The organism is Pseudomonas sp. A-R-19 (assembly GCF_019956575.1).
In the GTDB taxonomy this organism is placed as follows: Bacteria; Pseudomonadota; Gammaproteobacteria; order Pseudomonadales; family Pseudomonadaceae; genus Aquipseudomonas.
Genome location: NZ_JAHBDR010000054.1, coordinates 1 through 56416, shown reverse-complemented (window position 1 = coordinate 56416; position 56416 = coordinate 1). Strand labels below are relative to the sequence as shown.

The 56416-nt window shown below is 60.2% G+C and carries 56 protein-coding genes; 38 read left to right on the top strand and 18 right to left on the bottom strand.

Annotated features, from left to right (window positions below; translation table 11 throughout):
* Positions 1–5 precede the first annotated feature (5 nt).
* Together KGA88_RS14800 and KGA88_RS14795 are read right to left on the bottom strand one after the other, a co-directional pair.
* Positions 6–599: an NUDIX domain-containing protein gene (locus tag KGA88_RS14800; RefSeq protein WP_223592064.1), complete on the bottom strand. Its 594-nt coding sequence runs from the start codon at positions 597–599 to the stop codon at positions 6–8.
* A gap of 57 nt (positions 600–656) precedes the next feature.
* Positions 657–1094 carry a hemerythrin domain-containing protein gene (locus KGA88_RS14795; protein WP_110658800.1) on the bottom strand — a complete coding sequence of 146 codons (438 nt, stop codon included), beginning with the start codon at positions 1092–1094 and terminating at the stop codon, positions 657–659.
* 149 nt (positions 1095–1243) lie between these two features.
* Between KGA88_RS14795 and KGA88_RS14790 the strand changes: the two genes are divergently transcribed.
* Positions 1244–1669 carry a GNAT family N-acetyltransferase gene (locus tag KGA88_RS14790; protein WP_110658798.1) on the top strand — a complete coding sequence of 142 codons (426 nt, stop codon included), beginning with the start codon at positions 1244–1246 and terminating at the stop codon, positions 1667–1669.
* 129 nt (positions 1670–1798) lie between these two features.
* Here the strand turns inward: KGA88_RS14790 and KGA88_RS14785 are convergent, their stop codons facing one another.
* Positions 1799–2149 carry a hypothetical protein gene (locus KGA88_RS14785; RefSeq protein ID WP_223592062.1) on the bottom strand — a complete coding sequence of 117 codons (351 nt, stop codon included), beginning with the start codon at positions 2147–2149 and terminating at the stop codon, positions 1799–1801.
* A gap of 148 nt (positions 2150–2297) precedes the next feature.
* Here KGA88_RS14785 and KGA88_RS14780 point away from each other — a divergent pair, with 148 nt between their 5' ends.
* From KGA88_RS14780 to KGA88_RS14740, 9 genes are all read left to right on the top strand, one after another.
* Positions 2298–2546, top strand: coding sequence for a hypothetical protein (locus KGA88_RS14780; protein WP_103395504.1), 249 nt, complete (start codon positions 2298–2300; stop codon positions 2544–2546).
* A gap of 20 nt (positions 2547–2566) precedes the next feature.
* Positions 2567–2896: a DUF6388 family protein gene (locus KGA88_RS14775; RefSeq protein WP_110658794.1), complete on the top strand. Its 330-nt coding sequence runs from the start codon at positions 2567–2569 to the stop codon at positions 2894–2896.
* A 25-nt stretch (positions 2897–2921) separates the two neighbouring features.
* Positions 2922–3626 carry a YoaK family protein gene (locus KGA88_RS14770; protein ID WP_223592060.1) on the top strand — a complete coding sequence of 235 codons (705 nt, stop codon included), beginning with the start codon at positions 2922–2924 and terminating at the stop codon, positions 3624–3626.
* 178 nt (positions 3627–3804) lie between these two features.
* The gene (gene tusD / locus KGA88_RS14765) at positions 3805–4197 is read left to right on the top strand and encodes a sulfurtransferase complex subunit TusD (RefSeq protein ID WP_223592091.1); all 393 of its coding nucleotides are present in this window, start codon (positions 3805–3807) and stop codon (positions 4195–4197) included.
* A gap of 1 nt (position 4198) precedes the next feature.
* The gene (gene tusC, locus KGA88_RS14760; RefSeq protein ID WP_223592058.1) at positions 4199–4561 is read left to right on the top strand and encodes a sulfurtransferase complex subunit TusC; all 363 of its coding nucleotides are present in this window, start codon (positions 4199–4201) and stop codon (positions 4559–4561) included.
* Positions 4561–4854: a sulfurtransferase complex subunit TusB gene (gene tusB / locus KGA88_RS14755; protein WP_110658784.1), complete on the top strand. Its 294-nt coding sequence runs from the start codon at positions 4561–4563 to the stop codon at positions 4852–4854. The genes tusC and tusB overlap by 1 nt, the downstream gene beginning before the upstream one ends.
* Positions 4851–5186: a TusE/DsrC/DsvC family sulfur relay protein gene (locus KGA88_RS14750; protein WP_110658782.1), complete on the top strand. Its 336-nt coding sequence runs from the start codon at positions 4851–4853 to the stop codon at positions 5184–5186. The genes tusB and KGA88_RS14750 overlap by 4 nt, the downstream gene beginning before the upstream one ends.
* The gene (locus KGA88_RS14745) at positions 5183–6184 is read left to right on the top strand and encodes a glycosyl transferase family protein (protein ID WP_110658780.1); all 1002 of its coding nucleotides are present in this window, start codon (positions 5183–5185) and stop codon (positions 6182–6184) included. Before KGA88_RS14750 ends, KGA88_RS14745 begins: the two co-directional genes overlap by 4 nt.
* 91 nt (positions 6185–6275) lie before the next feature.
* On the top strand, positions 6276–7277 hold the full coding sequence (locus KGA88_RS14740) for a glutathione S-transferase family protein (RefSeq protein ID WP_223592049.1): 1002 nt from the start codon (positions 6276–6278) through the stop codon (positions 7275–7277).
* A 127-nt stretch (positions 7278–7404) separates the two neighbouring features.
* On the opposite strand, the gene cysG is transcribed toward KGA88_RS14740, so the two are convergent.
* The 6 genes from cysG to KGA88_RS14710 all read right to left on the bottom strand — a co-directional run bounded on the left by cysG (position 7405) and on the right by KGA88_RS14710 (position 15111).
* Positions 7405–8799, bottom strand: coding sequence for a siroheme synthase CysG (gene cysG, locus KGA88_RS14735; protein WP_223592047.1), 1395 nt, complete (start codon positions 8797–8799; stop codon positions 7405–7407).
* The gene (serS, locus tag KGA88_RS14730) at positions 8800–10080 is read right to left on the bottom strand and encodes a serine--tRNA ligase (protein WP_223592045.1); all 1281 of its coding nucleotides are present in this window, start codon (positions 10078–10080) and stop codon (positions 8800–8802) included.
* Positions 10081–10096: 16 nt separating this feature from the next.
* Entirely contained in the window at positions 10097–10471 is a 375-nt protein-coding gene (crcB, locus tag KGA88_RS14725; protein WP_223592043.1) for a fluoride efflux transporter CrcB, read from the bottom strand.
* On the bottom strand, positions 10471–11793 hold the full coding sequence (locus KGA88_RS14720; protein WP_110662615.1) for a replication-associated recombination protein A: 1323 nt from the start codon (positions 11791–11793) through the stop codon (positions 10471–10473). The genes crcB and KGA88_RS14720 overlap by 1 nt, the downstream gene beginning before the upstream one ends.
* 216 nt (positions 11794–12009) lie before the next feature.
* A complete protein-coding gene (lolA, locus tag KGA88_RS14715; RefSeq protein WP_110663261.1) occupies positions 12010–12633 on the bottom strand; it encodes an outer membrane lipoprotein chaperone LolA in 624 nt (207 codons plus the stop codon).
* 66 nt (positions 12634–12699) lie between these two features.
* Entirely contained in the window at positions 12700–15111 is a 2412-nt protein-coding gene (locus tag KGA88_RS14710; protein ID WP_103395492.1) for a DNA translocase FtsK, read from the bottom strand.
* A 305-nt stretch (positions 15112–15416) separates the two neighbouring features.
* Here KGA88_RS14710 and trxB point away from each other — a divergent pair, with 305 nt between their 5' ends.
* From trxB to infA, 4 genes are all read left to right on the top strand, one after another.
* On the top strand, positions 15417–16376 hold the full coding sequence (gene trxB / locus KGA88_RS14705) for a thioredoxin-disulfide reductase (protein WP_110662495.1): 960 nt from the start codon (positions 15417–15419) through the stop codon (positions 16374–16376).
* A 62-nt stretch (positions 16377–16438) separates the two neighbouring features.
* Positions 16439–17119, top strand: a complete 681-nt coding sequence (gene aat / locus KGA88_RS14700; RefSeq protein WP_223592040.1) for a leucyl/phenylalanyl-tRNA--protein transferase — start codon at positions 16439–16441, stop codon at positions 17117–17119.
* A 57-nt stretch (positions 17120–17176) separates the two neighbouring features.
* Complete coding sequence (locus KGA88_RS14695; protein WP_110663072.1) at positions 17177–17884, top strand: arginyltransferase; 708 nt, start codon at positions 17177–17179, stop codon at positions 17882–17884.
* A 111-nt stretch (positions 17885–17995) separates the two neighbouring features.
* Positions 17996–18214, top strand: a complete 219-nt coding sequence (gene infA / locus KGA88_RS14690) for a translation initiation factor IF-1 (RefSeq protein ID WP_002553999.1) — start codon at positions 17996–17998, stop codon at positions 18212–18214.
* Positions 18215–18569: 355 nt separating this feature from the next.
* On the opposite strand, the gene clpA is transcribed toward infA, so the two are convergent.
* A complete protein-coding gene (gene clpA, locus KGA88_RS14685) occupies positions 18570–20840 on the bottom strand; it encodes an ATP-dependent Clp protease ATP-binding subunit ClpA (protein ID WP_110660637.1) in 2271 nt (756 codons plus the stop codon).
* Positions 20841–20870: 30 nt separating this feature from the next.
* Positions 20871–21254 carry an ATP-dependent Clp protease adapter ClpS gene (clpS, locus tag KGA88_RS14680; protein ID WP_020799529.1) on the bottom strand — a complete coding sequence of 128 codons (384 nt, stop codon included), beginning with the start codon at positions 21252–21254 and terminating at the stop codon, positions 20871–20873.
* Positions 21255–21478: 224 nt separating this feature from the next.
* Here clpS and KGA88_RS14675 point away from each other — a divergent pair, with 224 nt between their 5' ends.
* Complete coding sequence (locus tag KGA88_RS14675; protein ID WP_110660638.1) at positions 21479–21760, top strand: cold shock domain-containing protein; 282 nt, start codon at positions 21479–21481, stop codon at positions 21758–21760.
* A gap of 81 nt (positions 21761–21841) precedes the next feature.
* Here the strand turns inward: KGA88_RS14675 and icd are convergent, their stop codons facing one another.
* On the bottom strand, positions 21842–23098 hold the full coding sequence (icd, locus tag KGA88_RS14670; protein WP_057399856.1) for an NADP-dependent isocitrate dehydrogenase: 1257 nt from the start codon (positions 23096–23098) through the stop codon (positions 21842–21844).
* On the opposite strand from icd, the gene KGA88_RS14665 reads away from it, so the two are divergent.
* The 23 genes from KGA88_RS14665 to nuoN all read left to right on the top strand — a co-directional run bounded on the left by KGA88_RS14665 (position 23097) and on the right by nuoN (position 49816).
* Positions 23097–23264, top strand: a complete 168-nt coding sequence (locus tag KGA88_RS14665) for a hypothetical protein (protein ID WP_181432075.1) — start codon at positions 23097–23099, stop codon at positions 23262–23264. The genes icd and KGA88_RS14665 overlap by 2 nt on opposite strands.
* A gap of 339 nt (positions 23265–23603) precedes the next feature.
* The gene (locus tag KGA88_RS14660) at positions 23604–25829 is read left to right on the top strand and encodes an NADP-dependent isocitrate dehydrogenase (RefSeq protein ID WP_223592038.1); all 2226 of its coding nucleotides are present in this window, start codon (positions 23604–23606) and stop codon (positions 25827–25829) included.
* 191 nt (positions 25830–26020) lie between these two features.
* A complete protein-coding gene (locus KGA88_RS14655; protein WP_110660640.1) occupies positions 26021–26467 on the top strand; it encodes an NUDIX hydrolase in 447 nt (148 codons plus the stop codon).
* A gap of 59 nt (positions 26468–26526) precedes the next feature.
* A complete protein-coding gene (gene mnmA / locus KGA88_RS14650; protein ID WP_223592036.1) occupies positions 26527–27672 on the top strand; it encodes a tRNA 2-thiouridine(34) synthase MnmA in 1146 nt (381 codons plus the stop codon).
* Complete coding sequence (gene hflD / locus KGA88_RS14645) at positions 27669–28292, top strand: high frequency lysogenization protein HflD (protein WP_110662577.1); 624 nt, start codon at positions 27669–27671, stop codon at positions 28290–28292. The genes mnmA and hflD overlap by 4 nt, the downstream gene beginning before the upstream one ends.
* A 124-nt stretch (positions 28293–28416) precedes the next feature.
* Positions 28417–29787: an adenylosuccinate lyase gene (gene purB / locus KGA88_RS14640; RefSeq protein ID WP_110662578.1), complete on the top strand. Its 1371-nt coding sequence runs from the start codon at positions 28417–28419 to the stop codon at positions 29785–29787.
* An 86-nt stretch (positions 29788–29873) separates the two neighbouring features.
* Complete coding sequence (locus KGA88_RS14635; RefSeq protein WP_223592034.1) at positions 29874–31043, top strand: cupin domain-containing protein; 1170 nt, start codon at positions 29874–29876, stop codon at positions 31041–31043.
* Complete coding sequence (locus tag KGA88_RS14630; RefSeq protein WP_223592032.1) at positions 31036–31461, top strand: GNAT family N-acetyltransferase; 426 nt, start codon at positions 31036–31038, stop codon at positions 31459–31461. The genes KGA88_RS14635 and KGA88_RS14630 overlap by 8 nt, the downstream gene beginning before the upstream one ends.
* 213 nt (positions 31462–31674) lie before the next feature.
* Positions 31675–32436: a secretin N-terminal domain-containing protein gene (locus tag KGA88_RS14625; RefSeq protein WP_223592030.1), complete on the top strand. Its 762-nt coding sequence runs from the start codon at positions 31675–31677 to the stop codon at positions 32434–32436.
* 475 nt (positions 32437–32911) lie between these two features.
* Complete coding sequence (aceA, locus tag KGA88_RS14620) at positions 32912–34237, top strand: isocitrate lyase (protein ID WP_110662143.1); 1326 nt, start codon at positions 32912–32914, stop codon at positions 34235–34237.
* 640 nt (positions 34238–34877) lie between these two features.
* Positions 34878–35291, top strand: a complete 414-nt coding sequence (locus tag KGA88_RS14610; RefSeq protein ID WP_003223812.1) for an NADH-quinone oxidoreductase subunit A — start codon at positions 34878–34880, stop codon at positions 35289–35291.
* A 10-nt stretch (positions 35292–35301) separates the two neighbouring features.
* Positions 35302–35976: a NuoB/complex I 20 kDa subunit family protein gene (locus KGA88_RS14605; protein WP_046037844.1), complete on the top strand. Its 675-nt coding sequence runs from the start codon at positions 35302–35304 to the stop codon at positions 35974–35976.
* A 72-nt stretch (positions 35977–36048) separates the two neighbouring features.
* Positions 36049–37833, top strand: a complete 1785-nt coding sequence (nuoC, locus tag KGA88_RS14600; protein WP_223592028.1) for an NADH-quinone oxidoreductase subunit C/D — start codon at positions 36049–36051, stop codon at positions 37831–37833.
* 2 nt (positions 37834–37835) lie between these two features.
* A complete protein-coding gene (gene nuoE / locus KGA88_RS14595) occupies positions 37836–38333 on the top strand; it encodes an NADH-quinone oxidoreductase subunit NuoE (RefSeq protein WP_008053447.1) in 498 nt (165 codons plus the stop codon).
* Positions 38330–39685: an NADH-quinone oxidoreductase subunit NuoF gene (nuoF, locus tag KGA88_RS14590; protein WP_046817163.1), complete on the top strand. Its 1356-nt coding sequence runs from the start codon at positions 38330–38332 to the stop codon at positions 39683–39685. The genes nuoE and nuoF overlap by 4 nt, the downstream gene beginning before the upstream one ends.
* 137 nt (positions 39686–39822) lie before the next feature.
* The gene (nuoG, locus tag KGA88_RS14585; protein WP_223592026.1) at positions 39823–42537 is read left to right on the top strand and encodes an NADH-quinone oxidoreductase subunit NuoG; all 2715 of its coding nucleotides are present in this window, start codon (positions 39823–39825) and stop codon (positions 42535–42537) included.
* Positions 42534–43541, top strand: coding sequence for an NADH-quinone oxidoreductase subunit NuoH (nuoH, locus tag KGA88_RS14580; protein WP_223592023.1), 1008 nt, complete (start codon positions 42534–42536; stop codon positions 43539–43541). The genes nuoG and nuoH overlap by 4 nt, the downstream gene beginning before the upstream one ends.
* 12 nt (positions 43542–43553) lie before the next feature.
* Positions 43554–44099, top strand: a complete 546-nt coding sequence (gene nuoI / locus KGA88_RS14575; protein WP_177330210.1) for an NADH-quinone oxidoreductase subunit NuoI — start codon at positions 43554–43556, stop codon at positions 44097–44099.
* 9 nt (positions 44100–44108) lie between these two features.
* Positions 44109–44612 carry an NADH-quinone oxidoreductase subunit J gene (gene nuoJ, locus KGA88_RS14570; RefSeq protein ID WP_103395473.1) on the top strand — a complete coding sequence of 168 codons (504 nt, stop codon included), beginning with the start codon at positions 44109–44111 and terminating at the stop codon, positions 44610–44612.
* A 2-nt stretch (positions 44613–44614) separates the two neighbouring features.
* The gene (gene nuoK, locus KGA88_RS14565; protein ID WP_007946416.1) at positions 44615–44923 is read left to right on the top strand and encodes an NADH-quinone oxidoreductase subunit NuoK; all 309 of its coding nucleotides are present in this window, start codon (positions 44615–44617) and stop codon (positions 44921–44923) included.
* The gene (gene nuoL / locus KGA88_RS14560) at positions 44920–46773 is read left to right on the top strand and encodes an NADH-quinone oxidoreductase subunit L (protein WP_223592021.1); all 1854 of its coding nucleotides are present in this window, start codon (positions 44920–44922) and stop codon (positions 46771–46773) included. The genes nuoK and nuoL overlap by 4 nt, the downstream gene beginning before the upstream one ends.
* Before the next feature lie 39 nt (positions 46774–46812).
* On the top strand, positions 46813–48345 hold the full coding sequence (gene nuoM / locus KGA88_RS14555; protein ID WP_110659242.1) for an NADH-quinone oxidoreductase subunit M: 1533 nt from the start codon (positions 46813–46815) through the stop codon (positions 48343–48345).
* Between the two features lie 7 nt (positions 48346–48352).
* A complete protein-coding gene (gene nuoN, locus KGA88_RS14550) occupies positions 48353–49816 on the top strand; it encodes an NADH-quinone oxidoreductase subunit NuoN (protein ID WP_150701295.1) in 1464 nt (487 codons plus the stop codon).
* A gap of 315 nt (positions 49817–50131) precedes the next feature.
* Here nuoN and KGA88_RS14545 read toward each other — a convergent pair whose 3' ends face one another.
* From KGA88_RS14545 to KGA88_RS14520, 6 genes are read right to left on the bottom strand one after another with little or no spacing between them, the layout of a single operon-like run.
* Positions 50132–51874, bottom strand: a complete 1743-nt coding sequence (locus tag KGA88_RS14545; protein ID WP_110662251.1) for an ABC transporter substrate-binding protein — start codon at positions 51872–51874, stop codon at positions 50132–50134.
* 47 nt (positions 51875–51921) lie between these two features.
* A complete protein-coding gene (locus KGA88_RS14540) occupies positions 51922–52194 on the bottom strand; it encodes a DUF2160 domain-containing protein (protein WP_110662252.1) in 273 nt (90 codons plus the stop codon).
* Positions 52195–52204: 10 nt separating this feature from the next.
* Positions 52205–53005 (bottom strand): carbohydrate ABC transporter permease, encoded by an 801-nt coding sequence (locus KGA88_RS14535; protein WP_007970460.1) that lies wholly within the window; start codon positions 53003–53005, stop codon positions 52205–52207.
* 10 nt (positions 53006–53015) lie between these two features.
* Entirely contained in the window at positions 53016–53882 is an 867-nt protein-coding gene (locus tag KGA88_RS14530; RefSeq protein ID WP_110662254.1) for a carbohydrate ABC transporter permease, read from the bottom strand.
* Positions 53879–54994 (bottom strand): ABC transporter ATP-binding protein, encoded by a 1116-nt coding sequence (locus tag KGA88_RS14525; RefSeq protein WP_223592018.1) that lies wholly within the window; start codon positions 54992–54994, stop codon positions 53879–53881. Before KGA88_RS14525 ends, KGA88_RS14530 begins: the two co-directional genes overlap by 4 nt.
* Positions 54994–56088, bottom strand: a complete 1095-nt coding sequence (locus KGA88_RS14520; RefSeq protein WP_223592016.1) for an ABC transporter ATP-binding protein — start codon at positions 56086–56088, stop codon at positions 54994–54996. Before KGA88_RS14520 ends, KGA88_RS14525 begins: the two co-directional genes overlap by 1 nt.
* Positions 56089–56416 lie beyond the last annotated feature (328 nt).

The window sequence follows — 56416 nt, the reverse complement described above, 5'->3', positions numbered from 1 at the left end:
CAGGGTCAGGTTGGGGCGAAAAGGTTTTTCATCGCCGCATACTGCAACAGCATGATGGTCTTGGCGTCGCAGATCTCGCCACGGTAGAACGCCTGGAGCGCATCCTCGAACGCCCACTCCAGCACTTCAAGCTCCTCGGTTTCCGCCTCCAGCCCACCACCCTCGCCGACTTTCGACCTGGCGTCGTATTCGGCAATGAAGAAGTGCAGCTTTTCCGTCACCGAACCGGGGCTCATGTACGCCTCGAACACCTTTTGCACATGGTGCACGCGATAACCGGTCTCTTCCTCCGCCTCATCGCGGATGCGGTCTTCAGGCGCCGCGCCCTCCAGCAGCCCCGCCGCCACTTCGATCAACAGCCCATCGTGACCGTTGACGAACACCGGCAGGCGAAATTGCCGGGTCAGTACCACGGTTTTCTTTTCGCGGTTGTACAGGAGAATCGCCGCGCCATTGCCACGGTCGTAGACCTCGCGGACCTGGCGTTGCCACTCGCCGTTGTTGCGTTGGTAATCGAAGGTGATTTTCTTGAGCAGGTACCAGTCGTGGGACAACACCTGGGACTCGACGATGTTGACCCGCTCGGCTGTGTTCGACATGACAACGCATCCTGTTTCTTGTCAGAGGGTGCACATGTTAGGCGAATACAGGCCCCCTCAAGCAAGCTGCGCCTTGTACTCCTTCTCATACTGCCCGGCCAGCGTCTCTTTCTGTTTGTCGTCGAGCAGTTTGCCGGCCATCTGGAAGAACTTCTGCTCTTCTTCCTTGAGGTGGTGATGGACCGTCTCCGAGAGTTTTTTCGCGGTTGCCAACCAGGCCGGGCTGGACATCTCGGTGCCGTCCAGTTCCTCCATCATTTCGTCCATTTCGTGGTGCTCGGAGATGGCATGGCGGCAGAGGTCAACCCCGTTGTCGAACTCCATCAGCGGGATGTAGAAATGCCGCTCTTCGGCCGTGGCGTGAGCCTGCAATTCAGACTTGAGTTGCTTGTAGGCCTCGACCCGCTCAGGCGTATCGCCGCTGGTATGGATCAGGGCTTTGGCATAGGTCCGTTGGCGTTCGTGGCTTTCGCGCAAGGCTTCAAAAATATTCACGGGGCGTTGTCCTCATCAGCTGCGTCCTGGAGTGACGCGTCTTAAGCAATGACAACTGCGCGTTGGCGACGGTTCAACTCGTTATGAGGGGATGGATCAATCGTCCCAACCGAGCTAGGCTGCGGCTTCAATGCCATATGGATATAGCCATGAACCTGCGTATCGAACTGTCGCAAAACCCCACGGATGAACAACGCCAGGCCATCCTCAAACCGTTGCGCGCCTACAACGGCTCGAAGGCCGAAGGTAACGTGCCTGAGCACATCGCCTTGCTGGTGCGCGATGACAACGACGAGATCCTCGGCGGCCTGCACGGCCGCTTGTTTTACCAGTGGTTGTACATCGACTTGCTGGTGGTGCCGGAACAGGCACGGGGACAGGGCATGGGTTCGAAACTGATGCAGATGGCCGAGGACCTGGCGCGGGAACGGCGCTGCGTCGGGCTGTGGCTCGACACCTTTGAATTCCAGGCGCCGGAGTTCTACAAGAAATGCGGCTACAGCGAGATCGGGCACATTGCCGACTATCCGCCGGGGCACAAGCACTTCTTCTTCCAGAAGCGCCTGAGCTACTGACCCGCACACTAAACCACTGTGGGAGCGGGCTTGCTCGCGAAAGCGGTCTATCAACCAACATTGATAGCGACTGACACTACGTATTCGCGAGCAAGCCCGCTCCCACAAGGTACTGCGCAAGCCTTCAGGTCACAGGCAAGTCGCCAACGCCGCCAACCGGCGCTTGGCCACGAAATCATCCTTTTGTGCGTAGTAGCTCAACACTGTGCCCGAGGCATCGGTGGTCACGTCCACAAACGACTCTGCCGAACGGGTATAAACGGTCGTGCCGCCCTTCTCGCCAGGCTCCAGATAGGCTGCGGCATCGACGCCGAACACAGCCTCGTCCTGCCAGGAAAACTGCACGCACTGGGCGACATCTTTTGCCGGCTTTTCCGAGTTCAGGGTCTTGTACGGGGCCTTGGTGCGGGCATCTTTCATCGCCGGGCCCGCGCATCCCGCCAGCAAAGTCACGGCCAGCGCCACCATCAGAATTCGCATTGCATTCACTCATCGGGAAAAAGCGGACTTTATCACCCCGGCAGCCCGTATCGTTCTGCTTTACTTCATTTATACCGCGACATGGCGCGACGATTCGCGCACCCTGTCGCGCCAATAGCAGCGCATCGCACCCATAACTGGAAACCTGATGACACCCAACGCCGAGTTCTACAAACCGACCACCGAGTATGCCGACAAGCTGATCAGCCAGATCGGTCAGACGCCGTCCTGGATTGCCAAGCGAATCGGCGTCACCGACAAACGGATCAAGTACATCCTCGACGGCGAAAGAACCGTCAAAGGCGAAACCACGCCGATCCAGATGACCTACACCGAGCAGTTTGCCCTCGAATGCCTGGCAGCAGCGGCCAAGGCCAGCAAGAAGCAGTCTTCGTAATCCCCACTCAAGGAGTGACCATGGCGGCAAGCGAACAGCAACATGAGCAGGCACTGAAGCGTTTTCTCGACGAACGCCCCGAGTTGCGCCACGACCTCGACAATCTCAACCCGTTGCTGGCCCAGGCCAAGGGTGAAACCCAGACGGAGTACCGCGACGAACGTTTGCATGAGGCCTTCGAAGCCGAAGCAGAGCGCCTCGGGCTGTTCGCCTGGGAGCTGACGCTGCAACTGACGGCTGCCACGGCCGAAGACTACGAGGCGCAGCGCCTGGAAGTGCACCGGGAAGTGGCGGAAATGGCTGGCATGGGCTGGCTGGAATATTGCGAGTTGAATGGGATAAAACCCTAGGCACTGCTCAAGGACACCGTCACCGATGCTGCCCAACACCAACAGGACCCACGCCAGCCCCGGTCATTTGCACACGCAGAAATGGCGCGGGCGCATTGGCCTGAGCCTGGTGGCGATGCTCTCGGTACTCGCCGGCATGACCGACGCCATCGGCTTCATGGCCAGCGGCGACTTCGTCTCGTTCATGAGCGGCAATACCACCCGGATGGCTGTCGCCATCAGCACTGGCGACCTTGGCTTGACCCTGCGCCTGGTGATCCTCGTCGCTACCTTCATCGTCGGCAACGCGCTGGGCATTATCGTCAGCCGGCTAGGCAGACGTCGGGCGCTGCCCTTGTTGTTGAGCATCGCCGCCCTGCTGTGTGCCGCCGCGGCCTGGCCTTTTGACGCGCAGCTGCCCGCCCTGCTGGCGGCGATCATTGCAATGGGCATGCTCAACGCCGCGGTGGAAGAAGTGAACGGTCTGCCGGTGGGCCTGACTTACGTCACCGGTGCCCTGTCGCGCTTCGGCCGCGGACTGGGGCGCTGGATGCTCGGCGAGCGCCGCAGCGGCTGGCGCGTGCAACTGATCCCCTGGACCGGCATGTTCGCCGGCGCGGTACTCGGTGCCGTGCTGGAACATCACCTGGGGCTCAAGGCGTTGTTTGCCAGTGGCCTGCTGGCTGCCGCGCTCGGGGTGTTGTCGTTGAAGATCCCGCGGCGCTGGCAGTTGGGGTATATGCCGCGTTGAGACTTACATCGCCTGTTCGGCCGCTATCGCTGGCAAGCCAGCTCCTACAGGTTCTGTGATCGACGTAAACCCTGTAGGAGCTGGCTTGCCAGCGATGAGGCCCGACCAGGCAACATCACTTTAGCCGCCCCGCCGATAAAGCATTATCATGGCCGCAGTTTTGCTGATCGAGTCCGTCATGAAATTCGCCATCGCCGTGTTTTCCGCCGCCCACGCGCCCTCTTCGCGCCGCGCCTTGCTGTTCGCCCAAGCGGCGCTGGCCGGCGGACATGAGATTGTCCGGCTGTTTTTCTATCAGGACGGCGTCTACAACGCTTCCGCCAGTGTGGTCACGCCCCAGGATGAACTGGACTTGCCCAAACAATGGCGCACTTTTGTCAGCGACCAACAACTCGATGGCGTGGTGTGCATCGCCGCCGCCCTGCGTCGTGGTGTTTTGAACGAGGAAGAAGCCAAGCGCTATCAGCGCGAGGCTGTTGCCGTCGGTGCGCCGTGGGAACTGTCCGGCCTTGGCCAATTGCATGACGCGGCGCAGGATGCCGACCGCCTGATCTGTTTCGGAGGCGTGTGACATGGCCAAATCCTTGTTGATCATCAGCCGTCAGTCGCCATGGTCCGGCCCGGGCGCGCGGGAAGCGCTGGATATCGTGCTGGCCGGCGGCGCCTTCGACCTGCCGATTGGCCTGTTGTTTCTCGATGACGGCGTGTTCCAGCTGGCCGCCGGCCAGAACGCCAAGGCCCTGCAACAGAAAGACCTGAGCGCCAACCTGCAAGCCCTGCCGATGTTCGGTGTCGAGGAGCTGTTCGCCTGTGGCGACAGTATTACCCAACGCGGCCTCGACCCGAGCGGCCTGTCGCTGGAAGAAGCCCAGGTGCTGGCCACCGACGAAATCACCGCCCTCATTGACCGTTACGACCAGGTGATCACCCTCTGATGTCGACTTTGCATGTGTTGTCTCATTCCCCATTCGGCGACGAACGCCTGACCAGTTGCCTGCGCGTGATCGGCGCCAACGATGGCTTGCTGCTGTCCGGTGATGCTGCCTATGCGCTACAGCCAGGCACCGCGCCGTTCACCGCGCTCAGCGCGCGCGGCCTGAAACTGTTCGTCCTGGCCGAAGATGCCCAGGCCCGTGCGCTTGCGGTTCCAGACTGGGCCCGCGCCATCGACTACCCGGCCTTCGTCGAACTGTCGATTCACTACGACAAGGTCAACAGCTGGCTATGAATGCATTGACGGTCGGCGCCCGCGTCATCGAGCTGGACAAGGACGGTTTCCTGGTCGAGCTGAGTGACTGGTCTGCCGATGTGGCCAGCGCCCTGGCGGCGGCTGAAGATATCGAGTTGACGCCCGATCATTGGGAAGTCCTCGAACTGCTGCGCAGTTTCTACGCCGAGTTCCAGCTGTCACCGGCCACGCGCCCGCTGATCAAGTACACCGCCCTGAAACTCGGCCCGGAAAAAGGCAACAGCCTGCACCTGAACCGACTGTTCAAAGGCACTCCCGCCAAACTCGCCGCGAAACTGGCGGGCCTGCCCAAACCGACGAATTGCCTATGACCGATTACCCAGCACTGACCCTCGAAACGCCCGCCGAGCACCCGTTCGCCCAATTCGTGCGGATCCTTGGCAAAGGCAAACGCGGCGCCCGCGACCTGACCCGCGATGAGGCCCGCGAAGCCATGGGCATGGTGCTCGATGAAAAGGTCGAGGAAACCCAGCTCGGCGCGTTCCTGATGTTGTTGCGGCACAAGGAAGAAAGCGCCGAGGAGATGGCCGGCTTCACCGAGGCCTTGCGCGAACGCCTGAATCCTCCGGCGCTGGCGGTGGATCTGGACTGGCCGACCTACGCCGGCAAGAAGCGGCACTTACCGTGGTATCTGTTGGCGGCCAAGTGCCTGGCGCAAAACGGCGTGCGGATTTTCATGCACGGCGGCGGCGCCCACACGGCCGGTCGCTTGTACAGCGAGCAACAGCTGGGCGAATTGAACATCCCGCTGTGCCGCAACTGGCAACAGGTCGGCGCGGCGCTGGACAATGGTGGCCTGGCCTTCATGCCGCTGGTGGACTGGGCGCCACAGCTGCAACGCATGATCGACCTGCGCAACACCCTCGGCCTGCGCTCGCCAATCCACTCGCTGGCGCGGATTCTCAATCCGCTGGGCGCGCGTTGCGGCCTGCAGAGTATTTTCCACCCGGGTTATCAGGCCGTGCATCGCGATGCCAGCGGACTGCTGGGTGACACCGCCATCGTGATCAAGGGCGATGGCGGCGAAATCGAGATCAACCCGGACGCCGACAGCCACCTGTACGGCACCACCGGCGGCGAGAGTTGGGACGAAGAATGGCCGCAGTTGTCGGCGCAGCGTCACGTCAAACCTGCCTCGCTTGAACCTGAACATTTGAAAGCGGTGTGGCGTGGCGACGTGGTCGACAGCTACCCGCAAATGGCCTTGATTTCGACCATGGCCCTGGCCCTGCGCGGCCTCGGCCAGAGCCGCGAACAGGCCTTTGAAACCGCCGAGCAATACTGGGCCGCCCGGGATAAATCGATTTAACCGATCATTCACGCCCGATCTTTGCGCTTTTTGTTCGAACTCATCGGAATAGACTCAACTCCAACGATTATCGGTTTCGGGAGTCTTGGACATGGGTTTGTTAGTTGATGGCCGCTGGCAGGACAAGTGGTACGAAAGCAGCAAGGACGGCGCGTTCCAGCGTGAACAGGCGCAACGTCGCAACTGGTTGACCGCTGACGGCAAGCCGGGACCGACCGGCGTCGGTGGTTTTGCCGCCGAACCCGGGCGCTATCACCTGTACGTGTCGCTGGCCTGTCCCTGGGCGCATCGCACGCTGATCCTGCGCAAACTCAAAGGCCTCGAGAGCCTGATCGACGTTTCGGTGGTCAGTTGGCTGATGCTGGAAAACGGCTGGACCTTCGACCAGAGCCTGGGCTCGACCGGCGACAAGCTCGATCACTTCGACTTCATGCACCAGCGCTACACCGCCGACACGGCCGACTACACCGGCCGCGTCACCGTACCGGTGCTGTGGGACAAACAGCAAAAGCGCATCGTCAACAATGAATCCTCGGAAATCATCCGCATGTTCAATGGTGCCTTCGACGATTTGACCGGCAACGACCTGGACTTCTATCCGGCAGCGTTGCGCGGTGAGATCGATGCGCTGAACGAGCGGATTTACCCGGCAGTGAACAACGGCGTGTACCGCGCCGGGTTTGCCACCTCGCAACAGGCTTATGAAGAAGCCTTCGATGAGGTGTTTGCCGAACTGGACCGCCTGGAGCTGCTGCTGGGCGCCAACCGCTATCTGGCTGGCGAGTACCTGACCGAAGCGGACATCCGCCTGTTCACCACGCTGATTCGCTTCGATGCGGTGTACTACGGGCACTTCAAGTGCAACCTGCGGCGGATTGCCGATTATCCGAACCTGTCGAACTGGCTGCGGGAGATCTATCAGTGGCCAGGCATTGCCGAGACGGTGGATTTTACCCACATCAAGCACCACTACTACGCCAGCCATCGCACCATCAACCCGACGGGTGTGGTGCCCAAAGGCCCGGCACAGGACTTTAGCGCGCCCCATGACCGGCAGCGGTTGAGCGGGAAAGGGGTTTGGCGCAAGGCCTGAACCTGATCTCGGTTTTGCGCTGAATTTGAGGGCCTCTTCGCGAGCAAGCCCGCTCCCACATTGGTTTTGTGTCGTTCACAAATCCGATGTGGGAGCGGGCTTGCTCGCGAATGGGGCGACCCGGTCTCTAGACCTGCCCCTGAGCCCCTTCGAACCACGCCAGTTTCTCGCGCAGCTGCACCACTTCACCGACGATCACCAATGTCGGCGCATGCACTTCGTGCTCCGCCACCAGCCGTGGCAGGTCCGCCAGGGTGCCGGTAAACACCCGCTGATTGACCGTGGTGCCCTGCTGGATCAACGCTGCCGGTGTATCGGCAGCGCGACCATGCTTGATCAACTGCTCGCAGATGATCGGCAAGCCCACCAGCCCCATGTAGAACACCAGGGTTTGCGCTGGCGCGACCAGATCGGCCCACGGCAAATCGGTTGAGCCGTCCTTCAGGTGCCCGGTGACAAAACGCACAGACTGCGCATAATCGCGATGCGTCAGCGGAATCCCGGCATAGGCCGCGCAACCACTGGCCGCCGTGATCCCCGGCACCACCTGGAACGGGATGCCATGAGCCGCCAGCTCCTCGATCTCTTCACCCCCACGACCGAAGATGAACGGATCGCCGCCCTTCAACCGCACCACACGCTTGCCCTGTTTGGCCAGGTCCACCAATTGCTGGTTGATCTGGTCCTGCGGCACCGCGTGATCGGCGCGACGCTTGCCGACGTAAACCCGTTCGGCGTCGCGACGGCACAGTTCGAGAATCGCCGGTGCGACCAAACGGTCGTACAGCACTACGTCGGCTTGCTGCATCAAACGCAATGCCTTGAATGTCAGCAGATCGGGGTCACCTGGCCCTGCGCCCACCAGATAGACCTCACCGGTCGCCACTGGCGCTTCGCCATCGATCTTCGCCTGCAACAGGCGCTCGGCTTCACCGCCCTGCCCGGCCAGTTGCCGGTCGGCAATCGGTCCCTGGAAAACATCTTCCCAGAACGCCCGACGCTGCTGCACATCCGGAAACAGGCCTTTGACCTGATGACGAAAACGCGCAGCCAAACCTGCCAGGTGACCGTAGGTGGACGGAATCCAGGTTTCGATCTTGGCGCGGATCAAACGCGCCAGCACCGGCGCGTCGCCGCCGCTGGACACGGCAATGATCAACGGAGAACGGTCGACGATGGCCGGGAAGATCACGCTGCACAGCTTCGGCGCATCCACCACGTTGACCGGCACGCAACGCCGATGGGCATCGGCGGAGACTTGTGCATTCAGCGCTTCGTCGTCGGTGGCGGCAATGATCAGCCCGCAACCGTCCAGATCCGCTTCGGCGTAGCCCCGTAGCAGGCACTCGCCACCGCTGCCGGCAACCAGTTCGCGCAGTTGTGCTTCGATTTCAGGTGCAACCACCCGCAGCAGCGCACCGGCATCGGCCAGCAGGCGGGATTTGCGCAAGGCAATTTCCCCCCCGCCGACGACCAACACACGACTGCCGCGAAGGTTGTGAAACAGCGGCAGATAGTTCATTTAGCCGATGACCTCAAGGCCACCCATGTACGGCTTGAGCACTTCTGGCACGCGGATCGAGCCGTCGGCCTGCTGATAGTTCTCGAGCACCGCCACCAGGGTACGGCCCACTGCCAGGCCGGAGCCGTTCAGGGTGTGCACCAGTTCCGGCTTGCCGGTTTCCGGGTTGCGGAAACGCGCCTGCATGCGGCGGGCCTGGAAGTCGCCGCAGTTGGAGCACGACGAAATTTCGCGGTACTTGTCCTGGCTCGGGATCCACACCTCCAGGTCGTAGGTCTTGACCGCGCTGAAGCCCATGTCGCCGGTGCACAGCGCCAGGGTACGGTAAGGCAGTTCCAGCAGTTGCAGGACTTTCTCGGCGTTGGCGGTCAGGCCTTCCAGCGCTTCCATCGATTTCGATGGCTCGACGATCTGCACCATCTCGACCTTGTCGAACTGGTGCTGGCGGATCATGCCGCGGGTGTCACGACCCGACGCGCCAGCTTCGCTGCGGAAGCACGGGGTGTGGGCGACGAACTTGATCGGCAGCAGTTTCGAATCGACGATTTCGCCCGCCACGATGTTGGTCAGCGACACTTCGGCGGTCGGGATCAGGTACAGGTCGGCTTCGCCTTCGCGCGCGATCTTGAACAGGTCTTCTTCGAATTTCGGCAGTTGACCGGTGCCTTGCAGCGCCGGGGCCTGGACCAGGTAAGGCGTGTAGGCCTCTTCGTAGCCGTGCTCGGTGACGTGCAGGTTGATCATGAACTGCGCCAGGGCGCGATGCAGACGGGCGATCGGGCCGCGCAGCAGGGCGAAACGGGCGCCGGACAGCTTGGCGGCGGTTTCGAAGTCCAGCCAGCCGAACTTCTCGCCCAGGGCTACGTGGTCCTGAACCTGGAAGTCGAAGGCCGTCGGGGTGCCCCAGCGACGCACTTCGACGTTGCCGTCTTCGTCTTCGCCAACCGGCACGGATTCGTGCGGCAGGTTGGGAATACCCAGCACGATCGAGTCCAGTTCAGTCTGGATCGCGTCCAGTTCGACTTTACCGGCGCTCAATTCACCCGCCATGCGCTCGACGTCCGCCATCAACGGCGCGATGTCTTCGCCACGCTGCTTGGCCTGACCGATGGATTTGGAGCGCGCGTTACGTTCAGCCTGCAGTGCTTCGGTGCGGGTCTGGACGGTCTTGCGCTGTTCTTCCAGCGCTTCGATGCACGCAACATCCAGGGTATAGCCACGGGATGCCAGGCGGTCCGCTACGTCCTGAAGGTTGCTACGTAACAGTTTGGAATCGAGCATGTCGGTTTCTCGTTTATCAAAGTTTGGTCAAGGACAGGCCGGCCCAGGTGGCAAGCAGCCCGCCGAATACGCTGAGCGCCGCATAGCCCAGGGCCAGCGGCACTTGCCCGCTTTCCAGCAGGCGCACCGTATCCAGTGAAAAGGATGAAAAAGTCGTCAGCCCCCCGAGGAAGCCAACGATCAACCCGGCGCGAATCTCAACAGGCACCTCCGGGCGTATCAAAAACAGACCGTATAGAACACCGATCAGCAAACAGCCCACGATATTAACGGCCAGCGTCGCGGTATAGAAGTGCCGCGGCCAATTCGCGTTGATCCAGTTGCCCGTGGCGAAGCGCAACAGCGTACCGGCGATCCCGCCGACGGAAACCGCAACGATCAAGGGAAGCACTATTTTCTCCGCTGCCTTGGGCTTAAACGGTCGAGTTTCGCCAGGTGGTTGAGTTTTTCGCCGATCTTCAACTCCAGGCCACGGGGTACGGGCTGATAGAACGGAATCGGGTCGAGTTCTTCCGGGAAATAGTCTTCGCCAGCGGCATAGGCGTCCGGCTCATCGTGGGCATAACGGTATTCATCGCCGTAGCCCAACTGTTTCATCAGCTTGGTCGGCGCATTGCGCAGGTGCAGCGGCACTTCCAGCGAGCCGTGCTCGGCGGCGGCGCGCAATGCCGTCTTGAAGCCCATGTACACCGCGTTGCTCTTTGGCGCGCAGGCCAGATAGGTGATGGCCTGGGCCACCGCCAGTTCACCCTCGGGGCTGCCGAGGCGCTCCTGGACTTCCCAGGCTGCCAGGCACAGGCTCAGGGCGCGCGGGTCGGCGTTGCCGATGTCTTCGCTGGCCATGCGCACCACGCGGCGGGCCAGGTACAGCGGGTCACAGCCGCCGTCGATCATGCGCGCGAACCAGTACAACGCGCCGTCGGGGTTGGAGCCGCGCACCGATTTGTGCAGCGCGGATATCTGGTCGTAGAACGCCTCGCCGCCCTTGTCGAAGCGCCGCCGGGTATCGCCGAGCAGGCTTTGCAGGAGTTCGGTGCCGATCTCGCTGTTGTCTTCCGCCAGGTCCGAAGCGTTTTCCAGCAGGTTGAGCAAGCGCCGGCCGTCACCATCGGCGGCCGACAGCAGCATCTGGAAACCTTCATCGCTGAGGGTCAGGTTGCGCTTGCCCAGGCCACGTTCTTCAGTCAACGCGCGCTGCACCAGTTTGCGCAGGGCCGCTTCGTCGAGGCTTTTGAGCACATAGACCCGCGCCCGTGACAGCAACGCGTTGTTGAGTTCGAACGAAGGGTTTTCCGTGGTGGCGCCGATGAAAATCAGCGTGCCGTCTTCGACATAGGGCAGGAACGCATCCTGCTGCGACTTGTTGAAGCGATGCACTTCGTCGACGAACAGGATGGTGCGGCGGCCGTACTGCGCGGCCTGCTGCTTGGCGATTTCCACCGACTGGCGGATCTCCTTGACCCCGGCCAGCACCGCCGAGACCGTTTCGAAGTGTGCATCCGAGACTTCCGCGAGCAATCGCGCCAGGGTGGTTTTGCCCACACCCGGCGGTCCCCAGAAAATCATCGAATGCAGGGCACCCTGCTCCAGCGCTTCACGCAAGGGCTTGCCGCGAGCGAGCACGTGCTCCTGACCGACGTACTCGTCCAGATTGGCCGCACGCAGGCGGGCGGCCAGGGGCTGGGCGATCGGGGTGCTGCGAAACAGGTCCATGGCGTACGTTTAAAACCTCGGGTGACTAACTAAATCTCAAAGCCTGGCAAAGACCCTGTGGCGAGGGGGCTTGCCCCCGTTCGGCTGCGAAGCAGTCGTAAAAATTCTGCATTCGGTATGCCTGATACAACGCAATAGCAGGTTTTGGGGTCGCTTCGCGACCCAACGGGGGCAAGCCCCCTCGCCACAAAAGCCCGCCCCCACAGGTTTTGCGTTTTATTCCTGGATCACGTCCGCCCCTTTCGGGATGTCGAACTTGAACTTGGACGCCGGGATCGGCTCGTTGGCCTTCACCCCGGTGAACAGGATATTAGTGCGCTGGCCGACGCTGTCGATCAGTTGCATGTCATTGACCAGACCATTGCGGAACGACAACCGCAGGCTATCGAACAGGGTGTCCTTGGTCTTCGGCTTCAGGGTGAAGTCGATCACGCCGCCGGCTTCCTTGGCACTGATGTCGAAGCTCTGGCTGATCTTGGACACATCACCGGACAGCAGCAAGGCCGGGGTCTGGGTCAGGCGCTGGTCGAGGTTCTTGATGGTGGCCTGTTCCAGGTCAGGGTCCCACAGGGTGACCTTCTTGCCATCGGAAACCATGGTCTGCTCGGCTGGTGCATCCGTGTGCCAGTAGAACAGGCCCGGACGCTGCAAGGACATGTCGCCGGCGGTTTCCTGCAACTGGGTGCCACTACCATCCAGGGTCAGTTGCGAGAAACGCGCGGTCAGGGTCTGGGATTTTTCCAGCAATTGGGTCAGGCGCGCCACGTCCTTGTCATCGGCGTGAGCCTGGAGCGTAGTCAAGGCCAGTACCGGCAGCAACAGCATGCGGATCAGACGCATGGGAGTCCTCATAACATTCGTGGGAGTGCGGGCGGCGCCAAAGGCACCACCCCTTTCATACTCGGGTCAGTCACGCACCGGGCCAGGGGCCAGGACTTCACGCGAACCGTTGGTGTTCATGGACGTCACGACCCCGGCCATTTCCATGGCTTCGATCATGCGCGCGGCGCGGTTGTAGCCGATCTTCAGCTTGCGCTGAACCGCGGAAATGGAGGCGCGACGGCTTTCCAGGACGAACTGCACCGCTTCGTCGTACAGCGCGTCGGCCTCGGGATCATCACCGTCACCACCACCGCTGCTGCCTTCGAAACCGCTGCCAGCCTCTTCGACGCCATTGAGAATGTCGTCGTTGTATTCCGGCGCGCCCCGCAGTTTCCAGGCTTCCACCACGCGGTGAACCTCGTCGTCGGACACGAAAGCACCGTGAACACGAATCGGCAGGCTGGTGCCCGGCGGCATGTAGAGCATGTCACCGTGGCCCAGCAGTTGTTCGGCACCGCCCTGGTCGATGATGGTCCGCGAGTCGATCTTGCTCGATACCTGGAACGCCATGCGGGTCGGAATGTTGGCCTTGATCAGACCGGTGATCACGTCCACAGACGGACGCTGGGTCGCAAGGATCAAGTGGATACCGGCCGCACGCGCCTTCTGGGCGATACGCGCGATCAGTTCTTCAACCTTCTTGCCGACGATCATCATCATGTCGGCGAATTCGTCCACGACCACGACGATGGTTGGCAGCTTTTGCAGCAGTGGCGCTTCGTCGTGGATGCTTTCGCGCTTGTACAGCGGATCGCTCAACGGCGTGCCGGCGTCCTGGGCTTCCTTGACCTTGGCGTTGAAGCCCGAGAGGTTTCGCACGCCCATCTTGGCCATCAGCTTGTAGCGTCGCTCCATCTCGGCAACGCTCCAGCGCAGGGCGTTGGCGGCGTCCTTCATGTCGGTGACCACCGGGCACAGCAGGTGCGGAATGCCTTCGTAGATCGACAGCTCCAGCATTTTCGGGTCGATCATGATCAGCTTGGCGTCTTCCGGGCCGGACTTGAACAGGATCGACAGGATCATCGCGTTCACGCCCACCGACTTACCGGAACCGGTAGTACCGGCCACCAGCAGGTGGGGCATTTTCGCCAGGTCAGTGATGACCGGCTTGCCGCCGATGTCGTGGCCCAGGGCCAGGGTGACCGGGGATTTGAAGTTGTCGTACTCGGGGGTGGACAACACTTCGGAGAAACGCACGATCTGCCGGTCTTCGTTGGGGATCTCGATACCGACCGTGGTCTTGCCCGGAATCACTTCCACCACGCGCACGCTGGTCACGGCCAGGGAGCGCGCAAGGTCTTTGGCCAGGTTGGAAATACGGCTGACCTTGACGCCGGCCGCCGGCTGGATTTCGTAACGGGTAATCACCGGACCCGGGTGAATCGAATCAACCGCGACTTCAACGCCGAATTCCTTGAGCTTGATTTCCAGCAAGTGGCCAACCGCAGCCAGGGATTCAGGCGAGTAGTTGAGCTGTTTCTTTTCCGCCGGATCGAGAATCGAAATCGGCGGCAAGGTGCCTTCCACGGCGCTGTCGACGAACAGTGGCGCCTGCTTCTCTTTTTCGACGCGCTTGCTCGGTGCGGCAGGTTTTGGCGGCGCGGGTGCAATCACCGGCGGCACCTGCTTCTCTCGCTCGGACATGTGTTTGCTCAGGGCTTGCTCACGCTCGATCAGCCGTTCCTTGACCTTGGCCTGCTCGCGCTTGTCGGTGACGGTCGGCGCGACCACTTCATCCATACGGTTGTCGACTTCACGCAACTGGGCAACCAGCTGTTTACGCTCGGTACGGGCCGCCCACCAGCGATTGGCCGCGCCCTGAAACAGTTCAAACAGGTCGAGGGTGATCTTGCCGGTGATGTCCATCACCTTGAACCACGACAGGTCGGTAAACACGGTCAGGCCGAACAGGAACAACGCAATGAACAACAGCGTGCTGCCCTGGATATTCAGGGCGTTCCTGGCCAGTTCGCCGAGGCTTTCGCCCAGCGCACCGCCCGCCCCGGCCGGCAGACCGGTCGCGGCATGGAAATGGATATGGGCCAGGGCCGCACCCGACAACACCAGGAACACCAGGCCGATCAGGCGCCAGGAGAACAGCCAGCCGCTCCACTGCCACGGCTCGTGACGCTGGCGGAAGATCTGGTACGCCTTGATCGCCAGCAACAACGGGAAGATGTAGGCGAAATAACCCAGCACCATGAACAGGATATCGGCGCTGTAGGAGCCCGCAGGCCCGCCAAAGTTCTGCACGTCGTCGATCTTGCTGTTATGACTCCAGCCCGGATCGTCCTTGCCATAGGTCAACAAGGCCATCATCAGGAACAGGCACAAGGCACCGATGGCGATCAGCGCACCTTCCTTGAGTCGGTAGTGCAAGTGCTGGCGCCAGAGCGGAACGACGGCTGGTTTAGGTGCTGCGGTGGATTTCTTCAAAACGCTTCTTTTCCTGCGCCATGGGCGCGTCCATCTGGTGAATGTCTATAAAAACTGCCAAAAACCGCCCAATCCAGGCAGGTAAAAAAGTTAACACGTGTAACCGGGACTACTTTTAACACTGCGCTTCGGTTTTTATAAACACGGCGCGCACTGAATATATGTAACACGCAGGGCATTGTACGGGTTTGTGCGCACGACGCCATGCTTGAGACCCTTGGGTGTAGCATAGTCAACAGCACATGACATGCTGTTCAATTTGAGCATGCATTCTCTTTTGTGACAAAGGCTTATGAGGTGTTTTTATGAGCGAAGCGAAGCATTCCCGCCTGATTATCCTGGGCTCCGGCCCTGCCGGTTACAGCGCAGCCGTTTATGCCGCCCGTGCCAACCTCAAGCCCGTCGTCATTACCGGCATACAGGCAGGTGGCCAGCTCACCACCACCGTCGAAGTCGATAACTGGCCAGGCGACGTCGAAGGCCTGACCGGACCGGTGCTGATGGAGCGCATGCAAAAACACGCCGAACGCTTTGCCACCGAGATCGTTTACGACCACATCCATACGGCCAAGTTGCAACAACGGCCGTTTGAACTGATTGGCGATGGCGCAACTTATACCTGTGACGCACTGATCATTGCCACCGGCGCTTCCGCACAATACCTGGGCCTGCCATCGGAAGAAGCCTTCGCGGGCAAAGGGGTTTCAGCGTGCGCGACCTGTGACGGGTTCTTCTATCGCAACCAGGTGGTCGCGGTGGTCGGCGGCGGTAACACGGCAGTCGAGGAAGCCTTGTACCTGTCCAACATCGCCAAGGAAGTGCACCTGATCCATCGGCGCGACAAGCTGCGCTCGGAGAAAATCCTCCAGGACAAACTCTTCGAAAAAGCCGCCAGCGGCAATGTCCGCCTGCACTGGAACCAGAATCTGGACGAAGTGCTCGGCGATGCCAGCGGCGTGACCGGCGCCCGCCTGCGCGACAGCCACACCGGCGAAACCAGGGAGCTGCCGTTGGCCGGGGTGTTTATCGCCATCGGCCATAAACCCAACACCGACCTGTTCACGGGCCAACTGGAAATGCGCGACGGGTATCTGCTGGTCAAGGGTGGCAGCGAAGGCGATGCCACCGCTACGGCGATTGCAGGCGTGTTTGCCGCCGGCGACGTGGCCGACCACGTTTATCGCCAGGCCGTTACGTCTGCCGGGGCCGGTTGCATGGCGGCACTGGACGCCGAAAAATACCTCGACGACATTCCTGCCGTTTGAAGGCAAACTTTACGGCGGGCCAACACCCGCCACTGCCCTCCCCTTCTGCAAGCCCGGATGCCATGCTGACTTGGTTACAACGCAATACCTTGCATTTCCCACCGCTGGAAAAGGCCATGCGCGACCCCAACGGGCTCCTGGCTGCCGGCGGTGACCTGTCCGCCGATCGGCTGATCTCGGCTTATCGCCACGGCTGCTTCCCCTGGTTTTCCGAAGGCCAGCCGATTTTGTGGTGGTCTCCGGACCCGCGCACGGTGTTATTTCCCGACGAATTGCACGTTTCGCGCAGCCTGAACAAACTGCTGCGCCAGCAACGCTATCAAATGACCTTCGACCAGGACTTCACCGCCGTCATCCGCGCCTGTGCCGCGCCTCGGGACTACGCCGACGGCACCTGGATCACCGAGGCGATGCAGGACGCCTACATCGAACTGCACAGGCGCGGCCACGCGCACTCGGTGGAAGTGTGGGACGGGGACGAACTGGTCGGTGGACTGTATGGCCTGGCGATGGGCCAGTTGTTTTTCGGCGAGTCCATGTTCAGCCGCGCTGACAACGCCTCGAAATTCGGTTTTGCCACCCTGGTCCGGCATCTGAAAGACTCGGGTTTTGTGCTGATCGACTGCCAGATGCCCACCGATCACCTGCACAGCCTCGGAGCCCGGGCGATACCTCGTCGAGAGTTTGCCAACTACCTGGTCCAGCATCTGGATCAACCCAATCGCGCGACCTGGGTTTGCTGAGCGACTTTTGCGCAGGTGGCTTACACTTAATCCAAAGCACTATCCCGAGGGTTGATCATGACCGAGTTGGCGCGTTTGAAGTTCTATGCCACTCAGCCGCACTCTTGCAGTTATCTGCCCGAGGAGCAGGCCACAACCCTGTTCCTCGACCCTAGCCAGCCCATGGATGTGCATGTCTATGCAGACCTGTCGGAGATGGGGTTTCGTCGCAGTGGCGATCATCTCTACCGGCCGCATTGCCAGAATTGCAATGCCTGCGTTCCGGCGCGCATTCCCGTGGGGCAGTTCACGCCCAACCGGCAACAGAAACGCATCTTCAAGCGTAATGCGGATTTGCAGGTACGTCCGGCCAAGCCCTGCTTCAGCGAAGAGTACTTCGACCTTTACCAGCGCTATATCGAGCAGCGTCATGCCGATGGCGATATGTACCCGCCAAGTCGCGACCAATTTTCCACATTCCTGGTGCGGGATCTGCCGTTTTCACGCTTTTATGAGTTCCGCCTGAACGGCCAACTGCTGGCCGTCGCTGTCACCGACTTGCTGCCGAATGGCCTTTCGGCGGTTTATACCTTTTACGAGCCCTCCGAAGAACGCCGCAGCCTCGGGCGTTTCGCAATCCTCTGGCAAATCGGCGAGGCCAGGCGGCTGGGGCTGGAAGCGGTCTACCTCGGCTACTGGATCAAAAACTGCAAAAAGATGAACTACAAGACTCAATATCGCCCCATTGAGTTGCTGATTAATCAGCGCTGGGTGGTTCTAAACTAGAGCCGGCCCTAAACCCCTTGGCTTAAACCCCATTTTTCGGGCACAATGCACGCCGCTTTTGCCTGGCGCAGTTGCACCGGGCCATTCATTGGACACCGAGGGCTTTACTGCATGTCGAAAGAAGACAGCTTCGAAATGGAAGGCACTGTCGTCGACACCCTGCCCAACACCATGTTTCGTGTGGAGTTGGAAAATGGGCACGTCGTAACCGCGCACATCTCCGGCAAGATGCGCAAGAACTACATCCGTATTCTTACTGGCGACAAAGTGCGCGTCGAGCTGACTCCCTATGACTTGAGCAAAGGGCGCATCACTTACCGCGCCCGCTAAGGTAGGAGCGAGCTTGCTCGCGAAAAACCTGAGAGCACCGCGTCAAGTCAGAGTCCCCGCTTCATCGTTGACGAACATCGCGAGCAAGCTCGCTCCTACAGGCGTAGGGCCGGCTCGCTAATCAAGTCAACACAAAACGCCCGGCTTATGCCGGGCGTTCTTGTTTGTCTGCGATTTACCTGGCGCACCCGGACAATGTGGGAGCGGGCTTGCCCGCGAATGCGATCTGTCTGGCGCAGGGATGCTGGATATGCCGACGCTTTCGCGAGCAAGCCCGCTCCCACACTGGATTTGTGCATGACCTGCAGACAGCAAAAAGGCGCCTTTCGGCGCCTTTTTGCTTTGCTTTTGAACGTCAGGCCATCTCGGCCGTGGTCTCGAACTCGAAGGTCAGCTCGCCGTCCTTGATGTCGATGTGCACCACACCGCCATGCTCGGCCAGTTCGCCAAAGAGAATCTCCTCCGCCAGCGGACGCTTGATCTTGTCCTGGATCAGGCGAGCCATTGGGCGAGCACCCATCGCCGCGTCGTAACCACCTTCGGCCAGCCAACTGCGGGCCGCATCGGTGACTTCCAGCAACACTCGCTTGTCTTCCAGTTGCGCCTGAAGCTCGGTAAGGAACTTGTCCACCACGCTCTTGATGACCTCATGGCTGAGGCGACCAAACTGGATGATGGTGTCCAGACGGTTGCGGAATTCCGGCGTGAAGCTCTTCTTGATCACTTCCATCGCATCGGACGAGTGATCCTGATAGGTGAAACCGATCGAAGCGCGGGCTGCGGTCTCGGCACCGGCGTTGGTCGTCATGATGACGATCACGTTACGGAAATCCGCCTTGCGCCCGTTGTTATCGGTCAACGTACCGTGGTCCATCACCTGCAGCAGCAGGTTGAAGACTTCCGGATGCGCCTTCTCGATTTCATCGAGCAACAGCACGCAGTGTGGCTGCTTGGTGATGGCCTCGGTGAGCAGACCGCCCTGATCGAACCCCACATACCCTGGAGGCGCACCGATCAGACGCGATACGGTGTGGCGCTCCATGTACTCGGACATGTCGAAACGAATCAGCTCGACACCCAGCGCCTTGGCCAACTGACGCGCCGCTTCGGTCTTACCGACACCGGTAGGCCCTGCGAACAGGAACGAACCGACAGGCTTGTCAGGGGACTTGAGGCCGGCACGGGACAGCTTGATCGCGGTGGCCAGCGAATCGATCGCGGCATCCTGACCAAACACGGTCAACTTCAGGTCACGTTCGAGGTTACGCAGCAGCTCCTTGTCGGAACTGGTGACGTGTTTTGGCGGAATCCGCGCGATTTTCGCGACGATATCCTCGACTTGCGGCACTTCGATGCGCTTCACACGCTTCTCGACCGGTTGCAGGCGCTGGTAGGCACCCGCCTCGTCGATTACATCGATCGCCTTGTCCGGCATGTGCCGGTCATTGATATAGCGCGAAGCCAGTTCGGCAGCCGCACGCAGGGCTTCATCACTGTATTCGATATTGTGATGGCTTTCGAAACGCCCCTTCAGGCCGCGCAGAATGCCAATGGTGTCTTCCACCGAAGGCTCCGACACATCGACCTTCTGGAAGCGCCGGGCCAAGGCACGGTCCTTCTCGAAGATGCCGCGGAATTCCTGGAAGGTGGTCGAACCGATGCAACGGATATCACCCGAGGACAGCAGCGGCTTGAGCAGGTTCGAGGCATCCATGACGCCACCGGACGCGGCACCCGCACCAATGATGGTGTGGATCTCGTCGATGAACAGGATCGCCTGCGGACGTTTTTTCAGCTCATTGAGCAGCGCCTTGAAGCGCTTCTCGAAATCGCCACGGTACTTGGTACCGGCCAGCAAGGCACCCAGGTCGAGGGAATAAACCACGCTATTGGCCAGCAGGTCCGGCACCTGGTTGTCGACAATGCGCTTGGCCAGGCCTTCGGCAATCGCGGTTTTACCCACGCCCGCCTCGCCCACCAGCAGCGGATTGTTTTTGCGACGACGCGCCAGGATCTGCGCGACACGCTCGACTTCCAGCTCACGCCCCACCAACGGATCGATACGACCCTGGCGCGCGAGTTCGTTGAGGTTGCTGGCATAAGCATCCAGGGGATTGCCCGAGGAAGAAGACTCACCACCCTCGTCGTCCTGCATATCTTGCTCACCTTCAGAGTGATCGCCGTGCCCCGGCACCTTGGAAATGCCATGGGCGATGTAGTTGACGACATCTATACGGGCAACGCTCTGCTGTTTCAGCAGGAACACTGCCTGACTCTCTTGCTCACTGAAGATCGCGACCAGCACGTTGGCGCCAGTCACTTCGCGTTTGCCCGAGCTCTGTACGTGAAACACAGCACGTTGCAGGACACGCTGGAAGCCCAGGGTTGGCTGGGTTTCGCGATCCTCGTCATGCACGGGGATCAATGGCGTGGTGGAGTCGATGAACTCCTGCAGGTCATGCTTGAGTTTGTCGAGGTTCGCGCCGCACGCACGCAATACGGTGGCGGCAGCCTCATTGTCCAATAGGGCCAGCAGAAGGTGTTCGACGGTCATGAATTCATGACGCTTCGAACGGGCCTCCTTGAAGGCAAGATTGAGGGTGACTTCGAGCTCGCGGTTTAACATAGCTTCACCTCATACCCAAGTGTCCGGCGATTAACCGTCCTTCTCGATTTCACAGAGTAGCGGATGCTGGCTTTCCCTGGCGTACTGGTTGACCTGCATGGCCTTGGTCTCGGCGATGTCGCGGGTAAACACTCCACATACTGCCCGTCCTTCTGTATGGACGGCCAGCATGACCTTGGTCGCCAGCTCGCGATTCAGGTTAAAAAACACCTCGAGCACTTCGACGACGAAATCCATCGGTGTGTAGTCATCATTAAACAAAACCACCTTGTACATCGGCGGCGCCTGTAAAGCAGGCTTGGCCTCCTGAACAGCAATGCCTGCGGAATCGTCGTCGTGCTCCTCCGGGCGATCTTTCTGGAGAGTCGGGCGATCCTGATTGAATGTTAGTCGAATCTGGCTGATTGCATGCATGGAAAGAAAGGTTCGTCAGTTGTGCAAATACAGTGGTGGGGGCGGCTATCAGCGATTTCAACTCCGACTGCCGGGTCAGCTTGACTATCGGCAAAACGGTGTTACAACCAATAGAGCCCACAGTGGGTAAAAAAGGTCCGCGGAGTCAATCTTATTTACAGATTCGACTGCGGATGTACTGGATGATACTCCAGTGATGGAGTCTGTTGCAGAGGGAGTTGGGTATGTCAGTCGGCAAGGTGAAATGGTTCAACAATGCCAAGGGATTCGGTTTCATTAACACCGACGCCAAAGAAGGCCGTGACGAGGACGGCAAGGATATCGATTTCTTTGCCCACTATTCGGCCATCGACATGGATGGCTACAAGACCCTCAAGGCCGGACAAGTCGTCAACTTCGAGATCGTTCAGGGCCCCAAAGGCTTGCATGCCGTAAAAATTACGTCTGCCACTCACCCGAGCGAAAAGATTGCCTCCGCCACCGGGCACGAAACGGTGTCGAGCTGACGCAACCCGTCATCCAGTCATAAAAAAACCGCCTGACTCAACTTCTTGAATCAGGCGGCTTTTTGTGTGCCTGCGTTTTTCTTACATGTGCGAGATCAGCGCATCGCCGAAGCCGGAAGACGAAACCAGTTTCGCACCCTCCATCAAGCGCTCGAAGTCATAGGTCACGGTCTTGGCGGAAATCGCGCCATTGGTGCCCTTGATGATCAGGTCGGCCGCTTCGGTCCAGCCCATGTGGCGCAGCATCATTTCAGCGGACAGGATCAGCGAACCCGGGTTGACCTGGTCCTTGCCGGCGTACTTCGGTGCCGTACCGTGGGTGGCTTCGAACATGGCCACGGTGTCGGACAGGTTGGCACCCGGCGCGATACCGATACCGCCCACTTCCGCCGCCAGGGCGTCGGAGAGGTAGTCGCCGTTCAGGTTCAGGGTCGCGATCACATCGTACTCGGCCGGGCGCAGCAGGATCTGCTGGAGCATGGCGTCGGCAATGGCATCCTTGACGACAACGTTCTTGCCGGTTTTCGGGTTCTTGAACTGCATCCAAGGACCGCCGTCGAGCAGGGTCGCGCCGAACTCCTCGGCCGCCACTTCGTAGGCCCATTCCTTGAAGGCACCTTCGGTGAACTTCATGATGTTGCCTTTGTGCACGATGGTCAGCGAGTCGCGATCGTTGTCGACCACATATTGCAGGGCCTTGCGCGCCAGACGCTTGGTGCCTTGCAGGGACACCGGCTTGACGCCGATCCCGCAGTTCTCGTCGAAACGGATCTTGGTGACGCCCATTTCTTCTTTAAGGAACTTGATGACCTTGGTGGCTTCCGGCGTACCGGCCTTCCACTCGATGCCAGCGTAGATGTCTTCGGAGTTCTCGCGGAAGATGGTCATGTCGACATCGCCTGGCTTCTTGACCGGGCTAGGCACGCCTTCGAACCAGCGCACCGGGCGCAGGCAGACGTACAGGTCGAGTTGCTGGCGCAGGGCCACGTTCAGGGAACGGATGCCGCCACCGACCGGAGTGGTCAGCGGGCCCTTGATGGAAACCACGTAATCCTTGACCGCGTCCAGGGTTTCCTGAGGCAGCCAGGTGTCTTGATCGTAAACCTGAGTCGCTTTTTCCCCGGCGTACACTTCCATCCAGGAAATCTTGCGCTCGCCACCGTAAGCCTTCTTAACAGCAGCATCGACAACCTTGATCATGACCGGGCTGATGTCGACACCAATGCCGTCGCCTTCGATGAAGGGGATGATCGGGTTATTAGGAACATTGAGAGAATGGTCTGCATTGACGGTGATTTTGTCGCCGACGGCTGGAACCTGAATCTTCTTGTAACCCATGCTGAACTCCATTGATTGGATTGAACATCTGGCTTGGTTCGAGCGTAACCCAGTTGAATCGGCGCGCAAACCCTATGTTCCGTCCAACTGCCGCAAAGCCTTGAAACTCGCGAGCTACAAGCCTGAAAGCAAAGGGAAAAACGCCAAACTCAAGCACGACGAATGACCTTACGCCCTCCTCGCCCCTGCGACCTTTAGACCAATGGACGACATTCGTTGCGTATGAACCATCGGCAGATTGCCAGCTACCTATGTATAATGCCGCCGCTGACTAAAGGGTCACGTCAGGTTGAACGGCCCGCTGCTGGGTAAATAGCGACGAGCGTTTCCGCCAAAGGCCGGTCTGTTACCGCAGCCCGGCTACTTGACACCCTACTGATGCACCCAACATCACAGCAACGAAACCTCGATATTCGGCTCATGGATGACTTTGAACGAACGCGCTTACCCGGCGCCCTCGAGTTTCTGCGCACGCTTTAGCAAAGAAGAGAGAGTTAATCCGAATATGCCCACCCGCTCGAAGATCATCTATACCTTCACCGACGAAGCTCCTGCCCTCGCCACCTATTCACTGTTGCCTATCGTAGAGGCCTTCACCGCCTCGGCTGATATCGCCGTTGAAACCCGCGATATCTCTCTTGCAGGGCGCATCCTGGCCAGCTTCCCCGAGCAACTGGGCGACAAAGCCGTAGCCGACCACCTCGCCGAACTGGGCGCCCTGGCCGTTACGCCTGAAGCCAACATCATCAAGCTGCCGAACATCAGCGCTTCGGTTCCGCAACTGCAGGCCGCGATCAAAGAGCTGCAAGCTCAAGGCTACGCACTGCCGGACTACCCTGAGGCCGTCACCAGCGACGCCGACAAAGACGCCAAGGCCCGCTACGACAAGATCAAGGGCAGCGCCGTGAACCCGGTTCTGCGTGAAGGTAACTCCGACCGCCGCGCTCCGCTGTCGGTCAAGAACTACGCACGCAAGCACCCGCACAAAATGGGCGCCTGGGCCAAGGACTCCAAGTCCCACGTCGCGCACATGAGCACCGGCGATTTCTACGGCAGCGAAAAAGCCGCCCTGATCGACGCCGCTGACGCCGTGAAAATCGAACTGATCGCTCAAGACGGCACCACCACCGTCCTGAAAGAAAAAACCAGCGTACAAGCCGGTGAGATCCTCGATTGCGCGGTCATGAGCAAAAACGCCCTGCGCACCTTCATTGCCGCTGAAATCGAAAGCGCCAAGGCCCAAGGCGTGCTGCTGTCGGTTCACCTGAAAGCCACCATGATGAAGGTCTCCGACCCGATCATGTTCGGCCAGATCGTTGCCGAGTTCTATAAAGACGCACTGGCCAAGCACGCTGACGTGCTGGCACAGATCGGCTTCAACCTGAACAACGGCATCGGCGACCTGTACGCCCGCATCAAGGCCCTGCCTGCTGAACAGCAAGCTGCGATCGAAGCTGACATCCAGGCGGTCTACGCCATTCGCCCTTCCCTGGCGATGGTCAACTCCGACAAAGGCATCACCAACCTGCACGTGCCGAGCGACGTGATCGTCGACGCCTCGATGCCCGCGATGATCCGTGACTCCGGCAAGATGTGGGGCACCGATGGCCAGCTGCACGACACCAAGGCCGTGATCCCGGATCGCTGCTACGCCACCATCTACCAGGCAGTGATCGAAGACTGCAAGGCCAATGGCGCGTTCGATCCGACCACCATGGGCAGCGTGCCGAACGTTGGCCTGATGGCGAAAAAAGCCGAAGAGTACGGCTCCCACGACAAGACTTTCCAGATCAAGGCTGACGGCGTTGTTCGCGTCACCGACAGCAAGGGCAACCTGCTGCTGGAGCAGTCGGTCGAAGCCGGCGACATCTTCCGCATGTGCCAGACCAAAGACGCGCCGATCCAGGACTGGGTCAAACTGGCCGTCAACCGTGCTCGCGCAAGCAGCACCCCGGCGATCTTCTGGCTGGACCCGATGCGCGCCCACGATGGCGTAGTGATCGAGAAAGTTCAGGCTTACCTGAAGGATCACGACACTGCCGGCCTGGACATCCAGATCATGTCGCCTGTCGACGCCATGAAGTACACCCTGCAGCGTACCCGCGAAGGTAAAGACACCATCTCGGTAACCGGCAACGTACTGCGCGACTACCTGACCGACCTGTTCCCGATCATGGAACTGGGCACCAGCGCCAAGATGCTGTCGATTGTTCCGCTGATGAACGGCGGTGGCCTGTTCGAAACCGGCGCTGGCGGTTCGGCTCCGAAACACGTTCAGCAGTTGCTGGAAGAAAACTTCCTGCGCTGGGATTCGCTGGGTGAATTCCTGGCCCTGGCCGCGTCCCTGGAACACCTGGGCGTGACCTACGACAATCCCAAGGCGCTGGTTCTGGCCAAGACCCTGGACCAGGCTACCGGCCAGTTCCTGGACAACAACAAGTCGCCATCGCGCAAAGTCGGCAACATCGACAACCGCGGCAGCCACTTCTACCTGGCGCTGTACTGGGCTCAGGCCCTGGCTGCCCAGACCGAAGACTCTGCACTGCAAGCGCAGTTCGCGACCCTGGCCAAGACCCTGACCGAGAACGAGGCTACCATCGTTGCCGAGCTCAACGCCGTTCAGGGCAAGTCAGTGGACATCGGCGGTTACTACCACGCCGACGCCGAGCTGATCAGCAAGGCCATGCGCCCAAGCGCAACCTTCAACGCGGCTGTCGCTGCGCTGGTTTAAGGTTGTAAGGGAACATCACAAACCCCGGCCCTGTGCCGGGGTTTGTGTTTTCAGACCTTACACAAATCCCATGTGGGAGCGGGCTTGCTCGCGAATACGGTTTATCATTCAACATCTTCATTGACTGATACACCGCTATCGCCAGCAAGCCGGCTCCTACAGGGATCGCATTTCAACATCGAGGGCATTTTATGGACTGGAAACCCCACATCACCGTCGCCACCATCGTCGAGGACAACGGCCGCTTCCTGATGGTCGAGGAACTCAAGCACGGACGCGTGGTGCTCAACCAGCCCGCCGGCCATCTGGACCCGAACGAAACCCTGACCGAAGCCGCCGTGCGCGAAACACTCGAAGAAACCGGCTGGGACGTCGAACCGACCGGCGTACTGGGCATTTATCTCTACACCGCCCCGAGCAACGGCGTGACCTACCAACGGGTCTGCTTCATTGCCAAAGCGCTGAAACACCACGCCGATTATCAACTCGACGACGGCATCGTCGGCGCCAAGTGGTTGACCCGCGAAGAATTAATCCAGCAACGCGACAACTGGCGCAGTGAGCTGATCATCCGTTGCATCGACGACTATCTGGCAGGCATTCACTTCGACCTCGAATTGATCCGTCCTTCTCTTTAGCCTTGCGGCCCCGAGCCTGTTAGAATCGCGTCCTTTTTCAAGACACTCATTGAATCCCTATGCGTGATCCAGCCCCTTCTGACACACAAAAGAAGCGCGTCATTGTCGGTATGTCCGGCGGCGTGGACTCTTCCGTTTCCGCCCTCCTGCTGATCGAGCAGGGTTACGAGGTGGAAGGCCTGTTCATGAAGAACTGGGAAGAAGACGATGGAACGGAATACTGCACCGCCATGGATGACCTGGCGGACGCTCAAGCCGTTTGCGACAAGATTGGCATCAAGCTGCACACCGCCAATTTCGCCGCCGAGTACTGGGACAACGTGTTCGAGCATTTCCTGGCCGAGTACAAGGCCGGACGCACGCCGAACCCGGACATCCTGTGTAACCGCGAGATCAAGTTCAAGGCGTTCCTCGACTACGCCATGATGCTCGGTGCCGACCTGATCGCCACCGGCCACTACGTGCGTCGCCGCGACATCGATGGACGTACCGAACTGCTCAAGGGCCTGGACCCGAACAAGGACCAGAGCTACTTCCTGCACGCCGTCGGCGGTGAACAGATCGCCAAGACCCTGTTCCCGGTCGGCGAACTGGAAAAACCACAGGTGCGCGCGATTGCCGAGAAGTACGAACTGGCGACCGCGAAGAAAAAGGATTCCACCGGGATCTGCTTTATCGGCGAGCGCCGCTTCAGCGACTTCCTCAAGCAGTACCTGCCGGCGCAACCGGGCGAGATCAAGACCACCGAAGGCGAAATCATCGGCCGCCACCACGGCCTGATGTATCACACCATCGGCCAGCGTCAGGGCCTTGGTATCGGCGGGCTGAAAGATGCCAGCGACGAGCCGTGGTACGTGCTGATCAAGGACCTGGAACACAACGAGCTGATCGTTGGCCAGGGCAACGATCACCCGTGGCTGTTCTCCCGCGCCCTGCTCGCCTCGGATATCTACTGGGTCAATCCGATCGACCTGAGCCAGCCGCGCAAGCTGACCGCTAAAGTGCGGTATCGCCAGAGCGACCAGCCCTGCACCCTGGAAAAAACCGCCAGCGGTTATCGCGCAACCTTCGATGATCCGCAGCGCGCGGTGACTCCGGGCCAGTCCGTGGTGTTCTACGACGGTGAGATCTGCCTCGGCGGCGGTGTGATCGAAGTGGCCGAACCATGGACCAGCAAGGACATTCCTGAAGGCAAGCACCAATGAGCCCGATTCAGGAGCAATTGACAGCACTGGGCGGCGTGTTTCTCGCCGCCGTGCTGGTGGACAGGATCGCCAAGACCGGCCAGACCCACGAGGCCGGCCTGACCTGCATGCTCGGCAGCCTGCTGATTCGCGACCCCAAGGACACGCTGGAAGTCTACGGTGGTGACGACATCAACCTGCGCGAAGGCTATCGCGCGCTGGTCGGCGCCCTGGAGCGCGACCCGAGCGCCCTGCAACGCGAACCGCTGCGCTACGCCCTGGCCATGCTCGGCCTTGAGCGTCAGTTGGCAAAACGGGACGACATGCTCGAGGTGATCGGCAAGCGCCTGCCGCAGATCCAGTCCCAGGTCGAACACTTCGGTCCGGCCCACGAAAACGTGATCGCCGCCTGCGGCGCGCTGTATCAGGACACCTTGAGCACCCTGCGCCAACGCATCCAGGTGCACGGCGACATGCGCAACCTGCAACAACCGAGCAACGCCTCGAAAATTCGCGCCCTGCTGCTGGCCGGCATCCGTTCGGCACGCCTGTGGCGGCAACTGGGTGGTCACCGCTGGCAGTTGGTGATCAGCCGCCGCAAATTGCTTAAAGAGCTTTACCCATTGATGCGTAACGAATAACCCGCATCGACAGCACCGAACTTTGCAATACGCGTAATACGCCGGTCAGTTGGCGACGGACCGGCGGATTTTTTCATGTATGATACGCGCCCCATTTCGTTGCCCGACTGTCCGAGAACACCCCATGCAGCTTTCTTCGCTCACTGCGGTTTCCCCTGTTGACGGCCGCTACGCCGGCAAAACCCAGGCCCTGCGCCCAATTTTCAGCGAGTACGGCCTGATCCGTGCCCGCGTCCTGGTTGAAGTGCGCTGGCTCCAGCGCCTGGCCGCTCACCCTGCCATCAGCGAAGTGCCGGCGTTCTCCGCCGAAGCCAACGCTGTGCTCAACACCCTGGCGGAAAACTTCTCTCTGGAGCACGCCGAGCGCGTCAAAGAGATCGAGCGCACCACCAACCACGACGTCAAAGCCATCGAATACCTGCTCAAAGAGCAGGCGGCCAAGCTGCCGGAACTGGCCAAGGTCAGCGAGTTCATCCACTTTGCCTGCACCAGCGAGGACATCAACAACCTGTCCCACGCCCTGATGCTGCGCGAAGGCCGTGATGACGTGATGCTGCCGCTGATGCGCCAGACCGCCAATGCCATCCGCGAACTGGCCATCCGCTTCGCCGACGTGCCGATGCTGTCGCGCACCCACGGTCAACCGGCCTCGCCGACCACCCTGGGTAAAGAACTGGCGAACGTGGTTTACCGCCTGGAGCGTCAAATCGCTCAAGTCGCCGCCGTACCGCTACTGGGCAAGATCAACGGCGCTGTCGGCAACTACAACGCACACCTGTCGGCCTACCCAGAGATCGACTGGGAAGCCAACGCCCGCGCCTTCATCGAAGACGAGCTGGGCCTGGGCTTCAACCCGTACACCACGCAGATCGAACCGCACGACTACATCGCCGAGCTGTTCGACGCGATCGCGCGCTTCAACACCATCCTGATCGACTTCGACCGCGACATCTGGGGCTACATTTCCCTGGGCTATTTCAAGCAGCGCACCATCGCTGGCGAAATCGGTTCGTCGACCATGCCGCACAAGGTCAACCCGATCGACTTCGAAAACTCCGAAGGCAACCTGGGCATCGCCAACGCACTGTTCCAACACCTGGCGAGCAAGCTGCCGATCTCCCGCTGGCAGCGCGACCTGACCGACTCCACCGTACTGCGCAACCTCGGTGTCGGCTTCGCCCACAGCGTGATCGCATACGAAGCCAGCCTCAAGGGCATCAGCAAGCTGGAGCTCAACGAACAGAAGATTGCCGCTGACCTGGACGCCTGCTGGGAAGTATTGGCCGAGCCGATCCAGACCGTGATGCGCCGCTACAACATCGAAAACCCGTACGAAAAGCTGAAAGAACTGACCCGCGGCAAGGGCATCAGCCCGCAAGCACTGCAGACTTTCATCGACGGCCTGGACATGCCAGCCGCCGCCAAGGCCGAGCTGAAACTGCTCACCCCGGCCAACTACATCGGCAACGCTGTAGCGCAAGCCAAACGCATCTGATCGACCGTTAGACCCTTTTAAGACGCCCGGCAGCGCCGGGCGTTTTTATTCCCGTATGAAAAGTGCATTTTTTCAATAGGTTACACATGAATCCTGACACTCCTCTTCAACTTCTGGGCGGCATCACGGCACGGGAATTCCTGCGCGACTACTGGCAGAAAAAGCCGCTGCTAATCCGTCAGGCAATTCCTGATTTCGAAAGCCCGATCGACGCCGACGAACTGGCCGGCCTGGCGCTGGAAGAAGAAGTCGAATCGCGCCTGATCATCGAGAATGGCGAGCGTCCATGGGAATTGCGTCGCGGCCCGTTCGCCGAAGATGAATTCAGCAAGCTGCCTGAAACTGACTGGACCCTGCTGGTACAAGCCGTGGATCAGTTCGTGCCGGAAGTCAGCGAACTGCTGGAAAACTTCCGCTTCCTGCCGAGCTGGCGCATCGACGACGTGATGATCAGCTACGCAGCGCCAGGTGGCAGCGTCGGTCCGCACTTCGACAACTACGACGTGTTCCTGCTGCAAGGCCACGGCAAGCGCAACTGGAAGATCGGCCAGATGTGCAACACCGAAAGCCCGCTGCTGGCACACGCCGACCTGCGCATCCTAGCCGAATTCGAAGCGACCGATGAATGGGTGCTGGAACCGGGCGATATGCTCTACTTGCCACCGCGCCTGGCCCATTGCGGTGTCGCCGTCGATGACTGCATGACCTACTCGGTCGGTTTCCGCGCGCCGAGCGCCGCTGAAGTGCTGACCCACTTCACTGACTTCCTCAGCCAGTTCCTGTCGGACGAAGAACGCTACACCGACGCCGACGCCGTGCCGACAGCCGATCCTCACCAGATCCAGCGCGACGCACTCGACCGCCTCAAAGGCCTGCTGGCCGAGCACATGAGCGACGAGCGCCTGCTGCTGACCTGGTTCGGCCAGTTCATGACCGAGCCACGCTACCCGGAACTGGTAGCGGGCCCGGAAGAAGTCGCAGAAGACGACGTCATGAACGAACTGGAACAAGGCGCGATCCTGGTTCGCAACCCGAGCGCACGCCTGGCATGGTCCGAAGTCGACGACGACCTGCTGCTATTCGCCAGCGGCCAGAGCCGTTATCTGCCGGGCAAACTGCGTGAATTGCTGAAGATGATCTGCGCCGCCGACGCGCTGCACGCCGACAACCTCGGCGAATGGCTGAAGGATGAAGACGGCCGCGGCCTGCTGTGCGAACTGGTCAAGCAAGGAAGCCTGGGGTTTGCCGATGAATAAGATTCACGTACGTGTCGCAGACTGGCAAAAGGACAACGCCGAAATCCGCCGCATTCGTGAAGCGGTGTTCGTCGCCGAGCAATCCGTTCCGCCTGAACTGGAATGGGATGCCGATGACATTGATGCAGTGCATTTCCTCGCTTACGAAGGCGACTTTCCAATCGGCACCGCACGCCTGCTGCTTGACGGCCACGTTGGCCGAGTGTCGGTGCTCAAGGACTGGCGCGGCCTGAAAGTCGGCGATGCGCTGATGCAGGCAGTGATTGGCCAAGCCGAAAAGCGCGGGCTGAAGCAACAGATGCTCAGCGCTCAAGTGCAAGCCACGGCGTTCTATGAGCGCCTGGGCTTCAACATGGTCAGTGAGGAGTTCCTGGAAGCCGGGATTCCGCATGTGGACATGGTTCGCCATTCCGCTTGAGACCGAGGTGCTCCTTTCGCGAGCAAGCCCGCTCCCACAAGGTTCACGCTGAACCTGTGGGAGCGGGCTTGCTCGCGAAGAGGCCAGAAAGCACTCCACAAAACGCCCCGACATCACACGATGCCGGGGCGTTTTGCTGTCTACGATTCAACTAGCGCCACGCCAGGCCGACAAACTGGCAATATCAAGCTTCAGAACGCGGAGATAACGGACATGTCCCTACGCACCCTGCTCACCACCTTGCTGCTCTGCTGCAGTTTTTCGGTGATGGCAGCCACAGAAATCGTGCCCCTCAAGTATCACACCAGCGCCGACCTGCTGCCGGTAGCGCAGGACTTCATCGGCAAGGACGGACAGGTCAGCGCCTATGGCAATCAACTGATTGTCAACGCCGATCAACGCAAGATCGACGAACTTAAAGCCCTTCTTTCGCAACTCGATACAGCCCCCAAGCGCCTGCTGATCACCGTCGACACCAGCGACAGCAACGGCCTGGGTGAGCAGGGCTATTCGGTGAATGGCGCCAAGCCCAGCCAGACCCGCATCATCAACTACGGCACCGCCAGCCGTGACGGCGGCACCCAGCAGGTCCAGGCCAGCGAAGGCACCCCGGCGCTGATCCAGGTCGGCCAGAGCGTGCCGGTCACCAGTAGCCAGAGCGATTCCTACGGCGGCTACAGCAGCGAAACCCAATACCGCAACGTCACCCAGGGTTTCTACGTCACCGCAAATGTCACCGGCGACATCGTTCATCTGTCGATCAGTACCAACCGTGACCGCATGAGCCAGGAACGTCCCGATGTAGTGAACGTGCAAAGTACCGACACAACTGTCACCGGCCACCTCGGCGAGTGGATCCTGCTGGCCGGGATGAATGGCCAGACCCAGGCCGACAAACAGGGCCAGACCCGCAGCTACTCCACCCAGGGCCGCAACGACATGACTTTGCGGGTGAAAGTCGACACCCTGGACTAAACCACCGAAAACTGACCGGCGAGTCGTATTAGACCAAAGATGTAGTGCTTGAAAAAAAGCACTACAAAACGTTTGACGAGCCAAAAAAGCGAAGGCATGATGGCCTCGCTCCCGCTAATCAGGGGCCCTGGCAAGGGCCTTCGAGGCGATGTTCGCAACCTACCCCCGCGAACCGCTTCGTGTCTGTACCGCCCACAAGGTGTGTTTGACGAGGTTGTCGACTGGAACGAAGTTGTCCCGAGGGACGGAAGCGTAATTAGGTAACCCGGCAGCACACTGATGTTCGTACCAAGGCCCACGACGCCCGAATGCGCCCGCAGTTCGCCTTTACCTGCTCACTTCCCCTCGAGCCATCGTTCATCCCGTCGCCCTCCCCGCCGAATCCGACTTGACCATCAAAGCTTCTGGTCAGCGAGCGCAGGAATTTTCCACCGCAGAACAACTTTTCATAAAGACGCGACGAGGTTTATCTCCCATGGCACTGACACGCGAACAGCAAATTGCAGCCCTCGAAAAAGACTGGGCTGAAAACCCGCGCTGGAAAGGCGTGACACGCACTTACTCCGCTGCTGACGTCGTCCGCCTGCGTGGCTCGGTTCAACCAGAGCACACCTTTGCAAAAATGGGCGCCGAGAAGCTGTGGAACCTGGTTACCCAGGGTGCCAAGCCAGCCTTCCGTCCTGAGAAAGATTTCGTCAACTGCATGGGCGCCCTGACCGGCGGCCAGGCTGTTCAACAAGTCAAAGCCGGTATCCAGGCGATCTACCTGTCGGGCTGGCAAGTGGCTGCGGACAACAACTCCGCCGAATCGATGTACCCGGACCAGTCGCTATACCCGGTGGACTCGGTTCCAACCGTGGTCAAGCGCATCAACAACTCGTTCCGTCGTGCCGACCAGATCCAGTGGAAAGCCGGCAAGAACCCGGGCGACGCTGGCTACATCGACTACTTCGCGCCGATCGTGGCTGACGCTGAAGCCGGTTTCGGCGGCGTACTGAACGCTTACGAGCTGATGAAGAGCATGATCGAGGCAGGCGCCGCCGGCGTTCACTTCGAAGACCAACTGGCTTCCGTGAAGAAATGCGGCCACATGGGCGGCAAAGTACTGGTTCCTACTCAGGAAGCCGTACAGAAGCTGACCGCTGCTCGTCTGGCAGCTGACGTCGCCGGTACTCCGACCATCATCCTGGCCCGTACCGACGCCAACGCCGCTGACCTGCTGACGTCTGACTGCGACCCGTATGACCAGCCATTCGTGACTGGCGAACGTACCCAGGAAGGCTTCTACAAAGTGCGCGCCGGCCTCGACCAGGCCATCGCTCGCGGCCTGGCCTACGCTCCGTACGCCGACCTGATCTGGTGCGAAACCGCCAAGCCAGACCTGGACGAGGCTCGTCGCTTCGCTGAAGCGATCAAGAAGGAATACCCGGACCAACTGCTGTCGTACAACTGCTCGCCTTCCTTCAACTGGAAGAAAAACCTGGACGACGCGACCATCGCCAAGTTCCAGCGCGAACTGTCCGCCATGGGCTACAAGCACCAGTTCATCACCCTGGCCGGCATTCACAACATGTGGCACAGCATGTTCAACCTGGCGCACGACTACGCCCGTAACGACATGACTGCCTACGTGAAGCTGCAAGAGCAGGAATTCGCTGACGCCTCCAAGGGCTACACCTTCGTGGCTCACCAGCAGGAAGTGGGCACCGGCTACTTCGACGACATGACCACCGTGATCCAGGGTGGCTCGTCTTCGGTTACCGCGCTGACCGGTTCGACTGAAGAAGAACAGTTCCACTGATCTGCTTCGCCTGAGTCAACGGCCGCTGCGGACCGATTAGAAACTGCAACGCCGCACATCTGACGCCCCGACCGCCTGGTTCGGGGCGTTTTTTTTGCGCGCGATTCAACAACCACCACAAAACCCTGTGGGAGCGGGCTTGCTCGCGAATGCGGTTGATCATTGAGCATTGATGTCGACTGACCCGACGCTTTCGCGAGCAAGCTCGCTCCCACAAGGGACGGTGGTGGAGGGAGAAAATCATTGATCCAGACCGGTACGGCCGTCAGAAAAATCCACTAAAACGCTCACCGCCGCTACTTGCTGTAACGCACAAATAAGACAACTTCCCGAGCATCCGAAGGATAAGCAGTTTAAAAACCACGACAAACAATATTGATTATCATTTAGCTATAACTATGTTCGTTACATTCCTTACAAAACATAATTGACGAAATGCCGGCTAATGCCCAAGGGGCAAGGCCTGCAGGGGTTTTGACGCGCGCTATGTCCTTATTCCTATAAATAATTTCGCTATAGGAATTTTACTTGCCGGGTGTTTAGCCATAAAATCAGCGGGATTGATTGCTGCGACATATCGTCACTGCTTTTGTTTCTTTTCAAGCTCAGAGACCCTTGCTCTCTGTTAAGGATTACCAGCATGCCCGAAGCGACAGGACTCATGGCCCACAACTGGGGCTTTGCCATTTTCCTTCTAGGCGTCGTCGGCCTCTGTGCCTTCATGCTGGGCGTTTCCAGCCTCCTCGGGTCAAAAGCCTGGGGCCGCAGCAAAAACGAACCGTTCGAGTCCGGCATGCTACCTACAGGTGGCGCCCGCTTGCGGCTCTCAGCCAAATTCTATCTGGTCGCGATGCTCTTCGTGATCTTCGATATCGAAGCCCTCTTTCTCTTTGCATGGTCTGTGTCCGTCCGCGAAAGCGGCTGGACCGGATTCGTCGAAGCTCTCGTTTTCATAGCAATTCTGTTGGCAGGCCTTGTCTACCTATTCCGAGTGGGCGCCCTTGACTGGGCTCCGGAAGCTCGGCGCAAGCGGCAAGCGAAGCTGAAACAATGAGGCTTTGGCAATGCAATACAATCTCACCAGGATCGACCCCGATGCTCCTAACGAGCAGTATCCGATTGGCCAACGGGAAACCGTTTCCGATCCGTTAGAAGATCAAGTCCACAAAAACATTTTCATGGGCAAGCTCGAAGACGTGCTTAACGGCACGATCAACTGGGGGCGCAAGAACTCCCTGTGGCCGTATAACTTCGGTCTTTCGTGCTGCTACGTGGAAATGACCACCGCCTTCACGGCGCCCCACGACATCGCGCGCTTTGGCGCCGAGGTTATCCGGGCATCGCCGCGTCAGGCGGATTTCATGGTTATCGCCGGTACCTGCTTCATCAAGATGGCGCCGATCATCCAGCGTCTCTACGAGCAAATGCTCGAGCCTAAATGGGTTATTTCCATGGGTTCGTGCGCCAACTCCGGTGGCATGTACGACATCTACTCCGTCGTTCAAGGGGTGGACAAGTTCCTGCCCGTGGACGTCTACGTGCCTGGCTGCCCGCCCCGTCCTGAAGCTTTCCTGCAAGGCCTGATGCTGTTGCAGGAGTCGATTGGACAGGAGCGTCGTCCGCTTTCCTGGGTCGTTGGTGATCAAGGCGTATACCGCGCCGAGATGCCTTCCGAGAAGGAAAAGCGCCGCGAACAGCGAATCGCAGTCACCAACCTGCGCAGCCCCGACGAAGTCTGATCCAGATCTGCTTCTTTAATAGAACGAGACACTGGCTTCATTCTTTACGTTGACCGAAAGCGATAAATAACCATGACTACAGGCAGTGCTCTGTACATCCCGCCTTACAAGGCAGACGACCAGGATGTGGTCGTCGAACTGAACAACCGTTTTGGCCCGGAGGCGTTCACCGCCCAGGCTACCCGCACCGGCATGCCGGTGCTTTGGGTTGCCCGCGCCAAACTCGTCGAAGTCCTGAGCTTCCTGCGTAACCTGCCCAAGCCGTACGTCATGCTCTATGACCTGCACGGCGTGGACGAGCGTCTGCGCACCAAGCGTCAAGGGCTGCCAAGCGGCGTCGATTTCTCCGTGTTCTATCACCTGATGTCGATCGAACGTAATAGTGACGTCATGATCAAGGTCGCCTTGTCCGAGAGCGACCTCAGCTTGCCGACCGTCACCAGCATCTGGCCGAACGCCAACTGGTACGAGCGTGAAGTCTGGGACATGTTCGGCATCGACTTCAAAGGCCACCCTCACCTGTCGCGCATCATGATGCCGCCGACCTGGGAAGGTCACCCGCTGCGCAAGGATTTCCCGGCGCGCGCCACCGAATTCGATCCGTTCACCCTGAACCTGGCCAAGCAGCAGCTCGAAGAAGAGTCCGCGCGCTTCAAGCCGGAAGACTGGGGCATGAAGCGTTCCGGCCCGAACGAGGACTACATGTTCCTCAACCTCGGCCCGAACCACCCGTCCGCGCACGGTGCGTTCCGCATCATCCTGCAGCTGGACGGTGAAGAGATCGTCGATTGCGTACCGGACGTCGGTTACCACCACCGTGGTGCCGAGAAGATGGCCGAGCGTCAGTCCTGGCACAGCTTCATCCCGTACACCGACCGTATCGACTATCTCGGCGGCGTGATGAACAACCTGCCGTACGTGCTCTCGGTCGAGAAGCTGGCCGGCATCAAGGTGCCAGAGAAGGTCGACGTCATCCGCATCATGATGGCCGAGTTCTTCCGGATCACCAGCCACCTGCTGTTCCTGGGCACCTACATCCAGGACGTCGGCGCCATGACCCCGGTGTTCTTCACCTTCACCGACCGCCAACGTGCGTACACGGTGATCGAAGCCATTACCGGTTTCCGCCTGCACCCGGCCTGGTACCGCATCGGTGGCGTCGCCCACGACCTGCCACGCGGCTGGGAAAAACTGGTTAAAGACTTCGTCGAGTGGATGCCCAAGCGTCTGGACGAATACCAGAAAGCCGCACTGGACAACAGCATCCTGCGTGGCCGGACCATCGGCGTCGCCGACTACAACACCAAAGAGGCCCTGGAATGGGGCGTCACCGGTGCTGGCCTGCGTTCGACCGGTTGCGATTTCGACCTGCGTAAAGCGCGCCCGTACTCGGGTTACGAGAACTTCGAATTCGAAGTGCCGCTGGCCGCCAATGGCGATGCCTACGACCGCTGCATCGTGCGTGTCGAGGAGATGCGCCAGAGCATCAGGATCATCGACCAGTGCCTGCGCAACATGCCGGAAGGCCCGTACAAGGCGGATCACCCGCTGACCACGCCGCCGCCGAAAGAGCGCACCCTGCAGCACATCGAAACCTTGATCACGCACTTCCTGCAAGTTTCGTGGGGCCCGGTCATGCCGGCCAACGAATCCTTCCAGATGATCGAAGCGACCAAGGGCATCAACAGTTATTACCTGACGAGCGATGGCGGCACCATGAGCTACCGCACCCGGATTCGTACCCCAAGCTTCCCGCACCTGCAGCAGATCCCTTCGGTGATCAAAGGCAGCATGGTCGCGGACTTGATTGCGTACCTGGGTAGTATCGATTTCGTTATGGCCGACGTGGACCGCTAAGCATGAACAGCACGCTTATCCAGACAGACCGTTTCACCTTGAGTGAAACCGAGCGCTCGGCCATCGAGCACGAGCTGCATCACTACGAAGACCCGCGCGCGGCGTCGATCGAAGCCCTGAAGATCGTCCAGAAGGAACGTGGCTGGGTGCCGGACGGCGCCCTGTACGCCATCGGCGAGATCCTCGGCATCCCGGCCAGCGACGTTGAAGGCGTGGCGACGTTCTATAGCCAGATCTTCCGTCAACCGGTCGGCCGTCACATCATTCGCGTCTGCGACAGCATGGTCTGCTACATCGGCGGCCACGAGTCCGTGGTCAGCGAAATCCAGAGCAAACTCGGCATCGGCCTGGGTCAGACCACCACCGACGGTCGTTTCACCCTGCTGCCGGTCTGCTGCCTCGGCAACTGCGACAAGGCGCCGGCGTTGATGATCGACGACGACACATTCGGTGATGTGCAGCCAGCCGGCGTTGCCAAATTGCTCGAGGGCTACGTATGACCCTGACTTCTTTCGGTCCAGCCAACCGCATCAAGCGTTCGGCCGAGACTCACCCGCTCACCTGGCGTCTGCGTGACGACGGCGAAGCCGTATGGCTCGACGAGTACCAGGCCAAGAACGGGTACGCCGCTGCGCGCAAGGCCTTCGCCGACATGGCTCAGGACGACATCGTCCAGACCGTGAAAGATTCCGGCCTCAAGGGCCGTGGCGGTGCAGGCTTCCCCACTGGTGTGAAGTGGGGCCTGATGCCAAAGGACGAATCCATCAACATCCGCTACCTGCTGTGCAACGCGGATGAAATGGAGCCGAACACCTGGAAGGACCGCATGCTGATGGAGCAACTGCCCCATCTGCTGATCGAAGGCATGCTGATCAGTGCCCGCGCGCTGAAAACCTACCGTGGCTACATCTTCCTGCGTGGCGAGTACACCACCGCTGCCAAGCACTTGAACCGTGCCGTGGAAGAAGCCAAGGCAGCTGGCCTTTTGGGCAAGAACATCCTGGGCAGCGGCTTCGATTTCGAGCTGTTCGTGCACACCGGTGCCGGGCGTTACATCTGCGGTGAAGAAACCGCGTTGATCAACTCCCTCGAAGGCCGCCGCGCCAACCCGCGCTCCAAGCCGCCCTTCCCTGCCGCCGTTGGCGTGTGGGGCAAGCCGACTTGCGTGAACAACGTTGAAACCCTGTGCAACGTGCCGGCGATCATCGCCGACGGCGTGGACTGGTACAAATCGTTGGCTCGCGAAGGCAGCGAAGACATGGGCACCAAGCTCATGGGCTTCTCCGGCAAGGTCAAGAACCCGGGCCTGTGGGAGCTGCCATTCGGCGTCACCGCTCGCGAGCTGTTCGAAGACTACGCCGGCGGCATGCGCGACGGTTACAAGCTCAAGGCCTGGCAGCCTGGCGGCGCCGGTACCGGCTTCCTGTTGCCGGAGCACCTGGACGCACAAATGTACGCCGGCGGCATCGCCAAAGTGGGCACCCGCATGGGTACCGGCCTGGCCATGGCGGTGGACGACAGCGTCAACATGGTGTCCCTGCTGCGCAACATGGAGCAGTTCTTCGCCCGCGAATCCTGCGGTTTCTGCACCCCGTGCCGCGATGGCTTGCCATGGAGCGTCAAGCTGCTGATGGCCATCGAGAACGGCGAGGGTCAGCCAGGCGACATCGAGACCCTGCTGGGTCTGGTCGGCTTCCTCGGCCCGGGCAAGACCTTCTGTGCTCACGCACCGGGCGCCGTGGAGCCGTTGGGCAGCGCAATCAAATACTTCCGCCATGAGTTCGAAGCCGGTATCGCGCCTGTCAGCGCCGCCGTCCCGCCTCTGGCAAGGCCGATCGTAGTCGGCGCTTAAACGCTTAAAAAAGGCGAAGGGTCCGTGCCCTTCGCTTTTCGTGTGATGACGCCTTTAACGGCTGTGTTGATTCACGCGGATAACAAGATTCCATTAGCCACGCCCGCTGACACCGGGCCAACGAAGAACTTTGAACCATGGCCACTATCCACGTAGACGGCAAAGAGCTCGAAGTCGATGGGGCAGACAACCTGTTACAGGCATGTCTGTCGCTAGGCCTCGATATCCCTTATTTCTGCTGGCACCCTGCCCTGGGCAGCGTTGGCGCTTGCCGCCAGTGCGCGGTCAAGCAGTACACCGACGAGAACGACACCCGTGGTCGTATCGTCATGTCTTGCATGACGCCTGCCACCGACGGCACCTGGATCTCCATCGAAGATGAAGAATCCAAGGCATTCCGCGCCAGTGTTGTTGAATGGCTGATGACCAACCACCCTCACGACTGCCCGGTCTGTGAAGAAGGCGGTCACTGCCACCTGCAAGACATGACGGTAATGACCGGCCACAACGAGCGCCGTTACCGTTTCACCAAGCGTACTCACCAGAACCAGCAACTGGGCCCGTTCATTTCCCACGAGATGAACCGCTGCATCGCTTGCTACCGCTGCGTGCGCTTCTATAAAGACTACGCTGGCGGCACCGACCTCGGTGTATTCGGCGCCCACGACAACGTGTACTTCGGTCGCGTTGAAGACGGCACCCTGGAAAGCGAGTTCTCCGGCAACCTCACCGAGGTCTGCCCGACCGGTGTGTTCACCGACAAGACTCACTCCGAGCGCTACAACCGCAAGTGGGACATGCAGTTCTCGCCGAGCATCTGCCATGGCTGCTCCAGCGGTTGCAACATCTCCCCGGGCGAACGTTACGGCGAACTGCGTCGCATCGAAAACCGTTTCAACGGTTCGGTGAACCAGTATTTCCTGTGCGACCGTGGCCGTTTCGGCTATGGCTACGTCAACCGCGAAGACCGTCCGCGTCAGCCGTTGCTGGCCAATGGCACCAAGCTGAGCCTCGACGAAGCGCTGGATAACGCCGCCGACCTGCTGCGCGGTCGCAACATCGTCGGTATCGGTTCGCCTCGCGCCAGCCTCGAAAGCAACTACGCGTTGCGCGAACTGGTCGGCGCCGAGCACTTCTACTCGGGTATCGAAGCTGCCGAACTGGAACGCATCCGCCTGGTCCTGCAGGTGCTCAAGGACAGCCCGCTGCCAGTGCCGAACATGCGCGACATCGAAGACCACGACGCCGTGTTCGTCCTCGGTGAAGACCTGACCCAGACTGCAGCACGCATGGCCCTGTCCCTGCGCCAATCGGTCAAGGGCAAGGCTGAAGACATGGCCGACGCCATGCGCGTCCAGCCTTGGCTCGACGCCGCCGTGAAGAACATCGGCCAGCACGCGCTGAACCCGCTGTTCATCGCCAGCCTGGCTGAAACCAAGCTCGACGACATCGCCGAAGAATGTGTTCACGCCGCTCCAGACGACCTGGCCCGCATCGGTTTCGCCGTGGCTCACGCCCTCGACGCCAGCGCTCCAGCCGTTGAAGGCCTGGACGCTGAAGCCCTCGAACTGGCCAAGCGCATCGCCGACGCCCTGATCAAAGCCAAGCGCCCGCTGATCATCGCCGGTACTTCCCTGGGCTCCAAAGCCTTGATCGAAGCCGCCGCGAACATCGCCAAAGCCTTGAAGCTGCGCGAGAAGAACGGTTCCATCAGCCTGATCGTGCCAGAGGCCAACAGCCTCGGCCTGGCCATGCTCGGTGGTGAATCGGTCGACGCCGCGCTGCAAGCCGTGATCGACGGTAAGGCCGACGCCATCGTCGTGCTGGAAAACGACCTGTACACCCGTACCGACAAGGCCAAGGTCGATGCTGCCCTGACCGCCGCCAAAGTGCTGATCGTCGCCGACCATCAGAAGACCGCCACCAGCGATCGCGCGCACCTGGTCCTGCCAGCCGCCAGCTTCGCTGAAGGCGACGGCACCCTGGTCAGCCAGGAAGGCCGTGCCCAGCGCTTCTTCCAGGTCTTCGATCCGAAGTACATGGACGCGAGCATCCTGGTTCACGAAGGCTGGCGCTGGCTGCATGCCCTGCGCGCGACCTTGCTGAACCAGCCGATCGACTGGACCCAACTGGACCACGTCACCGCCGCCGTCGCTTCCAGCACTTCGATCCTCAATCGCATTGTCGATGCCGCACCGTCCGCCGCGTTCCGCATCAAGGGCATGAAACTGGCCCGCGAGCCGCTGCGCTACTCCGGTCGTACCGCCATGCGCGCCGACATCAGCGTGCACGAACCGCGTACCCCGCAGGACAAGGACACCGCGTTCGCCTTCTCCATGGAAGGTTACTCGGGTTCGGTTGAACCGCGTCAGCAAGTGCCGTTCGCCTGGTCTCCGGGCTGGAACTCGCCGCAAGCCTGGAACAAGTTCCAGGACGAAGTCGGTGGTCACATCCGCGCTGGCGACCCGGGCACCCGCCTGATCGAAAGCACCGGTGACTCGCTGAACTGGTTCGCCAGCGCTCCGCGTGCGTTCAACCCGGCTCCAGGTACCTGGCAGGCCGTGCCGTTCTTCCACCTGCTCGGCAGCGAAGAGAACTCTTCGAAAGCCGCTCCGGTTCAGGAACGCATTCCGGCTGCTTATGTTGCACTGGCCAAGTCCGAAGCCGACCGCCTGGGTGTCAACGACGGCGCCATGCTGAGCCTGAACGTGGCCGGCCAGACCTTGCGTCTGCCGCTGCGCATCAATGAAGAACTGGGCGCGGGCCTGGTGGCATTGCCTGCAGGCATCGCCGGCATTCCGCCAGCGATTTTCGGTAAATCCGTTGACGGTCTGCAGGAGGCAGCTCAATGACCTGGTTCACTCCTGAAGTGATCGACATCATCATCGCGGTCCTCAAGGCCGTGGTGATTCTGCTTGCCGTGGTGGTCTGCGGTGCACTGCTGAGCTGGGTCGAGCGTCGTCTGCTCGCCCTCTGGCAGGACCGTTACGGTCCGAACCGCGTCGGCCCGTTCGGCGCGTTCCAGATCGCCGCCGACATGATCAAGATGTTCTTCAAGGAAGACTGGACGCCTCCATTCGCCGACAAGATGATCTTCACCCTGGCACCGGTCGTGGCCATGAGCGCCCTGCTGATTGCCTTCGCGATCATCCCGATCACCCCGACCTGGGGCGTGGCGGACCTGAACATCGGCATCCTGTTCTTCTTCGCCATGGCCGGTCTGTCGGTCTACGCGGTGTTGTTCGCCGGTTGGTCGAGTAACAACAAGTTCGCCCTGCTGGGCAGCTTGCGGGCCTCGGCGCAAACCGTGTCGTACGAAGTGTTCATGGGCCTGTCGCTGATGGGCATCGTGATCCAGGTCGGCTCGTTCAACATGCGCGACATCGTTGATTACCAGGCGCAGAACCTGTGGTTCATCATTCCGCAGATCTTCGGTTTCCTGACCTTCTTCATCGCTGGCGTGGCCGTGACTCACCGTCACCCATTCGACCAGCCGGAAGCGGAACAGGAACTGGCCGACGGTTACCACATTGAATACGCCGGCATGAAATGGGGCATGTTCTTCGTCGGCGAGTACATCGGCATCGTGCTGATCTCGGCGCTGCTGGTGACCTTGTTCTTCGGTGGCTGGCACGGTCCTTTCGGCATCCTGCCGCAGATCCCGTTCATCTGGTTCGCACTGAAAACCGCGTTCTTCATCATGATCTTCATCCTGTTGCGCGCTTCGATCCCGCGCCCACGGTATGACCAAGTGATGGATTTCAGCTGGAAGTTCTGCTTGCCGCTGACCCTCGTCAACATGCTGGTGACCGCTGCGATCGTGTTGCTCAACACGCCCGCCGTCGCGGCTCAGTGAGGATAGAGAATCATGAAGTACATTTTTGACATCGTGCATGGCTTCTACACCCAGCTTCGCAGCCTGGTGATGATTTTCGGCCACGCCTTCCGCAAGCGCGACACGCTGCAGTACCCGGAAGAAGCCGTGTACCTGCCGCCGCGCTACCGTGGGCGTATCGTCCTGACCCGCGACCCCGACGGCGAAGAGCGTTGTGTAGCCTGCAACCTGTGCGCCGTGGCGTGCCCGGTCGGTTGCATCTCGCTGCAGAAAGCTGAAACCGAAGACGGTCGCTGGTACCCGGACTTCTTCCGCATCAACTTCTCGCGCTGCATTTTCTGCGGCCTCTGCGAGGAAGCCTGCCCGACCACCGCGATCCAGCTGACGCCGGATTTCGAAATGGCCGAGTTCAAACGTCAGGACCTGGTTTACGAGAAAGAAGATCTGCTGATCTCCGGCCCCGGCAAAAACCCTGATTACAACTTCTATCGTGTTGCAGGTATGGCGATTGCCGGGAAGCCGAAAGGCTCCGCGCAGAATGAAGCCGAACCGATCAACGTGAAGAGCTTGCTGCCTTAAGGAAGAAAGATGGAATTCGCTTTCTATTTCGCATCGGGTATCGCTGTGGTGTCCACGCTTCGTGTGATCACCAACACCAACCCTGTGCACGCCCTGCTCTACCTCATCATTTCGCTGATCGCCGTGGCGATGACATTCTTCGCCCTCGGCGCACCGTTTGCCGGTGTCCTGGAAGTGATCGCCTACGCTGGCGCCATCATGGTGCTGTTCGTGTTCGTGGTGATGATGCTGAACCTGGGCCCGGCCTCGGTCCAACAAGAGCGCGTCTGGCTCAAGCCCGGTATCTGGGGCGGCCCGGTCCTCCTCGCAGCCTTGCTGCTGGTTGAACTGCTGTACGTGCTGTTCTCCCACCAGAGCGGCCAGGCCGTCGGCCACACCACCGTAGACGCCAAGGCCGTGGGCATCAGCCTGTTCGGTCCTTACCTGCTGGTGGTCGAACTCGCCTCGATGCTGCTGCTCGCCGCAGCCGTCACGGCGTTCCATTTGGGCCGTAACGAAGCCAAGGAGCAATGACGATGCCTGCTATCCCTATGGAGCATGGTCTGGCGGTCGCCGGCATCCTGTTCTGCCTCGGTCTGGTCGGCCTGATGGTCCGCCGCAACATCCTCTTCGTGCTGATGAGCCTGGAGGTCATGATGAATGCCTCCGCGTTGGCGTTCATCGTTGCCGGTAGCCGCTGGGCGCAGCCGGATGGACAGATCATGTTCATCCTGGTGATCAGCCTGGCAGCCGCCGAGGCCAGCATTGGCCTGGCGATCCTGCTGCAACTGTATCGCCGCTTCCACACGCTCGATATCGACGCTGCCAGTGAGATGCGCGGATGAACCTACTCTTTCTGACTTTCGTATTCCCTCTCATTGGTTTCCTGCTGCTGTCGTTCTCGCGCGGCCGCATTTCGGAAAACCTTGCCGCACTGATCGGCGTGGGCTCCATCGGTCTGTCGGCGATCGTCACCGCCTACGTGATCTGGCAGTTCAACGTTGCCCCGCCGGAAGGCGGCCACTACACCCAGGTGTTGTGGCAGTGGATGGCGGTGGAAGGCTTCACGCCGAACTTCGCCCTGTACCTGGACGGCCTGTCCGTGACCATGCTCGGCGTGGTCGTCGGTGTCGGCTTCCTGATCCACCTGTTCGCGTCCTGGTACATGCGCGGTGAAGACGGCTACTCGCGCTTCTTCGCGTACACCAACCTGTTTATCGCCAGCATGCTGTTCCTGGTGCTGGGCGATAACCTGTTGTTCCTGTACTTCGGTTGGGAAGGCGTGGGCCTGTGCTCGTACCTGTTGATCGGTTTCTACTACAGCAACCGCAACAACGGTAACGCCGCACTCAAGGCCTTCATCGTGACCCGTATCGGTGACGTGTTCATGGCCATCGGCCTGTTCATTCTGTTTGCCCAGCTGGGCACGCTGAACGTCCAGGAACTGCTGGTGCTGGCTCCGCAAAAATTCCAGTCCGGCGACTTCTGGATGGTCATGGCCACCCTGATGCTGCTGGGTGGCGCCGTCGGTAAATCCGCGCAACTGCCACTGCAAACCTGGCTGGCGGACGCGATGGCCGGCCCGACTCCGGTTTCGGCACTGATCCACGCCGCAACCATGGTCACCGCCGGTGTCTACCTGATCGCCCGTACCCACGGCCTGTTCACCCTGGCGCCGGAAATCCTGCACCTGGTGGGCCTGGTTGGCGGTGTGACCCTGGTCCTGGCCGGCTTCGCTGCACTGGTTCAAACCGACATCAAGCGTATCCTCGCCTACTCGACCATGAGCCAGATCGGCTACATGTTCCTGGCCCTGGGCGTTGGTGCCTGGGACGGCGCGATCTTCCACCTGATGACCCACGCCTTCTTCAAGGCCCTGCTGTTCCTTGCTTCCGGTGCGGTGATCGTTGCCTGCCACCACGAGCAGAACATCTTCAAGATGGGCGGCCTGTGGAAGAAACTGCCACTGGCCTACGCCAGCTTCATCGTTGGCGGCGCGGCCCTGGCGGCCCTGCCACTGGTGACCGCGGGCTTCTACTCCAAGGACGAAATCCTCTGGGAAGCGTTCGCCAGCGGCAACCACGGCCTACTGTATGCAGGTCTGGTCGGTGCGTTCATGACCTCGCTGTACACCTTCCGCCTGATCTTCATCACGTTCCACGGTGAAGCGAAGACCGAAGCCCACGCCGGTCACGGCATCGCCCACTGGCTGCCACTGTCGGTGCTGATCGTATTGTCCACCGCCATCGGCGCGATGATCGTTCCACCGCTGCACGGTGTACTGCCGGAAAGCGTCGGCCATGCCGGCGGCGAAGCCAAGCACAGCCTGGAAATCGCTTCGGGCGCCATCGCCCTGGCCGGTATCCTGCTGGCCGCGCTGCTGTTCCTTGGCAAGCGTCGCTTCGTCACCGCCATCGCCAACAGCGGCATCGGCCGTTTCCTGTCAGCCTGGTGGTTCGCTGCCTGGGGCTTCGACTGGATCTACGACAAACTGTTCGTCAAGCCTTACCTGGCGATCAGCCACATCCTGCGCAAAGACCCGCTCGACCAGACCATCGGTCTGATCCCGCGCATGGCCAAAGGCGGTCACACCGCCCTGAGCCGTACCGAGACCGGTCAACTGCGTTGGTACGCCGCCTCGATGGCTGCTGGTGCCGTGCTGGTCATTGGCGCCGTCGTGCTGGTAGCGGTCTGATATGAACCTTGCGAATTTGCGAAAGGAAACGAACCCGTCATGATTCTGCCTTGGCTAATCCTGATCCCCTTCATCGGCGGCCTGCTGTGCTGGATGGGTGAGCGCTTCGGCGCCACCCTCCCCCGCTGGATTGCGCTGATCACCATGTCCCTGTTGCTCTCCCTCGGCCTCTGGCTGTGGGCCAACGGTGATTATTCATTTGCCCCGGCGCCTGGCGCCGACCCGACCTGGGCGCTTGAGTTCAAGCACGTCTGGATCGAGCGCTTCGGCATCAACGTGCACCTGGCCCTCGACGGCCTGTCACTGTTGATGATCATGCTCACGGGTCTGCTGGGTGTGCTCTCGGTACTCTGCTCGTGGAAAGAGATCCAGCGTCACGTGGGTTTCTTCCACCTGAACCTGATGTGGATCCTGGGCGGTGTCGTCGGTGTGTTCCTCGCCCTCGACCTGTTCATGTTCTTCTTCTTCTGGGAAATGATGCTGGTGCCGATGTACTTCCTCATCGCGCTCTGGGGTCACAGTTCTTCGGACGGCAAGAAAACCCGGATCTACGCGGCGACCAAGTTCTTCATCTTCACTCAGGCTTCCGGCCTGATCATGCTGGTGGCGATCCTGGGTCTGGTACTGGTCAACTTCAACAACACAGGCGTGATTACCTTCAACTACGCCGACCTGTTGAAAACCAAGATGTCGATGACCACCGAGTACATCCTGATGCTCGGCTTCTTCATCGCCTTCGCGGTCAAGCTGCCGGTCGTACCGTTCCACTCCTGGTTGCCTGATGCTCACGCCCAGGCACCGACCGCAGGTTCCGTCGACCTCGCCGGTATCTTGCTGAAAACCGCGGCCTACGGCCTGTTGCGTTTCGCCCTGCCGCTGTTCCCGAATGCCTCGGCCGAGTTCGCGCCGTTCGCCATGGCCCTGGGTCTGATCGGGATCTTCTACGGTGCGTTCCTGGCCTTCGCACAAACCGACATCAAGCGTCTGATCGCCTTCTCGTCCGTTTCCCACATGGGCTTCGTACTGATCGGCATCTACTCCGGCAGCCAACTGGCGCTGCAGGGCGCGGTGATGCAGATGCTCGCCCACGGCCTGTCGGCAGCGGCACTCTTTATCCTGAGTGGCCAGCTGTACGAACGCACCCACACCCGCGACATGCGTGAAATGGGTGGCCTGTGGTCGAAGATCGCTTACCTGCCGGCCCTCAGCCTGTTCTTTGCAGCGGCGTCCCTGGGTCTGCCGGGTACCGGTAACTTCGTCGGCGAATTCCTGATCCTGATCGGCACCTTCCCGATCGCCCCATGGGTCACCATCATCGCCACGTCCGGCCTGGTGTTCGGTTCGGTCTACTCGCTGATCATGATCCACCGTGCGTACTTCGGTCCGGCCAAATCGGACGCGGTACTGCATGGCATGGACGGTCGCGAAATGATCATGGTGGTCGGTCTGGCCGCACTGCTGATCTACATCGGCGTGTACCCGCAACCGTTCCTCGATACCTCTGCCGCGACGATGCATGGCGTGCAGCAGTGGCTCGGCACCGCCTTCACTCAACTCGCTTCGGCCCGGTAAGAGCGCTATGGAATTCACGACTCAACACTTTATCGCGCTAGCGCCGCTGTTGATTACCAGCCTCACCATTATCGTGGTGATGCTGGCAATCGCCTGGCGCCGCAACCACTCGCAGACCTTCCTGATTTCCGTGGCGGGTCTGAACCTGGCTTTGCTGTCGATCCTGCCGGCCTTGAAAGTCGCGCCCCTGGCCGTGACGCCTTTGCTGCAGATCGACACCTTTGCCTGCCTGTACATGGCGCTGATCCTGGTCGCCACCCTCGCCTGTGTCACCCTCGCCCACGCCTACCTCGGCGATGGCGGCTCCGGTTACCCGGGCAACCGTGAAGAACTGTACCTGCTGATCCTGATGGCCGCCGCCGGTGGCCTGGTTCTGGTCAGCGCGCAGCACCTGGCCGGGTTGTTCATCGGTCTGGAACTGCTGTCGGTGCCGGTCTACGGTCTGGTGGCCTACGCCTTCTTCAACAAGCGTTCGCTGGAAGCCGGCATCAAGTACATGGTGCTGTCGGCTGCCGGTTCCGCGTTCCTGTTGTTCGGTATGGCCCTGCTCTACGCAGACTCCGGTTCCCTGAGCTTCGTCGGCATCGGCCAGGCGCTTGCGGCTACTGGCCTGCCAAGCTCACTGGCTCAGTTGGGCCTGGGCATGATGCTGATCGGCCTGGCGTTCAAGCTGTCGCTGGTACCTTTCCACCTCTGGACGCCGGACGTCTACGAAGGTGCTCCGGCGCCGGTTGCAGCGTTCCTCGCTACCGCTTCCAAAGTGGCTGTGTTCGCGGTGATGGTGCGTCTGTTCCAGATCTCGCCAGCCGCAAGCAGCGGCGTGCTGAGCGACGTGCTGACCATCATCGCCATTGCGTCGATCCTGTTCGGTAACCTGCTGGCGCTGACCCAGAGCAACCTCAAGCGTCTGCTGGGTTACTCGTCCATCGCCCACTTCGGTTACCTGCTGATCGCCCTGGTGGCGAGCAAGGGTCTGGCCGTGGAAGCCATCGGCGTGTACCTGGTCACCTACGTGATCACCAGCCTCGGCGCTTTCGGCGTGATCACCCTGATGTCCTCGCCGTACAACGGCCGTGACGCAGACGCCCTGTACGAATACCGCGGCCTGTTCTGGCGCCGTCCGTACCTGACCGCCGTACTGACCGTGATGATGCTGTCGCTGGCTGGTATCCCGCTGACCGCGGGCTTCATCGGCAAGTTCTACATCATCGCCACCGGTGTCGAATCGCACCAATGGTGGCTGGTCGGCTCGCTGGTACTGGGCAGCGCCATCGGCGTGTTCTACTACCTGCGCGTCATGGTCACCCTGTACCTGATCGAACCGAACCTGCGTCGCCACGATGCGCAACTGCATTGGGAACAGAAGGCAGGCGGCGTGATGCTGCTGGCCATCGCCCTGGTCGCGTTCTTCCTCGGCGTCTACCCACAACCACTACTGAACCTGGTTCAACAGTCGGGGTTGGCGGGTTGATCGCTTAGGCGACTCTCGGTAGAAAACAAAAACGGCACCTTCGGGTGCCGTTTTCTGTGGCGAGGGAGCTTGCTCCCGCTCGGCTGCGAAGCAGTCGCCAAAATTTGAGATCTTCACTCTTTACCAGATAGACCGGAACTTGCGAAAGGGGCCTGCTGCGCAGTCCAGCGGGAGCAAGCTCCCTCGCCACGGGTCATTGTTTTTGAGAAGTAATGCTGCTCAGAGAGCCCAACTGTCCTCAATGGCCACTTCGCGGACAAGCACAAACAAAAACGGCACCTTCCGGTGCCGTTCGCTTTTCACAGTCCAATCACTTTATTTACGCGCCGCCTCCCACGATTTCAGCAGTTCGGCGTAGCTCACGGTTTCGCCTTTTGGCTTTTCGTTTTCCAGTTTCGGCTTCGGCGCACCCGGCTGGTCGAACCAGTATTGCGCATCGCGCTCGGGGTTCATTTTCGGCGCGCAGGTGGCTTGTGCCTTCGAGCGTTCCAGACGGCTCATGATTGCGTCCTGATCCTTGGCCAGGCCATCGAGTGCCTGTTGCGGGGTTTTCTCGCCGCTGGCGGCTTCGGCGATGTGGCTCCACCACAGTTGCGCCAGGCGTGGATAGTCCGGCACGTTGGTCCCGGTCGGGGTCCATTGCACGCGGGCCGGGCTGCGGTAGAACTCCACCAGGCCACCGAGTTTCGGCGCCAGGTCGGTCATGGCCTGCGAGTTGATGTCCGACTCGCGGATCGGGGTCAGGCCGACAATGGTTTTCTTCAGTGACACGGTTTTCGAGGTCACGAACTGCGCATACAGCCAGGCCGCGAGTTTCTGCTTCTCAGGCGTGGACTTCATGAAAGTCCAGGAACCCACGTCCTGATAGCCCAGTTTCATGCCCTCTTCCCAATACGGCCCACGCGGCGACGGCGCCATGCGCCATTTCGGCGTGCCGTCGGCGTTCATTACCGCCAGGCCCGGTTTGGTCATGTCGGCGGTGAAGGCGGTGTACCAGAATATCTGCTGGGCGATGGCGCCCTGGGACGGTACGGGACCTGATTCGGAGAAGGTCATGCCCGCCGCTTCCGGTGGCGCGTACTTCTTCAGCCAGTCGACGTACTTGGTGGTGGCGAACACCGCCGCCGGCCCGTTGGTGTCGCCGCCGCGGGTCACGCTGGAACCCACCGGATGGCAGTCCTCGACGCGAATGCCCCACTCGTCCACCGGCAAGCCGTTGGGGATGCCCTTGTCGCCGCCACCGGCCATGGAGAACCAGGCATCGGTAAAGCGCCAGCCCAGGGACGGGTCTTTCTTGCCGTAGTCCATGTGCCCGTAAACGCGCTTGCCGTCGATTTCCTTGACGTCTTCGCTAAAGAACTTGGCGATGTCTTCATAGGCTGACCAGTTCACCGGCACGCCCAGGTCATAGCCGTACTTTTCCTTGAACTTGGCCTTGAGGTCCGCGCGCTCGAACCAGTCGGCGCGGAACCAGTACAGGTTGGCGAACTGTTGGTCAGGCAATTGATAGATCTTGCCGTCCGGCGCAGTGGTGAACGAGATGCCGATGAAGTCCTTGATGTCCAGGGTCGGCGAGGTGAAGTCCTTGCCTTCGTTGGCCATCAGGTCGGTGATCGATTCGGTCTTGCCGTAGCGAAAGTGCGTACCGATCAAGTCCGAGTCGTTGACCCAACCATCATAGATACTCTTGTCCGACTGCATCACGGTCTGCAGCTTTTCCACCACGTCGCCTTCCTGCAGCAGGTCGTGGGTCAGCTTGATCCCGGTGATTTCAGTGAAGGCCTTGGCCAGCACCTTGGACTCGTACTCGTGGGTGGCAATGGTTTCCGACACCACCTTGATGTTCATCCCACGGAACGGCTCCGCTGCCTTGATGAACCACTTCAGCTCTTCCAGTTGTTGATCGGCGGTGAGTGTGGACGGCTTGAATTCACTGCCGATCCATTTCTTCGCGGCATCTTCGTAGGCATCGGCCCAGGCCGAAGCGCTCAAACCGCTGAGTGCCAGCATGGCTGCCAATGAAATGCTATGTCGCAGCTTATTGTTTTTGTCGAACATAGAGACCTCCTGTTTAAGTTTCGGAGCAACATTGCCGAGCGATTCGACTAGCCCCAACGCATCACAGCCAACAGCCACACCAGGGACAACGCGAACGCCACCCAGATGCTCCAGTCGGTGACGCCGATTACCAGCAAGTGCAGGTAGGCGCTGCCGAGAAGACCGATAAACAAACGATCACCACGGGTGGTGGCAATCGGCAGAAAACCACGCCGAAGGATGCTCGGCGAACGTAATTCCCAAGTGGTCATGACCACCAGGATCAGGGCAATCACACTGAAGAATGCCGCCGTGGGGGCGGTCCAGCTCATCCATTCCATCATCAGTTCCTCATACCCGACCCAGGGCGAAGCCCTTGGCCACGTGGTTGCGAACAAACCAGATCACCAGCATGCCCGGCAGGATGGTCAACACCCCCGCCGCCGCCAGCACGCCCCAGTCGATACCGGACGCCGAGACCGTGCGGGTCATCACCGCTGCGATCGGTTTGGCGTTCACCGAAGTGAGGGTTCGCGCCAACAGCAGTTCGACCCAGGAAAACATGAAGCAGAAAAACGCCGTGACACCGATGCCGGAGCCGATCAACGGGATGAAAATCTTCACGAAGAACTTGGGAAAACTGTAGCCATCGATGTAGGCGGTTTCGTCGATTTCCTTGGGCACGCCGGACATGAAACCTTCTAGGATCCACACCGCCAACGGCACGTTGAACAGGCAATGGGCCAAGGCCACGGCGATGTGGGTATCGAACAACCCGATCGAGGAATACAGCTGGAAGAACGGCAGCAGGAACACCGCCGGTGGCGCCATGCGGTTGGTCAGCAACCAGAAGAACAGGTGCTTGTCGCCCAGGAAGCGATAGCGCGAGAAGGCATAGGCCGCCGGTAGCGCCACGGTCAGGGAGATGATCGTGTTCAGGCTCACGTAGTACGCCGAGTTGATGTAGCCGGTGTACCAGCTCGGATCGGTGAAGATCACCTTGTAGTTGGCCAGGGTGAAATCCTGTGGGAAAAGCGTCAGGCCACCGAGGATTTCGCTGTTGCTCTTGAAGGACATGTTCAGCAGCCAGTAGATAGGCACCAGCAGGAACAGGATGTAGAGCAGCAAGGGGATAAGCTTTCTTTTGCTCATGGCGCAGGCCTCAACGGTTGGCGTCAGAGTGAGTCATGGCGGTGTAGAACAGCCAGGACACCAACAGGATGATCAGGAAGTACACCAGCGAGAATGCCGCAGCCGGCCCCAGGTCGAATTGCCCTACGGCCATCTGGGTCAGGGTCTGACTGAGGAAGGTCGTGGCATTGCCCGGACCGCCGCCCGTGAGCACGAACGGCTCGGTGTAGATCATGAAACTGTCCATGAAGCGCAGCATCACGGCGATCAGCAGCACACTCTTGAGCTTGGGCAACTGGATATGCCGGAACACCGCCCAGGCCGAGGCACGGTCGATCCGCGCCGCCTGGTAATACACATCCGGAATCGCCCGCAACCCGGAGAAGCACAACAGCGCCACCAGCGAGGTCCAGTGCCAGACGTCCATGATCAGCACGGTGACCCAGGCGTCCATGGTGTTCGCCGCATAGTTGTAGTTGATACCCATGGCCTTGAGGCTCGCCCCCAGCAGGCCGATGTCGGCGCGGCCGAAGATCTGCCAGATGGTGCCGACCACGTTCCACGGGATCAGCAGCGGGATCGCCAGCACGATCAGCACCACCGAAGACCAGCGTCCCTTGGTCGGCATGGTCAGGGCGATGGCGATGCCCAGGGGAATTTCGATCAGCAGCACACAGCCGGAATAGATGAACTGGCGCAACAACGAGTCATGCAGGCGCGGGTCGAGCAGCACCTGTTTGTACCAGTCGGCGCCGACAAAATAGCGGCTGGACTGGTCGAAGATGTCCTGCACCGAATAGTTGACCACGGTCATCATCGGGATCACCGCACTGAACGCCACTAGCAGGAACACCGGCAGCACCAGCCACCAGGCCTTGTTGTTCTGCACCTTGTTCATGGCTGCACCTCAATGTTGGCTTGGGTTTCCAGGAGGAATTCGTCGGCGTAGACCATCAACCATTGCGCCGGAAAACTGATGTAGGCCGTACCTTGCGGCACCGGTTTGTCTTCGGCCAGACGCACTTTCAGGGTGGCGCCATCGAGGTTCAGGGTCATGATCTTGTAGGTGCCCAGGTCTTCGACGTGTACGACCTGCGCCCGCAGCGCGTCATCAAAGGCTTCGTCCCACACATGGACGAACTCCGGACGAATGCCGACCTTGAGGGTTTTCCATTCGGTTTCGGCGATGCGCTGCTGCATGGCCTCGGACAGCGGCAGGTGAGTCGAGGCAAACCCGACGCCGCCCGGTCGCGGCTGCACCTCGATCAGGTTCATCCCGGGGCTGCCGATGAAGTAGCCGACAAAGGTATGGCTCGGCCGCTCGAACAACTCCCTTGGCGTGCCGAACTGCACGATCTGCCCGCCGTACATCACCGCGATCTTGTCGGCGAAGGTCGAGGCCTCGAGTTGATCGTGGGTGACGTAGACCATGGTGATGTTGAACTGCTCGTGAATCTGCTTGAGCTTGCGTCGCAGTTTCCACTTCAGGTGCGGGTCGATCACCGTCAGCGGCTCGTCGAACAGGATCGCCGACACGTCATCACGCACCAGCCCGCGACCCATGGAGACTTTCTGTTTTTCATCGGCGGTGAGGTTGCGCGCCTTTTTGCTCAGCAGGTTCTGCAAGTCGAGGACTTCGGCGATCTCCTGGACCTTGCTATGAACTTTCGCCTCGGCCATGCCCTGGTTGCGCAGCGGAAAGGCCAGGTTGTCGAACACCGTCATGGTGTCGTAGACCACCGGAAACTGGAAAACCTGGGCGATGTTGCGCTTCTCCGGGGTCAGGTCGTTGACCGCTTTGCCGTCGAACAGCACATGGCCCTGGGACGGGCTGAGCAGCCCGGAAATGATGTTGAGCAAGGTCGACTTGCCGCAGCCCGATGGACCGAGCAACGCGTAGGCGCCCCCCTGCTCCCAGATGTGGTCCATCTCGCGGATCGCGTAGTCCTCAGGTCCCGCCGGGGTTTTGGTGTAGCTGTGGGCGAGGTTCTGCAAACGGATTTCGGCCATCAGGCAACCCTCGAGACACGCCGGCCCGGCGCCTGGACCAGGCGCCCCTGCGTATCGAACACAAACAGTTTATGGGTCGGGATGTAGATGCGAATCGGCGCATCGACGTCGTATTCGTGAACGCCCGGCAAGTGCAGCACCAGCAGGAAATGCTCGTTGCGTACGTGCAGGAAGGTTTCCGAGCCGCTGATTTCCGCGACCTCGACGGTCACTGCCAGTTCGAGGTCATCGTCATTGCTCGGCACCAGCGAGATATGGCTGGGGCGCATGCCGAAGCGGAACTCGCCCTCGCCCACCGGACGCAAATCGACGTTCAGCGGGAAGTGTACGAAGTTGGCGAAACTCACTTCGTTGCCGGCAATGCGACCTGGCATCAGATTGATCGGCGGCTCGGAGAACAGTTCGGCCGCCAGCACCGTTTGCGGCTGGTGATAGACCGAGGAAGACTGGCCGCTCTGGATCACCCGGCCTTCGTGAAGAATGGTGGTGGTGCCGCCCAGGGCCAGCGCTTCGTTGGGCTCGGTGGTGGCATAGATCGCGATGGTGTGACGCGCCTTGAACAGCTCGCGCATTTCCTGGCGCAGTTCTTCGCGCAACTTGTAGTCGAGGTTGACCAGCGGCTCGTCGAACAGGATCAGTTCGGCATCCTTGACCAGCGCCCGGGCCATGGCCGTGCGCTGCTGCTGACCGCCGGAAAGCTCAAGCGGATAGCGCTTTAGAAACTTCTCGATGCGCAGCATCTTCGCGGTTTCCAGCACCTTGCTCTGGATCAGCTCGCTGGATACACCGGCCTGACGCAACGGTGAAGCGATGTTCTCGAACACCGTCATGGTCGGGTAGTTGATGAACTGCTGATAGACCATCGACACGTTGCGCAAGCGCACCGGGCGTTGGGTGACGTCGACGCCGTTCATCAGGATGCGCCCGCTGTCGGGCTTGTCCAGACCGGCCATCAGGCGCATCAGGCTGGTTTTGCCGGACAAGGTCCGACCCAGCAAAACGTTGAAGGAACCGGGTTCAAAACTCAGGTTGGCATCGTCGATCCAGGTCTGGCCCTCGACGGTGCGGCTGACGTGCTCCAGGGTGAGTGACATGGCTCGGCCTTTTTATTATTGGAGTCAAGCGACCGGAGCTACATAGCGACATCCGTGCCAAAAATCGCAAGCCGTTGATTGCACTTGAAATTCCAGAAGAAGACGGCAAAACCACGTTCGTTGCTGAACACAAATGAACAATCGAAAATGAACAACTGAACAGTTCACCCATTGACAGTGAACAATAGTGAACAACACTCTATGGATGCTTTTTTGCCATTCCGGGAATATCGAAATGGACGCAGAACCTGTGGGAGCGGGCTTGCTCGCGAAGGCGGTGTGTCATTCAGCATTGATGTGACTGAAACACAGCCTTCGCGAGCAAGCC

Excerpts from the sequence above, each read along its gene's own strand:
- KGA88_RS14800 (WP_223592064.1), bottom strand. The coding sequence starts at position 599 with ATGTCGAACACAGCCGAGCGGGTCAACATCGTCGAGTCCCAGGTGTTG.
- KGA88_RS14790 (WP_110658798.1), top strand. The coding sequence starts at position 1,244 with ATGAACCTGCGTATCGAACTGTCGCAAAACCCCACGGATGAACAACGC.
- KGA88_RS14785 (WP_223592062.1), bottom strand. The coding sequence starts at position 2,149 with ATGCGAATTCTGATGGTGGCGCTGGCCGTGACTTTGCTGGCGGGATGC.
- KGA88_RS14780 (WP_103395504.1), top strand. The coding sequence starts at position 2,298 with ATGACACCCAACGCCGAGTTCTACAAACCGACCACCGAGTATGCCGAC.
- KGA88_RS14775 (WP_110658794.1), top strand. The coding sequence starts at position 2,567 with ATGGCGGCAAGCGAACAGCAACATGAGCAGGCACTGAAGCGTTTTCTC.
- KGA88_RS14770 (WP_223592060.1), top strand. The coding sequence starts at position 2,922 with ATGCTGCCCAACACCAACAGGACCCACGCCAGCCCCGGTCATTTGCAC.
- tusD (WP_223592091.1), top strand. The coding sequence starts at position 3,805 with ATGAAATTCGCCATCGCCGTGTTTTCCGCCGCCCACGCGCCCTCTTCG.
- tusC (WP_223592058.1), top strand. The coding sequence starts at position 4,199 with ATGGCCAAATCCTTGTTGATCATCAGCCGTCAGTCGCCATGGTCCGGC.
- tusB (WP_110658784.1), top strand. The coding sequence starts at position 4,561 with ATGTCGACTTTGCATGTGTTGTCTCATTCCCCATTCGGCGACGAACGC.
- KGA88_RS14750 (WP_110658782.1), top strand. The coding sequence starts at position 4,851 with ATGAATGCATTGACGGTCGGCGCCCGCGTCATCGAGCTGGACAAGGAC.
- KGA88_RS14745 (WP_110658780.1), top strand. The coding sequence starts at position 5,183 with ATGACCGATTACCCAGCACTGACCCTCGAAACGCCCGCCGAGCACCCG.
- KGA88_RS14740 (WP_223592049.1), top strand. The coding sequence starts at position 6,276 with ATGGGTTTGTTAGTTGATGGCCGCTGGCAGGACAAGTGGTACGAAAGC.
- cysG (WP_223592047.1), bottom strand. The coding sequence starts at position 8,799 with ATGAACTATCTGCCGCTGTTTCACAACCTTCGCGGCAGTCGTGTGTTG.
- serS (WP_223592045.1), bottom strand. The coding sequence starts at position 10,080 with ATGCTCGATTCCAAACTGTTACGTAGCAACCTTCAGGACGTAGCGGAC.
- KGA88_RS14720 (WP_110662615.1), bottom strand. The coding sequence starts at position 11,793 with ATGGACCTGTTTCGCAGCACCCCGATCGCCCAGCCCCTGGCCGCCCGC.
- lolA (WP_110663261.1), bottom strand. The coding sequence starts at position 12,633 with ATGCGTCTGATCCGCATGCTGTTGCTGCCGGTACTGGCCTTGACTACG.
- trxB (WP_110662495.1), top strand. The coding sequence starts at position 15,417 with ATGAGCGAAGCGAAGCATTCCCGCCTGATTATCCTGGGCTCCGGCCCT.
- aat (WP_223592040.1), top strand. The coding sequence starts at position 16,439 with ATGCTGACTTGGTTACAACGCAATACCTTGCATTTCCCACCGCTGGAA.
- KGA88_RS14695 (WP_110663072.1), top strand. The coding sequence starts at position 17,177 with ATGACCGAGTTGGCGCGTTTGAAGTTCTATGCCACTCAGCCGCACTCT.
- infA (WP_002553999.1), top strand. The coding sequence starts at position 17,996 with ATGTCGAAAGAAGACAGCTTCGAAATGGAAGGCACTGTCGTCGACACC.
- clpA (WP_110660637.1), bottom strand. The coding sequence starts at position 20,840 with ATGTTAAACCGCGAGCTCGAAGTCACCCTCAATCTTGCCTTCAAGGAG.
- clpS (WP_020799529.1), bottom strand. The coding sequence starts at position 21,254 with ATGCATGCAATCAGCCAGATTCGACTAACATTCAATCAGGATCGCCCG.
- KGA88_RS14675 (WP_110660638.1), top strand. The coding sequence starts at position 21,479 with ATGTCAGTCGGCAAGGTGAAATGGTTCAACAATGCCAAGGGATTCGGT.
- KGA88_RS14665 (WP_181432075.1), top strand. The coding sequence starts at position 23,097 with ATGCTGAACTCCATTGATTGGATTGAACATCTGGCTTGGTTCGAGCGT.
- icd (WP_057399856.1), bottom strand. The coding sequence starts at position 23,098 with ATGGGTTACAAGAAGATTCAGGTTCCAGCCGTCGGCGACAAAATCACC.
- KGA88_RS14660 (WP_223592038.1), top strand. The coding sequence starts at position 23,604 with ATGCCCACCCGCTCGAAGATCATCTATACCTTCACCGACGAAGCTCCT.
- KGA88_RS14655 (WP_110660640.1), top strand. The coding sequence starts at position 26,021 with ATGGACTGGAAACCCCACATCACCGTCGCCACCATCGTCGAGGACAAC.
- mnmA (WP_223592036.1), top strand. The coding sequence starts at position 26,527 with ATGCGTGATCCAGCCCCTTCTGACACACAAAAGAAGCGCGTCATTGTC.
- hflD (WP_110662577.1), top strand. The coding sequence starts at position 27,669 with ATGAGCCCGATTCAGGAGCAATTGACAGCACTGGGCGGCGTGTTTCTC.
- purB (WP_110662578.1), top strand. The coding sequence starts at position 28,417 with ATGCAGCTTTCTTCGCTCACTGCGGTTTCCCCTGTTGACGGCCGCTAC.
- KGA88_RS14635 (WP_223592034.1), top strand. The coding sequence starts at position 29,874 with ATGAATCCTGACACTCCTCTTCAACTTCTGGGCGGCATCACGGCACGG.
- KGA88_RS14630 (WP_223592032.1), top strand. The coding sequence starts at position 31,036 with ATGAATAAGATTCACGTACGTGTCGCAGACTGGCAAAAGGACAACGCC.
- KGA88_RS14625 (WP_223592030.1), top strand. The coding sequence starts at position 31,675 with ATGTCCCTACGCACCCTGCTCACCACCTTGCTGCTCTGCTGCAGTTTT.
- aceA (WP_110662143.1), top strand. The coding sequence starts at position 32,912 with ATGGCACTGACACGCGAACAGCAAATTGCAGCCCTCGAAAAAGACTGG.
- KGA88_RS14610 (WP_003223812.1), top strand. The coding sequence starts at position 34,878 with ATGCCCGAAGCGACAGGACTCATGGCCCACAACTGGGGCTTTGCCATT.
- KGA88_RS14605 (WP_046037844.1), top strand. The coding sequence starts at position 35,302 with ATGCAATACAATCTCACCAGGATCGACCCCGATGCTCCTAACGAGCAG.
- nuoC (WP_223592028.1), top strand. The coding sequence starts at position 36,049 with ATGACTACAGGCAGTGCTCTGTACATCCCGCCTTACAAGGCAGACGAC.
- nuoE (WP_008053447.1), top strand. The coding sequence starts at position 37,836 with ATGAACAGCACGCTTATCCAGACAGACCGTTTCACCTTGAGTGAAACC.
- nuoF (WP_046817163.1), top strand. The coding sequence starts at position 38,330 with ATGACCCTGACTTCTTTCGGTCCAGCCAACCGCATCAAGCGTTCGGCC.
- nuoG (WP_223592026.1), top strand. The coding sequence starts at position 39,823 with ATGGCCACTATCCACGTAGACGGCAAAGAGCTCGAAGTCGATGGGGCA.
- nuoH (WP_223592023.1), top strand. The coding sequence starts at position 42,534 with ATGACCTGGTTCACTCCTGAAGTGATCGACATCATCATCGCGGTCCTC.
- nuoI (WP_177330210.1), top strand. The coding sequence starts at position 43,554 with ATGAAGTACATTTTTGACATCGTGCATGGCTTCTACACCCAGCTTCGC.
- nuoJ (WP_103395473.1), top strand. The coding sequence starts at position 44,109 with ATGGAATTCGCTTTCTATTTCGCATCGGGTATCGCTGTGGTGTCCACG.
- nuoK (WP_007946416.1), top strand. The coding sequence starts at position 44,615 with ATGCCTGCTATCCCTATGGAGCATGGTCTGGCGGTCGCCGGCATCCTG.
- nuoL (WP_223592021.1), top strand. The coding sequence starts at position 44,920 with ATGAACCTACTCTTTCTGACTTTCGTATTCCCTCTCATTGGTTTCCTG.
- nuoM (WP_110659242.1), top strand. The coding sequence starts at position 46,813 with ATGATTCTGCCTTGGCTAATCCTGATCCCCTTCATCGGCGGCCTGCTG.
- nuoN (WP_150701295.1), top strand. The coding sequence starts at position 48,353 with ATGGAATTCACGACTCAACACTTTATCGCGCTAGCGCCGCTGTTGATT.
- KGA88_RS14545 (WP_110662251.1), bottom strand. The coding sequence starts at position 51,874 with ATGTTCGACAAAAACAATAAGCTGCGACATAGCATTTCATTGGCAGCC.
- KGA88_RS14540 (WP_110662252.1), bottom strand. The coding sequence starts at position 52,194 with ATGGAATGGATGAGCTGGACCGCCCCCACGGCGGCATTCTTCAGTGTG.
- KGA88_RS14535 (WP_007970460.1), bottom strand. The coding sequence starts at position 53,005 with ATGAGCAAAAGAAAGCTTATCCCCTTGCTGCTCTACATCCTGTTCCTG.
- KGA88_RS14530 (WP_110662254.1), bottom strand. The coding sequence starts at position 53,882 with ATGAACAAGGTGCAGAACAACAAGGCCTGGTGGCTGGTGCTGCCGGTG.
- KGA88_RS14525 (WP_223592018.1), bottom strand. The coding sequence starts at position 54,994 with ATGGCCGAAATCCGTTTGCAGAACCTCGCCCACAGCTACACCAAAACC.
- KGA88_RS14520 (WP_223592016.1), bottom strand. The coding sequence starts at position 56,088 with ATGTCACTCACCCTGGAGCACGTCAGCCGCACCGTCGAGGGCCAGACC.